The sequence below is a fragment of the Aquitalea magnusonii genome (assembly GCF_003202035.1).
In the GTDB taxonomy this organism is placed as follows: Bacteria; Pseudomonadota; Gammaproteobacteria; order Burkholderiales; family Chromobacteriaceae; genus Aquitalea; species Aquitalea magnusonii.
This window is the reverse complement of the sequence record NZ_QJKC01000012.1, coordinates 1-57,092: the sequence shown is the minus strand read 5'-3', so window position 1 is coordinate 57,092 and position 57,092 is coordinate 1. Positions and strand designations below refer to the sequence as shown.

General features: G+C 60.5%; 49 protein-coding genes and 3 tRNA genes (1 of these 52 running past the window's edge). 35 read left to right on the top strand and 17 right to left on the bottom strand.

From position 1 onward, the window contains the following. The 3 genes in view from cydB to cydX are tightly spaced (each overlapping or abutting the next) and all read left to right on the top strand, a layout consistent with a single transcriptional unit that may run on beyond the window. A protein-coding gene (cydB, locus tag DFR38_RS13575; protein ID WP_193394310.1) for a cytochrome d ubiquinol oxidase subunit II crosses the window boundary here: on the top strand, nucleotides 1-970 show its 3' portion. It extends 170 nt beyond the left edge of the window; only the last 970 of its 1,140 coding nucleotides appear in the window; its start codon lies off the left edge, out of view; its stop codon occupies nucleotides 968-970. Next, entirely contained in the window at nucleotides 960-1,331 is a 372-nt protein-coding gene (locus tag DFR38_RS13570; protein WP_158527741.1) for a NifB/NifX family molybdenum-iron cluster-binding protein, read from the top strand. Before cydB ends, DFR38_RS13570 begins: the two co-directional genes overlap by 11 nt. Beyond that, nucleotides 1,331-1,435: a cytochrome bd-I oxidase subunit CydX gene (cydX, locus tag DFR38_RS13565; RefSeq protein ID WP_082693383.1), complete on the top strand. Its 105-nt coding sequence runs from the start codon at nucleotides 1,331-1,333 to the stop codon at nucleotides 1,433-1,435. Before DFR38_RS13570 ends, cydX begins: the two co-directional genes overlap by 1 nt. Before the next feature lie 178 nt (nucleotides 1,436-1,613). Here the strand turns inward: cydX and DFR38_RS13560 are convergent, their stop codons facing one another. The 5 genes from DFR38_RS13560 to DFR38_RS13540 form a co-directional block, all read right to left on the bottom strand. Continuing rightward, nucleotides 1,614-1,838 (bottom strand): hypothetical protein, encoded by a 225-nt coding sequence (locus DFR38_RS13560; protein WP_059285646.1) that lies wholly within the window; start codon nucleotides 1,836-1,838, stop codon nucleotides 1,614-1,616. 261 nt (nucleotides 1,839-2,099) lie between these two features. Next, nucleotides 2,100-5,156 (bottom strand): efflux RND transporter permease subunit, encoded by a 3,057-nt coding sequence (locus DFR38_RS13555; protein ID WP_110313535.1) that lies wholly within the window; start codon nucleotides 5,154-5,156, stop codon nucleotides 2,100-2,102. Nucleotides 5,157-5,165: 9 nt separating this feature from the next. After that, nucleotides 5,166-6,293, bottom strand: coding sequence for an efflux RND transporter periplasmic adaptor subunit (locus DFR38_RS13550; protein WP_059285645.1), 1,128 nt, complete (start codon nucleotides 6,291-6,293; stop codon nucleotides 5,166-5,168). Nucleotides 6,294-6,341: 48 nt separating this feature from the next. Then, nucleotides 6,342-7,880: an efflux transporter outer membrane subunit gene (locus DFR38_RS13545; RefSeq protein ID WP_082693382.1), complete on the bottom strand. Its 1,539-nt coding sequence runs from the start codon at nucleotides 7,878-7,880 to the stop codon at nucleotides 6,342-6,344. A gap of 81 nt (nucleotides 7,881-7,961) precedes the next feature. Beyond that, the gene (locus DFR38_RS13540; protein ID WP_059285644.1) at nucleotides 7,962-8,576 is read right to left on the bottom strand and encodes a TetR/AcrR family transcriptional regulator; all 615 of its coding nucleotides are present in this window, start codon (nucleotides 8,574-8,576) and stop codon (nucleotides 7,962-7,964) included. 537 nt (nucleotides 8,577-9,113) lie between these two features. On the opposite strand from DFR38_RS13540, the gene DFR38_RS13535 reads away from it, so the two are divergent. Further along, complete coding sequence (locus tag DFR38_RS13535; RefSeq protein WP_211310765.1) at nucleotides 9,114-10,583, top strand: succinyl-CoA:acetate CoA-transferase ScpC; 1,470 nt, start codon at nucleotides 9,114-9,116, stop codon at nucleotides 10,581-10,583. Nucleotides 10,584-10,671: 88 nt separating this feature from the next. On the opposite strand, the gene DFR38_RS13530 is transcribed toward DFR38_RS13535, so the two are convergent. From DFR38_RS13530 to DFR38_RS13510, 5 genes are all read right to left on the bottom strand, one after another. Beyond that, the gene (locus DFR38_RS13530; protein WP_059285650.1) at nucleotides 10,672-11,688 is read right to left on the bottom strand and encodes a Gfo/Idh/MocA family oxidoreductase; all 1,017 of its coding nucleotides are present in this window, start codon (nucleotides 11,686-11,688) and stop codon (nucleotides 10,672-10,674) included. 59 nt (nucleotides 11,689-11,747) lie between these two features. After that, complete coding sequence (gene iolG, locus DFR38_RS13525; protein ID WP_110313533.1) at nucleotides 11,748-12,734, bottom strand: inositol 2-dehydrogenase; 987 nt, start codon at nucleotides 12,732-12,734, stop codon at nucleotides 11,748-11,750. 194 nt (nucleotides 12,735-12,928) lie between these two features. Continuing rightward, nucleotides 12,929-13,936, bottom strand: a complete 1,008-nt coding sequence (iolG, locus tag DFR38_RS13520; RefSeq protein ID WP_059285643.1) for a bifunctional inositol 2-dehydrogenase/D-chiro-inositol 1-dehydrogenase — start codon at nucleotides 13,934-13,936, stop codon at nucleotides 12,929-12,931. Between the two features lie 40 nt (nucleotides 13,937-13,976). Beyond that, nucleotides 13,977-14,801, bottom strand: a complete 825-nt coding sequence (locus tag DFR38_RS13515; protein WP_059285642.1) for a TIM barrel protein — start codon at nucleotides 14,799-14,801, stop codon at nucleotides 13,977-13,979. 30 nt (nucleotides 14,802-14,831) lie between these two features. Continuing rightward, a complete protein-coding gene (locus DFR38_RS13510; protein WP_275576126.1) occupies nucleotides 14,832-15,053 on the bottom strand; it encodes a TIM barrel protein in 222 nt (73 codons plus the stop codon). A 175-nt stretch (nucleotides 15,054-15,228) separates the two neighbouring features. Here DFR38_RS13510 and DFR38_RS13505 point away from each other — a divergent pair, with 175 nt between their 5' ends. From DFR38_RS13505 to iolE (DFR38_RS13495), 3 genes are all read left to right on the top strand, one after another. Continuing rightward, nucleotides 15,229-16,284: a LacI family DNA-binding transcriptional regulator gene (locus DFR38_RS13505; protein ID WP_059285649.1), complete on the top strand. Its 1,056-nt coding sequence runs from the start codon at nucleotides 15,229-15,231 to the stop codon at nucleotides 16,282-16,284. Nucleotides 16,285-16,454: 170 nt separating this feature from the next. Further along, complete coding sequence (iolD, locus tag DFR38_RS13500) at nucleotides 16,455-18,311, top strand: 3D-(3,5/4)-trihydroxycyclohexane-1,2-dione acylhydrolase (decyclizing) (protein WP_239688610.1); 1,857 nt, start codon at nucleotides 16,455-16,457, stop codon at nucleotides 18,309-18,311. A 37-nt stretch (nucleotides 18,312-18,348) separates the two neighbouring features. Continuing rightward, nucleotides 18,349-19,260, top strand: a complete 912-nt coding sequence (gene iolE / locus DFR38_RS13495) for a myo-inosose-2 dehydratase (RefSeq protein ID WP_059285639.1) — start codon at nucleotides 18,349-18,351, stop codon at nucleotides 19,258-19,260. A gap of 75 nt (nucleotides 19,261-19,335) precedes the next feature. On the opposite strand, the gene DFR38_RS21045 is transcribed toward iolE (DFR38_RS13495), so the two are convergent. Continuing rightward, nucleotides 19,336-19,515 (bottom strand): hypothetical protein, encoded by a 180-nt coding sequence (locus DFR38_RS21045; RefSeq protein ID WP_146215980.1) that lies wholly within the window; start codon nucleotides 19,513-19,515, stop codon nucleotides 19,336-19,338. Nucleotides 19,516-19,624: 109 nt separating this feature from the next. Here DFR38_RS21045 and DFR38_RS13490 point away from each other — a divergent pair, with 109 nt between their 5' ends. The 4 genes from DFR38_RS13490 to DFR38_RS13475 all read left to right on the top strand — a co-directional run bounded on the left by DFR38_RS13490 (nucleotide 19,625) and on the right by DFR38_RS13475 (nucleotide 24,337). Then, nucleotides 19,625-20,563, top strand: a complete 939-nt coding sequence (locus DFR38_RS13490) for a sugar ABC transporter substrate-binding protein (protein WP_059285638.1) — start codon at nucleotides 19,625-19,627, stop codon at nucleotides 20,561-20,563. 58 nt (nucleotides 20,564-20,621) lie between these two features. Further along, the gene (locus DFR38_RS13485) at nucleotides 20,622-22,169 is read left to right on the top strand and encodes a sugar ABC transporter ATP-binding protein (protein WP_082693380.1); all 1,548 of its coding nucleotides are present in this window, start codon (nucleotides 20,622-20,624) and stop codon (nucleotides 22,167-22,169) included. Between the two features lie 47 nt (nucleotides 22,170-22,216). Then, on the top strand, nucleotides 22,217-23,242 hold the full coding sequence (locus tag DFR38_RS13480; protein ID WP_059285637.1) for an ABC transporter permease: 1,026 nt from the start codon (nucleotides 22,217-22,219) through the stop codon (nucleotides 23,240-23,242). 177 nt (nucleotides 23,243-23,419) lie between these two features. Beyond that, nucleotides 23,420-24,337, top strand: coding sequence for a DMT family transporter (locus tag DFR38_RS13475; RefSeq protein WP_158527740.1), 918 nt, complete (start codon nucleotides 23,420-23,422; stop codon nucleotides 24,335-24,337). On the opposite strand, the gene DFR38_RS13470 is transcribed toward DFR38_RS13475, so the two are convergent. Next, entirely contained in the window at nucleotides 24,267-25,133 is an 867-nt protein-coding gene (locus tag DFR38_RS13470) for a MurR/RpiR family transcriptional regulator (protein WP_045846020.1), read from the bottom strand. The two genes, DFR38_RS13475 and DFR38_RS13470, sit on opposite strands and share 71 nt — an antisense overlap. 235 nt (nucleotides 25,134-25,368) lie before the next feature. Between DFR38_RS13470 and DFR38_RS13465 the strand changes: the two genes are divergently transcribed. The 4 genes from DFR38_RS13465 (at nucleotide 25,369) to DFR38_RS13450 (ending at nucleotide 30,646) form a co-directional block, all read left to right on the top strand. Further along, the gene (locus tag DFR38_RS13465; protein WP_059285635.1) at nucleotides 25,369-27,306 is read left to right on the top strand and encodes a bifunctional 5-dehydro-2-deoxygluconokinase/5-dehydro-2-deoxyphosphogluconate aldolase; all 1,938 of its coding nucleotides are present in this window, start codon (nucleotides 25,369-25,371) and stop codon (nucleotides 27,304-27,306) included. Between the two features lie 18 nt (nucleotides 27,307-27,324). Then, nucleotides 27,325-28,242 carry a myo-inosose-2 dehydratase gene (iolE, locus tag DFR38_RS13460; protein ID WP_059285634.1) on the top strand — a complete coding sequence of 306 codons (918 nt, stop codon included), beginning with the start codon at nucleotides 27,325-27,327 and terminating at the stop codon, nucleotides 28,240-28,242. Next, complete coding sequence (gene iolB / locus DFR38_RS13455; protein ID WP_059285633.1) at nucleotides 28,239-29,036, top strand: 5-deoxy-glucuronate isomerase; 798 nt, start codon at nucleotides 28,239-28,241, stop codon at nucleotides 29,034-29,036. The genes iolE (DFR38_RS13460) and iolB overlap by 4 nt, the downstream gene beginning before the upstream one ends. Nucleotides 29,037-29,152: 116 nt before the next feature. Beyond that, nucleotides 29,153-30,646 carry a CoA-acylating methylmalonate-semialdehyde dehydrogenase gene (locus DFR38_RS13450; RefSeq protein WP_059285632.1) on the top strand — a complete coding sequence of 498 codons (1,494 nt, stop codon included), beginning with the start codon at nucleotides 29,153-29,155 and terminating at the stop codon, nucleotides 30,644-30,646. A 150-nt stretch (nucleotides 30,647-30,796) separates the two neighbouring features. Here the strand turns inward: DFR38_RS13450 and DFR38_RS13445 are convergent, their stop codons facing one another. Continuing rightward, entirely contained in the window at nucleotides 30,797-31,630 is an 834-nt protein-coding gene (locus DFR38_RS13445) for an SPOR domain-containing protein (protein WP_110313532.1), read from the bottom strand. A gap of 139 nt (nucleotides 31,631-31,769) precedes the next feature. Between DFR38_RS13445 and ndk the strand changes: the two genes are divergently transcribed. The 17 genes from ndk to DFR38_RS13360 all read left to right on the top strand — a co-directional run bounded on the left by ndk (nucleotide 31,770) and on the right by DFR38_RS13360 (nucleotide 48,852). Beyond that, the gene (ndk, locus tag DFR38_RS13440; protein WP_059287534.1) at nucleotides 31,770-32,195 is read left to right on the top strand and encodes a nucleoside-diphosphate kinase; all 426 of its coding nucleotides are present in this window, start codon (nucleotides 31,770-31,772) and stop codon (nucleotides 32,193-32,195) included. A 68-nt stretch (nucleotides 32,196-32,263) separates the two neighbouring features. Then, a complete protein-coding gene (gene rlmN / locus DFR38_RS13435; RefSeq protein ID WP_059287535.1) occupies nucleotides 32,264-33,358 on the top strand; it encodes a dual-specificity RNA methyltransferase RlmN in 1,095 nt (364 codons plus the stop codon). Beyond that, a complete protein-coding gene (pilW, locus tag DFR38_RS13430; protein WP_239688866.1) occupies nucleotides 33,355-34,098 on the top strand; it encodes a type IV pilus biogenesis/stability protein PilW in 744 nt (247 codons plus the stop codon). Before rlmN ends, pilW begins: the two co-directional genes overlap by 4 nt. A gap of 2 nt (nucleotides 34,099-34,100) precedes the next feature. Further along, nucleotides 34,101-35,048 carry a RodZ domain-containing protein gene (locus DFR38_RS13425; protein WP_110313531.1) on the top strand — a complete coding sequence of 316 codons (948 nt, stop codon included), beginning with the start codon at nucleotides 34,101-34,103 and terminating at the stop codon, nucleotides 35,046-35,048. Between the two features lie 14 nt (nucleotides 35,049-35,062). Next, nucleotides 35,063-36,343, top strand: coding sequence for a flavodoxin-dependent (E)-4-hydroxy-3-methylbut-2-enyl-diphosphate synthase (gene ispG / locus DFR38_RS13420; RefSeq protein WP_059287275.1), 1,281 nt, complete (start codon nucleotides 35,063-35,065; stop codon nucleotides 36,341-36,343). A 56-nt stretch (nucleotides 36,344-36,399) separates the two neighbouring features. Beyond that, on the top strand, nucleotides 36,400-37,671 hold the full coding sequence (hisS, locus tag DFR38_RS13415; protein ID WP_059287276.1) for a histidine--tRNA ligase: 1,272 nt from the start codon (nucleotides 36,400-36,402) through the stop codon (nucleotides 37,669-37,671). Between the two features lie 17 nt (nucleotides 37,672-37,688). Continuing rightward, a complete protein-coding gene (locus DFR38_RS13410; protein ID WP_110313530.1) occupies nucleotides 37,689-38,318 on the top strand; it encodes a YfgM family protein in 630 nt (209 codons plus the stop codon). Nucleotides 38,319-38,321: 3 nt separating this feature from the next. After that, entirely contained in the window at nucleotides 38,322-39,461 is a 1,140-nt protein-coding gene (bamB, locus tag DFR38_RS13405; RefSeq protein WP_059287278.1) for an outer membrane protein assembly factor BamB, read from the top strand. 11 nt (nucleotides 39,462-39,472) lie between these two features. After that, nucleotides 39,473-40,885, top strand: a complete 1,413-nt coding sequence (gene der / locus DFR38_RS13400; RefSeq protein WP_059287277.1) for a ribosome biogenesis GTPase Der — start codon at nucleotides 39,473-39,475, stop codon at nucleotides 40,883-40,885. An 89-nt stretch (nucleotides 40,886-40,974) separates the two neighbouring features. Next, nucleotides 40,975-41,232, top strand: coding sequence for an RNA chaperone Hfq (hfq, locus tag DFR38_RS13395; protein WP_045844760.1), 258 nt, complete (start codon nucleotides 40,975-40,977; stop codon nucleotides 41,230-41,232). Between the two features lie 141 nt (nucleotides 41,233-41,373). Continuing rightward, nucleotides 41,374-42,504, top strand: coding sequence for a GTPase HflX (gene hflX, locus DFR38_RS13390; RefSeq protein ID WP_110313529.1), 1,131 nt, complete (start codon nucleotides 41,374-41,376; stop codon nucleotides 42,502-42,504). Further along, nucleotides 42,491-43,693 (top strand): FtsH protease activity modulator HflK, encoded by a 1,203-nt coding sequence (gene hflK, locus DFR38_RS13385; protein ID WP_110313528.1) that lies wholly within the window; start codon nucleotides 42,491-42,493, stop codon nucleotides 43,691-43,693. The genes hflX and hflK overlap by 14 nt, the downstream gene beginning before the upstream one ends. 1 nt (nucleotide 43,694) lies before the next feature. Further along, entirely contained in the window at nucleotides 43,695-44,573 is an 879-nt protein-coding gene (hflC, locus tag DFR38_RS13380; RefSeq protein ID WP_110313527.1) for a protease modulator HflC, read from the top strand. A gap of 111 nt (nucleotides 44,574-44,684) precedes the next feature. Further along, entirely contained in the window at nucleotides 44,685-45,836 is a 1,152-nt protein-coding gene (locus DFR38_RS13375; RefSeq protein WP_059287410.1) for an ATP phosphoribosyltransferase regulatory subunit, read from the top strand. A gap of 32 nt (nucleotides 45,837-45,868) precedes the next feature. Further along, nucleotides 45,869-47,164: an adenylosuccinate synthase gene (locus DFR38_RS13370; RefSeq protein ID WP_110313526.1), complete on the top strand. Its 1,296-nt coding sequence runs from the start codon at nucleotides 45,869-45,871 to the stop codon at nucleotides 47,162-47,164. A 147-nt stretch (nucleotides 47,165-47,311) separates the two neighbouring features. Then, nucleotides 47,312-48,364 (top strand): oxidoreductase, encoded by a 1,053-nt coding sequence (locus DFR38_RS13365; protein WP_059287411.1) that lies wholly within the window; start codon nucleotides 47,312-47,314, stop codon nucleotides 48,362-48,364. Beyond that, on the top strand, nucleotides 48,361-48,852 hold the full coding sequence (locus DFR38_RS13360) for a heme-degrading domain-containing protein (RefSeq protein WP_110313525.1): 492 nt from the start codon (nucleotides 48,361-48,363) through the stop codon (nucleotides 48,850-48,852). Before DFR38_RS13365 ends, DFR38_RS13360 begins: the two co-directional genes overlap by 4 nt. Before the next feature lie 10 nt (nucleotides 48,853-48,862). Here the strand turns inward: DFR38_RS13360 and DFR38_RS13355 are convergent, their stop codons facing one another. After that, nucleotides 48,863-50,008, bottom strand: a complete 1,146-nt coding sequence (locus tag DFR38_RS13355) for a cytochrome-c peroxidase (protein WP_239688702.1) — start codon at nucleotides 50,006-50,008, stop codon at nucleotides 48,863-48,865. A 290-nt stretch (nucleotides 50,009-50,298) separates the two neighbouring features. Between DFR38_RS13355 and acpA the strand changes: the two genes are divergently transcribed. After that, a complete protein-coding gene (gene acpA, locus DFR38_RS13350) occupies nucleotides 50,299-51,915 on the top strand; it encodes an acid phosphatase (RefSeq protein WP_082693486.1) in 1,617 nt (538 codons plus the stop codon). A gap of 157 nt (nucleotides 51,916-52,072) precedes the next feature. After that, on the top strand, nucleotides 52,073-53,488 hold the full coding sequence (locus DFR38_RS13345) for an MDR family MFS transporter (RefSeq protein WP_233170513.1): 1,416 nt from the start codon (nucleotides 52,073-52,075) through the stop codon (nucleotides 53,486-53,488). A gap of 93 nt (nucleotides 53,489-53,581) precedes the next feature. Here DFR38_RS13345 and DFR38_RS13340 read toward each other — a convergent pair. The 3 genes from DFR38_RS13340 to DFR38_RS13330 form a co-directional block, all read right to left on the bottom strand. Continuing rightward, nucleotides 53,582-53,668 (bottom strand) — tRNA-Leu (locus DFR38_RS13340). Between the two features lie 56 nt (nucleotides 53,669-53,724). Then, nucleotides 53,725-53,811: transfer RNA gene (locus tag DFR38_RS13335), tRNA-Leu, on the bottom strand. Nucleotides 53,812-53,861: 50 nt separating this feature from the next. Then, nucleotides 53,862-53,948: transfer RNA gene (locus tag DFR38_RS13330), tRNA-Leu, on the bottom strand. A 76-nt stretch (nucleotides 53,949-54,024) separates the two neighbouring features. Here DFR38_RS13330 and rnr point away from each other — a divergent pair. After that, nucleotides 54,025-56,718, top strand: a complete 2,694-nt coding sequence (gene rnr / locus DFR38_RS13325) for a ribonuclease R (protein WP_082693485.1) — start codon at nucleotides 54,025-54,027, stop codon at nucleotides 56,716-56,718. Nucleotides 56,719-57,092: the final 374 nt, after the last annotated feature.

Below are 57,092 nucleotides of genomic sequence, written 5' to 3'. Positions count from 1 at the left end.
GGATGGCAACCAGGTGTGGTTCATCACCGGTGGCGGCGCCATTTTTGCCGCCTGGCCGCTGGTGTATGCCACGGCGTTTTCCGGTTTTTACTGGGCCATGCTGCTGGTGTTGTGGGCGCTGTTTTTCCGCCCGGTGGGCTTTGACTACCGCAGCAAGATAGACAACCCCACCTGGCGTTCGGTATGGGACTGGGGCCTGTTTGTCGGCGGAACGGTACCGCCGCTGATTTTTGGCGTGGCCTTTGGCAATTTGCTGCAAGGCGTGCCCTTTCATTTCGACAACAATCTGCTCTCCACCTACGACGGCAGCTTCTGGGGCCTGCTCAATCCGTTTGCCCTGCTGTGCGGGGTGGTGTCCAGCGCCATGATCACCTTTCACGGCGGGGTGTATCTGGTGCACCGTACCGAGGGCGACATCCAGCGGCGCGCACAACGCTGGGTGATGGCAAGCGGCCTACTGTGGCTGGGCGGATTTACCCTGGCCGGCATCTGGCTGGCGCTGGGTATTGATGGCTATGTGATCAGCTCGGCAGTGCAGCCGGATGCGCTGCCCGACCCGCTGGCCAAAACCGTCAGCCGCGTCGCCGGAGCCTGGCTGGGCAATTACCAGCGCTGGCCGCTCACCATGCTGCTGCCGCTGAGCGCCTATCTGGCCGGCATCGCCGCCATGCTGCTCTTGCGTGGTGGCCGCAGTTTTGCCGCTTTCTGGGCCTCAGCCGTGGGACTGGCCGGGGTCATCGGCACCGCCGGCATCAGCATGTTCCCCTTCGTGATGCCCTCGTCCAGCAACCCGGCCTCCAGCCTGACGGTGTGGGACAGCGTGTCCAGCCAGCTCACGCTGGAATTGATGCTGGTGGCCACGCTGATTTTCATGCCCTTGATCATCCTGTACACCCGCTGGGCCTACAAGGTGATGGGCGGCAAGGTGACCGCCGCCTATGTGCGGGAGAACAATCACAGTGCCTACTGAGATCAAGATTGCCATTGCCAGCCAGAACCGGCGCACGGTCAGCCCTCATGCCGGCAAGTGCGCGCATTTCTGGCTGCTGGATAGTGCCGATGGCAGTTGCCGCAGCCTGTTGCTGAGTCCGGCGCAGCTGCTGTGCCAGGGCGGCGATCTGGCGGATCATCCGCTGCGCGGGGTGGATGTCCTGCTGGCAGCCAGTGCCGGGCAGGCGCTGGCGCAGCGGCTGCAGCAGCTGGGCATCACGCTGTCACTCACCACGGAAAGCGAGCCGCAGGCGGCGGCCCGCCAGTGGCTGGCCGGTCGCCGCGCCACCCCCTGCCAGCCGGGCAAGGGCCGCTGTCAATCAATTACAGGGAGAACATGATGTGGTATTTCGCATGGGTATTGGGTATCGGCTTTGCCGTGTCGCTGGGCATTCTGAATGCCTTGTGGGGCGAACATGAGGAGGAGCGCAAGGCACTGCCTTAGCCCCTGTGCATGGTTGCGCCGGCGAGTGAGGCAGGGTGCAAAGTTGACCCTGTGTCATCTCAGCGCTGCGTGGCCGCTGGGGATGCGCTGCTGGGGTTGTGTCGCGCCTGCTGCTGGCCAAATGAAAGGGGCTGTCCCGCTATGGGACAGCCCCTGTTGCATGCCGGGTGTGGCTGGCTCAGCCGATATCCAGGCGGCGGATCACGGTTTCCAGCACTTGCGCCTTGTCCGCCCATTGAGGTTTGAGCAGCTTTTCTGCCCGCTGGATGGCCTGGCAGGCCGGGCAGTCATCCTGGCGGTCTTCCGAGCCGTTCACCGGGCAGTTGGCACGGCGGATATGCTGGGTTTCACCGGTGGCCACGCGCAGCAGACCTTCCATGGCTGCCTTGATTGCCTTGTCCATTGTCTTATCTCCTGTTGGGGGATGTCATGCAAAGATGGAAAACAGTCACAGGGCCGGGCTCCCGGTAGGGTGTCGCTGGTCGATGCGTGCGGTGTTCGCATGACGCCATGTGCAGCATGGCGCGTCCTGTGCCTGCATTTGCCGTCAGCTTAGTGGGCAAATGCAGGCAAAGTTTTCGTCTAGGTCAAGAAAGCCGCACTCTTTGCCGGATGCCATGAAAAAAGCCCGGCGGGGCCGGGCTTGTGTGGGAGGGGCTGCTGTTTAACCGGCGCTTTCCGTCTTGGCGGCTGCAGCAGGTTCGCCGTGATGTTCCGACGCCAGTGCCATATACATGGCCGGCACCACGAACAGGGTGAACAGCGTGCCGATGGACAGGCCGGTGAAGATCACCAGGCCCATGGCATGGCGGCCGGCGGCACCGGCACCAGAGGCAATCACCAGCGGGATGACACCAAAGACCATGGCCGCGGTGGTCATCAGGATGGGACGCAGCCGGATTTCTGCCGCGCCGACAATGGCATCCAGCTTGCTGGCACCCTTGCTGCGCAAGTCGTTGGCCACTTCCACGATCAGGATGCCGTGCTTGCTGATCAGGCCCATCAGCGTCACCAGGCCCACCTCGGTGTAGATATTGATGGAGGAGAAGCCGAGGAAGATGAAGATCATCGCACCGAACAAGGCCAGCGGCACCGAGACCAGGATCACCACCGGGTCGCGGAAGCTTTCGAACAGCGCCGCCAGCGTCAGGAACACGATGATGACGGCAAACAGCATGGTCAGGGCAAAGCCGCCGGATTCCTGGCTGAACTGGCGTGAAGGACCGGCGTAATCGACGGTATAACCGCTGGGCGCGATTTCCTTCAAGGTGTCTTCCAGGTATTTCAGCACCTCACCCTGCGCCTGACCGGATACCCCGGACAGCGTGGCCGAGTTTTGTTGCTGGAAACGGGTGATGGATTCCGGCACCACTTCGGTTTTCAGCTTGGCGATGGTGGACAGGGCGATCATGCCGGCATTGGGCGTGCGTACCTGGTAGTCCAGCAGCTGCGAGGGGTTTTGTCTGTCCTTTTGCAGCAATTGCGGGATCACCTTGTAAGAGCGGCCGTCGATGGAGAAGTAATTGACGTAGCCGCCCCCCATGGCTGCACTCATCGCATTGGCGACATCCTGCTGGGTCATGCCCATGGCGGTGGCCTTGTCACGGTCGATGACCACGGTGGTTTGCGGTGCATCGATTTTCAGGTCCACGTCGGCAAAGTAGAACTTGCCGGAGCTGCGCGCCTTGTCCAGCAGCTGTTGCGATACCTCGTTGAGGTTTTCGAAGGGCTCGGTGGTCTTGATGACAAACTGCACCGGCAGGCCGGACGAGCCGGGCAAGGGCGGGAACTGGAAGGCCGCTACCCGCACGCCGGCAATCTTGTTCCAGCGATCTTGCAGGTCCTGCTGGATTTGCTTGGCACTGCGCGTGCGGTCTTCCCACGGTTTGAGCAGAATGCCGCCAATACCGGCATTGACGGTCGGTGTGCCGGTAATCTGGAACATCTGCTCGTATTCCGGCATGGCCTTGCTGATGGCATACATCTGCTGCGCATAAGTCTGCATCTGGTCGGCGGTGGCTGTCGGTGCGCCCACAATCTGGCCCAGCACGATGCCCTGGTCTTCTTCCGGAGCCAATTCGGATTGTGACATCTTGGTCATCACCCCCAGCAGCGCCAGCATGATGACCGCCATCACCACCAGCACCTGCCAGGTTTCCAGCAGGCTGTGCAGCAGGCGGCGGTAGCCGTTTTGCACTTTCTCGAAGGTGTGGTCGATGGCCTTGACCAGCCGTCCCTCATCCTGCTCGGGGCGGAAGAAGCGCGAGCACATCATCGGCGACAGGGTCAGTGCCACCACACCGGAGACGGTGACGGCCGAGGCCAGGGTAAAGGCAAACTCGGTAAACAGCGCACCGGTCAGGCCACCCTGAAAGCCGATGGGCACATACACCGCCACCAGCACCACGGTCATCGCCAGAATCGGGCTGCCCAGCTCGCGCGCGGCGATGATGGCCGCGTCGAGGGGAGTCTTGCCTTCCTTCATGTGACGGTCGACGTTTTCCACCACGATGATGGCATCGTCCACCACCAGGCCAATGGCCAGCACCAGCGCCAGCAGGGTCAGCAGGTTGATGGAGTAGCCCAGCACCAGCATCATGAAGAAAGTGCCGATCAAGGACAGCGGCATGGCAATCACCGGTACCAGCACGGCGCGGAAGCTGCCGAGGAACAGGAAGATCACCACGGTCACGATCACCAGCGCTTCCAGCAGCGTCTTCACCACTTCATGAATCGAGGTGTTGATGAAGTCGGTGGAGTCGTAGACGATCTGGCCGGTCAGGCCGGACGGCAATTGCTGCTGGATGGCGGGAAAGGCGGTGCGCACGCTCTTGGCCACGTCCAGGATATTGGCCTCCGGTGCCACCTTGATACCGATGAATACCGAGCGTTCACCGCTGAAGGCAACATTGAAGTCGTAGTTTTCCGAGCCCAGCGTCACCGTGGCGATGTCCTGCAGCCGCACGATGGCATCGCCACTTTGCTTGACTGCCAGTTTCTTGAATTCTTCCACGCTGTGCAGGTCGGTGGCGGCGGTCAGCGGGATGCTGACCATCTGCCCCTTGGTCTTGCCCACGGCGGCCAGTACGTTATTGGCAGCCAGGGCATTGCTGACATCGGTGGCGGAAACGCCATGGGCCGCCATCTTGTTGGCGTCCAGCCAGGCGCGCAGGGCGAACTGGCGCGCACCCAGCAATTCGGCGGTTTGCACCCCCGGAATCGCATCCAGCTTGGGCTTGACCACCCGGTTCAGAAAGTCGGTGACCGAGTTGTTGGCCAGGGTCTTGCTGTAAAAGCCAAGATACATGGCGTCGGTGGTCTGGCCGGTCTGCACCGTCAGCACCGGCTGCTGCGCCTGGGCGGGCAGCTGGTTTTTCACCGAGTTGACCTGGGTGTTGATCTCGGTCAGCGCCCGGTTGGCATCGTAGTTCAGGCGCAGGTTGGCGGTGATGGTGGACACCCCGCTATTGCTGGTGGAGGACATGTAGTCAATGCCCTGGGCCTGGGCAATGGCACCTTCCAGCGGCTGGGTAATGAAGCCGGCAATGGTTTTGGCATCCGCACCATAATAAGTGGTGGAAATGGTGACCACGGCATTCTGGGTTTGCGGATACTGGTTGACCGGCAGGCCAAACAGCGAGCGCAAGCCCAGCACCACCAGCAGCAAGCTGATGGTGGTGGCCAGCACCGGTCTCCGGATGAAGATATCGGTAAATTTCATGGCGGGCCCTTACTGTTCCTGCGGAGTCGGATTGGGGTTGTTGGCCGGCTGTACGCTGTTGTTGATGGCAACGGCAATGCCGTTTTTCAGCTTGACCTGACCTGAGGTGACGACCTGGTCACCTTCTTTCACACCGCTGAGAATGGCCACCTGGTCGCCACGGGTCGGCCCGGTCTGCACGAACACCTGCTTGGCCACCAGGCTGCCTGCCGCTGCCGATGCCTCCTTGCCGGCCGCTACCACCACGAACACGGTGGAACCGTAAGCGTTATAGGTAATGGCAGTCTGCGGCAGGGTGAGGTAGGCCTGTTGCTTGCCGGTGTCCAGGCTGGCGCTGGCAAACATGCCGGGCAGCAGCCTGCGGCCAGGATTGGCGATCAGTGCCTGCACCTGCACATTGCGGGTATTGGTGTCGATCTTGGGGTTGATGGCGTTGACACTGCCGTTAAAGGTCTTGTCGGCGGTGCCGTCGGTCTTGATCACCACTTTCTGGCCGACGCTGACCGCAGCCAGCTGGCTTTGCGGCAGATTGAAGTCGATATGGATGGGGTCGATCTGCTGCAGGGTGACGATCTTGTCGCCGGCATTCAGGTACTGGCCGGGATTGACGCTGCTGATCCCCACGCGGCCGGCAAACGGCGCACGAATGGTTTTCTTGGCCACCAGGGCAGCCTGCTGCGCCACTTGTGCTTTCTTGCTTTTCAGGTCGGCGGCATCGTTATCCACCTGGGCCTGGGATACGCCTTGCACCGCCAGCTGGGCCTGATCGCGCTTGAGCGTGATGGCGGCCAGTTCGGCGGCGGCTTCCAGCGCATGCTGCTGGGCGATATCGGCATCGGCATTCAGCTGCACCAGTACATCCCCGGCCTTCACATCCTGGCCGGACTGAAAGTTCACGCTGCGTACCTGGCCGGCCACTTCACTGCTGACGTCCACGCCATGTACCGCACTGAGGGTACCGACCGATTCCAGCTGCGGCTGCCAGCTGGATTTTTTGGCGATCATGGTGCTGACCACCTGTGCTTGCGGCTTGGGTGCGGCGGCCATCAGGGTGCGGATATGCATGAAGAAACCCAGCCCCAGTACCACTACCAGCAGCACTATGCCTCCCAGCATGATGAACATTCGCTTGGTCATATTGCTTTCCTTGTTTTCTCTAGATTGCGTGTCGTTTACCAGTCGCGCTCAGGGCTTGGCCTGGGCGGCAGGGGTCGGGTTGGCGATGTCGTCGCTGCGGTTCCACCAGCCGCCACCCAGCGCCAGGAACAGCGCGGCGGTGTCGGCATAGCGGCTGGCGCTGGCGCTGACCAGATTGATGCGGGTCTGCTGCCAGGTGCGCTGGGCATCCAGCAGATTGAGCTGGCTGACCGCTCCCAGGCGGAAGCGTTGCTCGGTCAGCTGCAGTGTCTCGCGTGCCTGTGCCTCGGCGTCGGCCTGGGCTTGCAGGGCGCTGGCATCGGCGCTGACGGCACGCAGGCTGTCGGCCACGTTCTGGAAGCCCTTGAGCACGGTCTCCCGGTACTGGGCCTGGGCCTGTTCGTAAGCGGCTTCGGCAGAACGCTTCTTGGCGCGCAGTGAGCCGCCGTCAAACAAGGACTGGCTGACACTGGCCCCAAGGCTCCACAGGCTGCTGCCTGCGGTCACGCCGCCCAGGAACAAGCGTTCGCGGGTAAAGCTGCCGGTCAGACTGATTTGCGGATACTGGTTGGCGGTGGCCACGCCGACCTGGGCGCCAGCCTGTTGCAGCAAGGCTTCGCTGGCGCGGATGTCCGGCCGCTGGCGTACCAGTTCCGAAGGCAGCGACACCGGCAGCTCGGCCGGCAGATGCAGGCTGTCCAGGGTGAATTCCGGCAGGCCGCCTGCTGATGGCAGCTTGCCGACATACACCGCCAGCTGGTTGCGGGTGAGGTCGAGGGCTTTTTCCAGTGGCGGCAGCTGGGCGCGGGTCTGTGCCACCAGCGTGGATTGCGACAGCACGCCGCTGCGTGCGACCGCCCCCAGTGCGGCCTGCTTTTCCACGATGCGCAGCTGCTGTTCGGCAGCCGTCAGCATTTCCCGTGTGGCTTGCAACTGGGCGCGCTGCGAGGCTTCCTGGATGGCGGTGGTGACCACATTGAAAATCAGCGTCTGGTAGGTGGCTTCCAGCTGGTAGCGCTGGTAATCGCTGGCCGCCATCAGTCCCTGCAATTGCTGGCGATTGGCACCGAACAGGTCCAGCGTATAGGACACGTTGAGGCCGGCGCTCAGCACATTGAAATCACTGGGGGAGCTGCCGGACAGCGTCTGGCGCTGGCGGCTGCCGCCCAGCTGGCCGCTGACCGAGGGGTATTCCAGCGTGCCGGCCGCGGCATTGTAATTTTCCTGGGCCTGGCGCAGTGCGGCACGCGCCGCGGCCAGGCTGGGACTATTGTGCAGCGCTTCGCTAATCAGCTGGTCCAGAGCGGGTGAGCGGAACAGCTGCCACCATTCCGGTTGTAATTGCTGGCCCAGCGCCAGGTGCTGCGTGATGCCGGCTGCGCCCGCCTGCGGGCTCGCAACAGTATGTTCGGCCAGTGGGCTGCTGCCATAGCGCCGGCTCTGCCCGTCCACCAGCTGCGGTGTACTGGCTGGCGGCGTCAGGGTGCAGCCCGACAATGCCAGGCCGAGCAGCAGCGGTAGCGCTGCCCGGGGGAGGGTTAAGGCCGCTGTTGCCGGTAAGCGGCCCGGTAAGTGCTTGGGATGCATCCTGTACTCCTGTTCTTGACTTGCGCGGCTGTGGTGGCGGCTTTGCATTGTCCTGCCTTGTGGGCTAGTTGATTCTTCGGATTATTCTGATCTTGCTACCGGATGCGACGCTTTGATCAGTCGGTCAAAGGCGTACAGAAAGCGCCGGCGGGCTTCCTCGCTATCCTGCGGGCCGCTGCTATTCAGATTGCGTAGGGCAATACCGGCGATGGTGCTGTGAAACAGGGCCATTTCGTCGTCGCTGGCGTGAACGCCCAGCCGTTTGAAGGCTTCTTTCTTGTTGTTCAGCATGCGGCGGTCGAAATCGCTGATCCAGTCCTTGAGCTTGGGGTCGACCTCGGCCGCCACGGTGACTGCCACCATCAGCCGGGCAATACGGCTGTCACAGATGTTGTTGCACATGGCCTGGCGGAATTCCTCCAGCGTGGGCATGGGCGCTGCGTCATGGCAGCCCTGGGCATTGATCACCATCTGGCAGCCATGTTCCACCACCACGGTCAGCAGATCGTTGCGCGTGGGGAAGTAGTAGGTCAGGTGGCTCTGGCGCAACCCGGCCTGTTTGGCCACCTTGCTCTGGCTGAAACCCAGGATTCCGTCATGCAGCAGGACATCCAGCGCGGCATCGATCAGCTTGGTGCGGATGTCCTTGCAACTGGCGGCTGAACAGGGTGGTGAGGATTGTCGGCTTGCTGTCATGGTTTTTGGTTAAGTTACCAAGAAAAGGCAATCTAACAATATTCCATGCGGTTTGCCAGCATGCGCGGCGGATTATTGTGGACAGGACGGTTTTTCGGGCGTGCTGAGGCAAATTTGCGACAGGGGCAGTGTCAGGCGGGCGGGCTGTCCACCCGGACGGGACAAAGTGGTGGTGGCTGCAAGGCAGGTGTTTGCGGCTGATTATCCATAATGATTTTAATATTCAGAAAAATATTTAATTGTCATTATTTTTCGGCGCAGCAAAGAAGCCTACCCTATAACATCGCCGGACAAACAGGTTTTGATGTGGATCATGCTTGTTGCGATTAATCTGCGGCGCACACGAGGAAGCTGCTTAAGTAGCGGGTCTGCCGAGCTGACGTAAAGGTAAGGATATACGTCGGTCCTCAGCATGAATCTGGCCGGGACAGGCCGGAGCAACGCTCGATAAAACAGCAGGCCGCAAACAGGCCGCAAATTGCAAGGGAACAACAAGTGGAACAACGCATACACCATGCCGGTCTGGCAGGGAAAATCATGTCGGCTGAACAAGCCGCCGCACACATCCAGCCGGGCATGACCGTGGGCATGAGCGGATTTACCGGCTCGGGCTACCCCAAGGCGGTGCCACTGGCACTGGCGGGCCGCATGGAAGCGGCGCAGGGACGCGGCGAGAAGTTCGCCTTGCGTGTGCTCACCGGTGCCTCCACCGCGCCGGAGCTGGACGGCGCGCTGGCCAAGGCGGGCGGCATTGATTTTCGCCTGCCTTACCAGTCCGACCCGGAACTGCGCGCACGCATCAACCGCGGTGAAATCGACTACATGGACGTGCACCTGGGCCAGGTGGCGCAATACACCTGGTTCGGCTTTCTCGGCAAGATCGACCTGGCGGTGGTGGAAGTGGCCGGCATCCTGCCGGATGGCAGGCTGATTCCCTCCACCTCGATCGGTAATAACAAGACCTGGCTGGACCTGGCCGACAAGGTGATTCTGGAAGTCAACAGCACCCAGCCGCTGGGCTTGGATGGTATGCATGACATCTACTATGGCACGGCATTGCCGCCCAATCGCCAGCCGATTCCGCTGACCCAGGCGGGCGACCGTATTGGCGAGCCCTATCTGCGAGTGGACCCGGCCAAGGTGGTGGCGGTGGTGGAAACCCATGCGCCAGACCGGCTGGGTCGTTTTACCCCGCCGGATGAAACCAGCCAGCGCATTGCCGGCTATCTGGTGGAATTCCTCAAGCACGAAATCAAGATGGGCCGCCTGCCGGAGAACCTGCTGCCCTTGCAGTCTGGCGTGGGCAATATCGCCAATGCGGTGTTGGGCGGCTTGCGTGATGGCGGCTTCAGCAATCTGACAGCGTTTACCGAGGTGATTCAGGACGGCATGCTGGATTTGATCCGCACCGACACCATCCGCATGGCCTCGGCCACCGCGCTGTCGCTTAGCCCGGAAGGGGTGCAGGAGTTTGCCCGTAATATCGCGCACTACCGCGAGCGCATCGTGCTGCGGCCGCAGGAAATTTCCAACCATGCCGAACTGGTGCGCCGTCTGGGTTGTATCGGCATCAACGGCATGGTGGAGGCGGACATGTATGGCAACGTCAATTCCACCCATGTGGCAGGTACCTCCATCATCAATGGCATTGGCGGCTCGGGCGACTTTGCCCGCAACGGCTTCCTGTCCTGCTTTGTTACTCCCAGTACGGCCAAGAACGGGGCGATTTCCTGCATCGTGCCCATGGTCAGCCATGTCGACCACACCGAACACGACGTCTGCATCATCGTCACCGAACAGGGCCTGGCCGACTTGCGTGGCCTGTCGCCCAAGCAACGCGCGCGGGTGGTGATTGCCAACTGTGCCCACCCGGACTACCGCCCGCTGCTGCAGGATTACTTCGACCGCGCCTGCCGCGACAGCAAGGGCAAGCACACGCCGCATTTGCTGGGCGAGGCACTGTCCTGGCATGAGCGGCTGGTGGAGCAGGGCAGCATGAAGCCCTGAACCCCGCCTGTGTCGGGGATGGTTGGAAACAAAAAGCCCTTGCTGTGTAGCAAGGGCTTTTTTGACGGAGCGGGAGGAGTGGGCAGGTTTACAGCTCCACCACCTGTTTGCTGCGCAAGGCTTGGGTGATGGCCAGACCAATGCGGGTGGCCTCGGTGGCATCGGCCAGGCTGAGCGCCAAGGCTTGATCGTGCAGCACGGCATCGACAAAGTGCTGGGCTTCACTGACAAAGGCTTCGGCAAAGCGCTGGTAGAAATCCTGCACGCATTCGTTGCGCACGCCGTGGGCATCGCTGATGTCCACCCGGTTGGCGCGCGGATTGGCTCCCACGGTCAACCGGCCTGCCGTGGCAAAGATTTCGGTCAGGGTTTCATGGCCATGTGCCTGGGTGCGCGAGGCATAAAAGCAGGCCAGCTTGCCATCGGCAAACTCCAGCATGGCCACGCCATTGTCCACATCCCCGCAATCGGCCAGGGCCGGGTGCAGCGCATTGGTGCCAGTGGCCCAGACACGCAAGGGCTTGGGCGAGCCCAGCAGCCAGCGCGCCAGATCGATATCGTGAATGCTGCAATCCATGAAAATGCCGCCGCTGCTGGGGGCAAACTTCACAAAAAAACCGTTCTCGTCGTTCAAATCGCAGGTTTGCGAGCGCAATAGATAGGCTTGGCCCACCAGGCCTTGCTGCAGCTTTTCTGCCGCATCCTGATAGCTGGCATCAAAGCGGCGTACAAAACCCACCATCGCCTTGAGCTGCGGGTACTCAGCCGCTACTGCTTCTACTTTCTGGCAATCCTCCACATTCAGGGCCAGCGGTTTTTCGCAAAACACATGCTTACCGGCACGCAGGCAGGCGATGATCTGCTCGGCATGCAGCGCGGTGGGGGTGACCAGAAACACCGCTTGTACCTGCGGCTCGGCCAGCATGGCGTCCAGCGTGTGGTGGCGGTGTACGCCAGGCAGCTGTTCTGCCGCCCAGGCCAGTTCATCATCCAGCGGTGAACAGGCGGCCACCAGTTTGGCCCCACGAATGCGATCGCGCAGATTGAGTGCATGACGGCGGCCAAGCCGGCCCAGGCCGACAATGCCGATATTGAGTTCAGACATGACTTCTCCCTGCCCACCGGCAGCTTTGTCGGCGGGCATGTAACCGACGATGGGGTGGTTTACAGGCTGATCAGGCGGTTTTCCTGCCAGGAGCGGGTGGCGGCATCGGCCAGCTCCAGCGCCTTGACGCCGTCTTCCACCGTGGTGCGCGGGGTGGCACCGTGCTGTACCACCTCAAAGAAGTGTGCCATTTCCAACGCGTAAGCGGCACGGTAGCGTTCCAGGAAAAAGTGTTCCGGCAGATCGGTACTGACCTGCTGGCCACCATAGGCAGTGACTTCGGTAGGGCGGTGATTACCGGCCTGCAACATGCCCAGGCTACCCAGCACTTCAAAGCGCTGGTCGTAACCATAGGCAGCGCGGCGGCTGGTGTTGATCTGGCACAGGCGGCCGGAACGGGTGCGGATGGTGACGGCGGTGGTGTCGGCATCGCCGGCCTCGCCAATCGCCGGGTCGGTCAGCACGCTGGCGCTGGCCTGCACGCTGACGGCTTCGTCGGCCAGAATCCAGCGGCAGATGTCGAAATCGTGAATCAGCATGTCCTTGAAAATACCGCCGGAGCGCTTGATGTAGTCCACCGGCGGCGCACCCGGGTCGCGGCTGGTGACCACCAGCACTTCCGGCTGGCCGATTTCCCCGGCCTCGATGCGTGCTTTCACTGCGGCAAAAGTAGGGTCGTAGCGGCGCTGGAAGCCGATCAGGCAGGCCACGCCGGCTTCCTTCACTGCCGCAGCGCACTGGCGGGCGCGTTCCAGTGTCAGGTCTACCGGTTTCTCGCAGAAGATGGCCTTGCCACGGGCGGCGGCACGCAGGATGAGGTCGGCATGGGTGTCGGTACTGGAGGCAATCACCACTGCGCCGATTTCCGGGTCGGCCAGGGCGCTGTCGATGTCAGTCACGCTGGCACCGTACTGGGCCGCCAGCTGCTGTGCTGAAGGCTGATGGGTGTCGACGACATACTTCAGGCGTGTGCCGGGCTGGGCGGCCAGGTTGGCGGCGTGGATCTTGCCGATACGGCCGGCACCGAACAGGGCTACTGCGGTCATTGCTGTCTCCTCATGCGTGTTATTGGCCAACCGTGCTGCAGGTTGGTGTGCTTGCATAGCAATATATATCAGAAAATAATTTCTGAAAATTATTTATTTGGAAATTTTATTTTATTTGGCGCAAATAGAAAAAATGCCACAGTCGCTGTCGGCCACTGTGGCAAGTCCGAGGAAGTGTGCTGCAGAAGCAGGGTTCAGTAGAAGTCGGGGCGTTCCGGCATGTTGATGTCCACCACTGCGCCATTCTGTTGTGCTAGTACGCAGGCATCGGCAGCCACGGCAGCGGCATAGCCATCCCAGGCTGAGGGGCCGGTGAGGGAGCCGGCCTGCACGCCGTTGATGAAGGCTTGCAGCTCCACGTCGTAGGCGGCGATGAAACGCTGTTTCCAGTCGGTGAGGATGGCGGTGGAATAACTGGCGGCACTGCGCAGCGCTACGCTGGATGGCTCGGGCAGGCTGGCAATGCCGGTTTCGCCGACAATCTGGCACTGGATGTCATAGCCGTATTGGCAATTGACGAAAATTTCCACATCGATGCGCACGCCGCTGCGGGTTTCCAGCAACACAATCTGCGGGTCGGCCAGATGGGGCAGGGCGTGGCTGCTCTTGCGTGGAAAGACCACCTGGGCCGAGACATAGTCTTCATCCAGCAACCAGCGCAACACGTCCAGTTCGTGAATCAGCGTATCGGTAATGGCCATTGGCGTGGTGTAATCTTCGCCCACGGAGGGGTTGCGATGGGCGCAATGCAGCATCAGCGGTGCGCCGATGCGTCCCTCGTTCAGTAGCTGTTTGAGCGCACGGTAACCAGCGTCATAGGGACGCATGAAGCCAACTTGCACCAGCCGTTTGCCGTGGGCACGCTCGGCCTGGACGATACGCATGCAGCCTGCGGCGGTGACCGCCAGCGGTTTTTCGCAGAACACCGGCTTGCCGGCGGCAATGGCATCCAGCACGAATTCTTCATGGCTGGGGCCCCATGAGCTCACCAGCACGGCCTCCACTGCCGGGTCGTGGATCAGTGCCAGGCCGCTGTCATGCACGCTGGTAGCCAGTTGGTATTGCTTGACCGTGGCCTCGGCTTGCAGTGGGTTGATGTCGTGGACGGCGACCACGCGTGCGCCGGACAGGGTCTGGCTGATGCGGCGGATGTGGTCCTGACCGATGGCTCCGCTACCGATGACGCCAATGGCTAAACTCATGTCTGTCTCCTTGTTCTTGCTTGTGGTGTGATGTGCGGGTTTAGCTGGCGAGTTGCTGGCGGATGTAATCCATGCTGTTACGCAGCAGGGTTTCGCTGTCCGGCGCTTCCATGATGTCGTTGGCAAATGGCTCAAACGACACCAGACCCTGATAACCCCGTGCCAGCAGTTCTTTCAGCTGCGGGATATTGCCCAGCCGGTCGGCACTGCCCACCAGCACGCGGTGGCCGTCGCGCATATCCGTGCTGGCCAGGGTGGTGGATTCCACGCCGGAGATGTGTACCAGCCCGGTCAGTTCCGGAAAGAAAATGTCCTCGCCAGCCAGATGGTGGTGGAAGGTGTCGTGCACCAGGCGGAAATGGCGCTCACCAGCGGCGGCGTAAATGGCGGTGACGGCTTCGGACTTGCGACGCAGCGCACATTCCTCGAAGCCCAGTGCTTCCACCAAGCCGGTGATGCCGTGGTCGTCCAGAATCGGCTTCAACTGCTTGAGCGCATGGATAAGGTCCTGCTGGCGCTGGCTGTCAGTGCGCGTGTCATCGCGGCTGTTGAGCGGACACATCACCAGCGCCTGGGCACCACAGTCACGGGCGTAGCTGGCCAGCTGCAGCGCGCGCTGTTGCAGGTCGGCATCGAATACATCAAACGGGTAGAGCGCATTGATGCTGCGGATGGTGATGCCGGCTTCGGCGGCGGCCGCGCGCAGTTGGGCGGCCGGCGTGCCATTGCTGATTTCCACGCCATTCAGATCGTTGCGGATTTCGATATCGCTCACACCCAGTCGGCGGCACATGGCCAGATAGTCGGGAAAGGACAGGCGCGGCGCGCTGATACGGTTGATGGCAAAGCGGATGTTGGGGGCCATGGTGGTCTTTCTGTGAATGAGAGGGACGACTTACTTTTGTTGGTAGTGCTTATCCAGATAGCGCTGCATCTCGCTCAGCATGAAGCGCGACGATTCATCGGCGCGTTCCTCCCAGGCAAACACACAGGAGGACAGCACGCCGTCAAAACCGATCTCGGCCAGGGTGGCGAAGAACACATCCCAGTCGATTTCGCCCTGGCCGATGTCCACATGCTGATGCACGCGCACATTGGCGCCGGGCGGGTTGACGATATAGCGCAGGCCGGATGAGGCCTTACGGCTAGGTCATCGTGGTAAAAGGGCTGCAGCGTGGTAGTAGCGCTGGAGGCAATCTAGGGGAAGCGAGACAGGGTTTCAGTTGCTGATTTGACGATAAATCGTCAATGTGGGCCGATTGGCACACCGCAGGAAGCCAGAGGTAATGCGCATGACCCAGCCGCCACGTCGCAAGAAAACTGCCCGCTTTGTTGAAATTGCCGCCCAGGCCGGGGTGAGCGTGGCCACGGTGGACCGGGTGTTGAACGAGCGTGGCAGCGTGTCGGCCCAAGCCCGCGCCAAGGTGGTGGCCGCCGCGCGTGAGCTGGCCGTGCCACGGCTGCTGCCGGATACCCGCCACGGGCTGATTCATCTGGATATCCTGCTGCCGGACAACCAATCCCCCTTCTTCCGGCGGCTACGGCAGGCCTTGCAAGCGGCACTGCCCATGCTGGACCGACGGGTGGTGGTGCATCAGCAGACGCTGGGCGAAAAGGATGAAGCCGGCATGGTGCGCGCCTTGCGGCCCCGGCCTTACCCCCGGCAGGGGCTGATTGTGGCGGCACCGGATACCCCGGCCGTGCAGCAGGCCTTGCAAGCGGCCATCCAGCGCGGCGAGCAGGTGGCGCTGGTGGTCAGCAATGTGGCCGGTCTGCCGCAGGCTCGTTATGTGGGCATAGACAACCATGCCGCCGGGCGGACTGCCGGCTGGCTGCTGGGCCGTCTGTGTCCGCAAGCGGGCCGGGTGCTGTTGCTGTCCAGCCGGCCGGACTACCGTGGCCATCTGGAACGGGCCAGCGGTTGTGCCGAGGTGCTGGCACAACGCTTTCCCCATTTGCAGTGTGATCAGGTGGCGACCGCCACTCATGACGATGCCGACCGTTGCTATGCCGCGGTCAGCCATGCTTTCAAACAGGGCCGTCCGATTGCCGGCATCTACAACAGCGGGGCCGGTTCACCCGGCATCGAAGCGGCGTTGCGCCGCTATGCCATCCACGACAAGGTGTGCTGGGTAACACACGAGCTGTCGGACGACCACCGCCATTATCTGCAACAGGGGCTGCTGGACGTGGTGATTGATCAGGACCCGGATGGCCAGGCCATCAAGGCCCTGCAACATGTGCTGGCGGCGCTGGAGGTGTTGCCGCCCGGAGGCGAAAGCGGAGCGGCTGAATTCCGCCTTTATCTGGCAGAGAACATGTCGGCCTCGCCCTATCTGTCAGCCTGAGCAGGCAGTGTTTGTGTTGCGGAAAATGTTTTTCAAAATAAAATTAAAATGAAAAATAATTTGCAATAATCCGGAAATCTTATATCGTAGTGGCAGGCTGTTCCTTACTCTCGATGACGCAGGCTGGCACCGCCCGGTCAGCTGGCCTCATCGCCCCCTGGAGAATGGATGTGAAAACCGTACGTCTCACCGTGGCCCAGGCGCTGGTGCGCTATCTGGCCGCGCAGTTTGTCACCCAGCCGGATGGCCGCCGCGAGCGGCTGTTTGGTGGCGTGTGGGCCATTTTCGGCCACGGCAATGTGGCCGGCCTGGGCGAAGCCTTGCAGGCAGCGCAGGATGTGCTGCCCACCTTGCGTGCCCACAACGAGCAGGGCATGGCCTTGGCTGCCACCGCTTATGCCAAGGCACACTTTCGCCGCCGCATGATGGCTATCAGCACTTCCATTGGCCCCGGTTGTACCAATCTGGTTACCGCTGCGGCGGTGGCCCATGTCAACCGCCTGCCCATGCTGTTGCTGCCGGGCGATGTGTTCATCTCGCGCGCGCCGGACCCGGTGCTGCAACAAGTGGAAGATTTTCAGGATGGCGCTGTATCGGCGGTGGATTGCCTGCGGCCGGTATCGCGCTACTTCGACCGCATTGTGGTGCCGTCCCAGTTACTGACCGCCTTGCCGCGTGCCATTGCCACCCTTACCGACCCGGCGCAGTGCGGCCCGGTGACACTGGCCCTGCCGCAGGATGTGCAGGCGCAGGCCTTTGACTGGCCGGAGTCCTTCTTTGCCGAGCGTGATATCCACTTCCGTCAGCCACCGCCCGAACCCACCGAGCTGGCGGCTCTGGCCAGCTTGCTGCGCCAAGCCAAGCGCCCGCTCATCGTCTGTGGTGGCGGGGTGCTGTACAGCGTTGGCGGTGTGGAGGCACTGAAAGATTTTGTCGAACGGCATGGCATTCCGGTTGGCGAGAGTCAGGCGGGCAAGGGCGCGTTGAGCTGGGATCACCCGCTGCTGGCCGGTTCCATCGGCGTCACCGGCTCCCCGGCGGCCAACGAGCTGGCCGCGCAAGCCGACCTGGTGCTGGCAGTGGGCAGTCGTTTGCAGGACTTCACCACCGGCTCGCATGCGCTGTACGCCCAGGCCACGCTGTTGTCCATCAATGTGAATGGTTTTGATGCCATCAAATGGGGGGGCCACAGCCTGCAATGTGATGCCGCCGTCGGGCTGGCCGCGCTGAGTGCGGCGCTGGACGGCTGGCAGGCCGATGCTGACTGGACCGCGCACAGCCAGCGGCTGTGCAATGGTTGGCGCAGGCAAGTGGACGAGATTGTGCGCAGCCCGCGTGCCAGCCTGCCCACCTATGCCGAGGCCATCGGTGCGGTACAGGCCTCGGCGGCGGATTCCGCCGCACGCGACATCGTGGTGTGCGCTGCCGGTACGCTGCCAGCCGAACTGCACAAGTTGTGGCGCACCAGCACGCCGGGTGGCTATCACATGGAGTACGGCTTTTCCTGCATGGGTTACGAAGTGGCCGGTGGCCTGGGGGTGAAGATGGCCCGCCCGGAGCGCGAAGTCATCGTGATGGTGGGCGATGGCAGCTATTTGATGCTGAACAATGAGCTGGCCACTTCGGTGATGCTGGGTCACAAGATCATCGTGGTGCTGCTGGACAATGCCGGTTACGCCTGCATCAACCGCTTGCAGCAGGCCTGCGGCGGTGTGCCTTTCAACAATATGCTGGTCGACTGTCTGCATGGCGAACACGGTATCCCGCAGATCGACTTTGCCCAGAATGCCCGTTCGCTGGGGGCCGAGGCGGAAACCGTCGGCTCGGTGGCCGAGCTGCTGGCCGCCATGGTGCGCGCCCGGGCTTCCCGCCGCAGTTACCTGATTCAGCTACGTATTGATGGCCCGCAATGCACGCCGGAAGGCGGCAGCTGGTGGGAGGTGGGTATCCCGGAAGTATCGGAACGCGAGCAGGTGCGTGCTGCCCGTGCCAACTACGAACAAGCCCGCTTGCGTCAGCGGCTGTAGTACAGCCATTACAAATACATATATAAGGAGTGAGACAGTGCAGCAATTTGATGTGCGCATCGGCATCAACCCGATTTCCTGGAGCAACGACGACCTGCCGCAGCTGGGCGGGCATATCCCGCTGGAAACCTGCTTGCAAGAAGGCGCAGAAATCGGTTACGCCGGTTTCGAGCTGGGCAACAAGTTTCCCAAGGACCCGCAGGCATTGCGCAACAAAATGGCCGAATACGACGTGGCGGTGGTGTCTGGCTGGCATTCCGGCCATCTGGCAAGCGGCACGGTGGAGCAGGAAATAGCCGCAGCCACTGCCCACGTGGACAAGCTGCTGTTCAACGGCTGCCAAGTGCTGGTGTATGGCGAAGTGGCGGACTCGGTGCAGGGACAGCAACAGACCCCCTTATCGCAACGCCCCCGTTTTAGCAGTCAACAGCAGTGGCAGGATTACGCGGCGCGGCTGGATGCGTTTGCTGCCTGGCTGAAGGGCAGGGGCATCACCCTGGCCTACCACCACCACATGGGGGCGTATTGCGAAACCAGTGCCGACCTGGACTTGCTGATGTCACTCACCGGGCCGGATGTCGGCCTGCTGTTTGATACCGGCCACATCACTTTTGCCGGGGGTGACGCCTATGTCGAGCTGCTCAAGCATGTGGACCGGGTGGTGCATGTGCATTGCAAGGATGTACGGCGGGCGGTGATGCAACAGGCCAGGGCGGAAAACTGGAGTTTTCTGGACGCCGTGCTCAAGGGCGTGTTTACCGTACCGGGCGACGGCATGATCGACTTCGCCCCCATTCTGGCCACCTTGCAGCGCCATGGTTATCGGGGCTGGCTGGTGGTGGAGGCCGAGCAGGACCCGGCGCTGGCCCCCAGCTATGAATATGCCAAGAAGGGTTACGACTATCTGGCGGCCTTGTGTGCCAGCCTGCGCCAGCCGGTTGTTGCCTGAAAACCCCGTGTTGCCGGTAAAGCTGGCAGCAGTGTCAGTAGCCATGCCATGTCGGCATGGCTTTTTCATTTTTCACTAGCGCACGCTGTCTTTTTTGAAGAAAAAACCATTTGAATCAGCTGGATAGGGCGTTTTCAGCAGGGTAAGACCAGGCAGCCTGATCACTGTGTTGCCGCTGTTGTTGGCAAAATATAGAAAAACATTTCTAAGTGCAGTGCAGCATGAAATTTTATTTGCAATATTGATGCGGCTCACTTATCTTAGCTGCACGACAACACGATATGCGCTTCGCATTGCACTGCAACATGAGCGGTCGGCGGCATGTCGGGATCGAACCCACACCATAAGGACAGGAGACGCATCAATGAAACGCATCACCAAGCTTGCTGGTTCCGCAGTGTTCTTTTCCCTCACCATGCTGGCCATGCCGGCATCCGCTGCCAAACTGGGCGTGACCATGTCCGCCTTTGACGACAACTTCCTCACCGTGCTGCGCAACAACATGAAAACCTATGCCGGCAGTCAGAAGGGTGTGGACATCCAGTTTGAAGATGCGCAAAACGATGTCGGCCGCCAGCTCAGCCAGGTACAAAACTTCATTGCCCAGAAAGTGGACGCCATCATCGTCAACGTGGTGGATACCGATGCCACACCGAAAATCACCAAACTGGCGCAAAGCGCCGGCATTCCGCTGGTGTACGTAAACCGCATGCCGGCCGACAAGACCCTGCCTGCCAAGGTGGCCTTTGTCGGCTCCAACGAGGCCGAATCGGGCACCGTGCAGATGAAAGAGGTGTGCCGCCTGATGAAGGGCAAGGGCAATATCGTGGTGATGATGGGCGACCTGGCCAACCAGGCCGCGCGTCAGCGTACCAAGGATGTGGAAGAGGTGATTGCCAAGGCGCCGTGTAACGGTATCAAGATTGTGGAAAAGCAGACCGCCAAATGGTCGCGCACCGATGGCCGCGACCTGATGATGAACTGGCTGAGCGCCGGCCTGCAGTTTGACGCCGTGGTGTCCAATAACGACGAAATGGCACTGGGTGCCATTCAGGCACTCAAGTCTGCCAAGCGTCTGGACAAAACCATCGTGGCTGGCGTGGATGCCACCCAGGATGCGCTGACTGCCATGAAGAACGGCGAGCTGAAAGTCACCGTGTTCCAGAATGCCGCCGGTCAGGGCAAGGGCGCGGTGGACACTGCGCTCAAGCTGTCGCGTGGCGAGAAGCTGCCGTCCATGATCTGGGTACCGTTCGAACTGGTCACCCCGGCCAACCTGAAGAACTACCAGTCGCGCAACTAAAGCTGAAGCGGGCGGCCGCAGCAGTGCGCCGCCCGGTACTCAAGGAGGAGAGCAAGCCATGTTGAGCCTGGCCCCGGAAAAACCGCAGGCAGCCGCACTGTCCCACCCGCCCGTGGAGCGCGAAACGCTGCTGATTGAAGTGGAAGGCGTACGCAAGGCTTTCCCCGGTGTGGTGGCGCTGGATGATGTGTCCTTCCGCCTGCGCGCCGGAACCGTGCATGCGCTGATGGGCGAAAACGGTGCTGGCAAGTCCACGCTGATGAAAATCCTGGCCGGGGTGTATATCCCGGACAAGGGCGTGTACCGCCTGCACGGCCGTGAAATTGCGCTGACTTCGCCGCTGGATGCCCTGGAAAACGGCATCGCCATGATTCATCAGGAACTGAACCTGATGCCCTTCATGAGCATTGCCGAAAACATCTGGATCCGCCGCGAGCCGCTGAACCGCTTCGGCCTGATCGACCACGCCAGGATGTACCAGATGACCCGCGAGCTGTTTGCCCAGCTGTCCATCGATCTGGACCCCGAAGCCAAGGTGGCCAGCCTGAGCATTTCCAGCCGCCAGATGGTGGAGATCGCCCGCGCGGTGTCGTACAACTCCGACGTGCTGATCATGGACGAACCCACGTCTGCACTGACCGAGCACGAAGTCGCCCATTTGTTCCGCATCGTGCGCATGCTGCGCGAGCAGGGCAAGGGCATCATCTACATCACCCACAAGATGAACGAGCTGTTCGAGATTGCCGACGAGGTGTCGGTATTCCGCGATGGCCATTTCATCGGCTGCAAGCGGGTGGAACAGCTGACTCATGATGAAGTGATACGCATGATGGTGGGGCGCGAAATCACCGAGATGTTCCCCAAGACCATCGTGCCGATTGGCGAGGTGGCGCTGGAAGTGGAAAACCTCACCCTGGATGGCGTGTTCCGTGATGTGACATTTAGTGTCCGCCAGGGGGAAATCCTCGGCGTGGCGGGGCTGATCGGCTCCGGCCGCAGCAATGTGGCGGAAACCCTGTTTGGCGTCAGCCCGGCCAGTAGCGGCCAGATCCGTATCAATGGCCAGGCAGTAACGGTGGACTCCCCGCGCACTGCCATGCAGCACGGCATGGCCTTTCTGACTGAAGACCGCAAGGACACCGGCTGTTTTCTCAACCTGAGCATTCAGGAAAACATGCAGATATCGGTGCTGGGTGGTGACAACCTCAAGGCCGGTTTTGTCCGTCAGCAGGCGCTGGACAGCATGTGCGCAGCCATGTCCGGCACGCTGCGGGTGAAAACGCCGAATCTGGACGAGCGCATCGAAAACCTGTCCGGTGGCAACCAGCAAAAAGTGCTGATTGGCCGCTGGCTGCTGACCAAGCCGAAAATACTGATTCTGGACGAACCCACCCGCGGCATCGATGTGGGCGCCAAGGCCGAAATCCACAAGCTGATCTGCAAACTGGCAGGACAGGGTGTGGCGGTCATCATGATTTCGTCCGAGTTGCCCGAAGTCCTGGGAATGAGCGACCGCATCATGGTGATGCACGAGGGCAGGGTGACCGGCATTGTCGACCGGGCCGACGCCACCCAGGTCAGCATCATGACACTGGCTGCCGGCTGACACTGCCGCAAGCCAGGGAAAGCACAATAACAGCAGGAGAAGACGAGATGGCAATCAGCAATACGCAGCCGCTGGACAAGGCAGCAAAATCCGGCGCATTTGGTTTCAAGCTTCCCGCCGAAGCGCGCATCTTCATGGTGCTGCTGGGCGTGGCCCTGATATTCGAACTGTTGGGCTGGATTTTCGTCGGCCAAAGCTTCATCGCCAACAAGGAAAGACTGATCGTGATGGTGCTGCAGGTATCGGTGATCGGCATCATCGCGGTGGGCGTCACCCAGATCATCATCATGGGTGGTATCGACCTCTCATCCGGCTCGGTGGTGGCACTCACCGCCATGGTGTCGGCCAGCCTGGCACAAACCTCGGACTTCGCCCGCGCGGTGTTCCCTTCGCTCACCGACCTGCCGGTGATTGCACCACTGGTGGCCGGTTTGCTGGTGGGGCTGGTGTGCGGGCTGATCAACGGCGCGGTGATTGCCCGCACAGCCATTCCGCCCTTCATCGCCACACTGGGCATGATGGTTACCGCACGCGGCCTGGCCAAGTGGTACACCAAGGGTGAGCCCATCAGCATGCTGTCCGACAACTACGCGGCCATCGGTGCCGGCATCAACCCCATCATCATCTTCCTGCTGACGGCGCTGGTGTTCCACATCGTGCTCAGCTACACCCGTTACGGTAAATACACTTATGCCATTGGTGCCAACCGTGCCGCTGCGCGCGTGGCCGGCATCAATGTCAACCGCCACCTGATTCTGGTGTACACCGTGGCAGGTTTGCTGTCCGGCCTGGCCGGGGTGGTCACCTCGGCAAGGGCGGTGTCCGGTCAGGCTGGCATGGGCATGATGTACGAGCTGGATGCCATTGCTGCCGCGGTGATTGGCGGCACCTCGCTCAATGGCGGCCTGGGCAAGATTACCGGCACCGTGATTGGCGCGCTGATTCTGGGCACCATGACCTCCGGCTTCACCTTCCTGCGTATCGACGCCTATTACCAGGAAATCGTCAAAGGCATCATCATTGTGGTGGCCGTGGTGGCGGACCAGTACCGCCAGCGCAATCGCCGCAGCTGATCGCCCGGCATCGCACAGCGGGTGTGGCAGCAGTTAAACTGCCGCAGGAGTCACACCCGGCTGTCTGAATGCGGCATGGCAATGCGGCAGGAATCTCTCAGCAGGGTGTTGATCGGGAAGGTGCGCCTTCCCGTTTTTTCATTGTTGCGGAAACGTGTTGTGCGCCCGAATCCAGTTGTGAGAGTAGATCAAGCTGTACGCCCCGGTCTGGCAGAAGCCACGCTGGTGCTGGTGACCCTGATTGCCGGTTTTGGCTGGCTGTGTTCCAAGGAAGTCTTGCGCGGCATGCCGCCCTTGTTGTTTCTGGGAGTGCGCTTTGGCAGTGCCGGTGTGGTGCTGGCCTTGCTGGCGCGCTGGCGTTCCCAGCCATTGCCTTGGCGTTTGCCTGCCAGCAGTTGGTGGAGTGCGCTGATGCTGGCCTTGGCCATGGTGCTGTGGATGTTGGCCTTGCAGCAAAGCAACAACCTGGGCGTGGGTGCCTTCATTGGCAGCCTGGGGGTGGTGCTGGCACCAGTGCTGGCGCGGCTGATGTTTGGCACCGTGCTGCTGGCGCAAACCTTGTGGGCCATGCCGCTGGCTGCGCTGGGTGTGGCAGCCATGGCCTTGCATGGTGGCTGGCAGCTGGGTGCGGCCGACAGCCTGTTTCTGGCTTCGGCCGTGGCGATGTCGGTATTTCTCAATCTGAACGGCAGGGCAGGGGCGAAGGCTCCGGCATTGAGCCTGACCGCCTTGCAGCTGCTGCTGGCCGGAGTGGCCGGTTTGGTCGGCAGTGTACTGGTGGAGCACTGGCCATCCCGGCTGAGCGGTGAGCTGATGGCCTGGCTGCTGGTAAGCATCCTGCTGGCCACCTGTGGCCGCTTCTTCCTGCAAGGCTGGGCGCAGGCGCGGGTGCCAATGCAGCGTTCGGCCTTCATCCTGCTGCTGGAGCCGGTGTGGACTGCCTTGCTGGCCTGGTGGTGGTTTGGCAGCAGCATGAGCGCCAGTCAGCTGACCGGCGCGGGCCTGATCATGTCGTCCTTGCTGGTCAGTCGTCGTAAGCCCCGGCGTCGCGGGTCTCTTCAATCACCAGTTCCAGCCGGTAAGACAGGGCAATGAACAAGGCCTGACACAGGCTGATGGTGCTGGTGAGCGAGCGGAAGGAAAACGCGGTGCCCTCTTTTACCGTCAGCACCGCATCGGCATTGCGTGCCAGCGGGCTTAACTGGCTGTCAGTAATCACCAGCTGCTTTGCCTTGTTTTGTCCGGCCACACGTGCGCAGTAACGGGTTTCCTTGCCATAAGGCTGGAAGCTGATGGCGATCATCAGGTCGTTTTCGCGGATGCTGCGGATCTGGTCGTGGTACATGCCGCCCAGGCCGGATACCAGATGCACCCGCTTGGCCGTGTGCTGCAGGGCATAGCTGATATAGCTGGCAATCGGAAACATGCGCCGCACCGCCACCACATAGATATTGTCTGCCTTCACCAGCAATTCCACCGCCTTGTCGATGGCCGCCGGGTCCAGCGCTTGCGACAACTCGTCCAGCCCTTGCTGGCAGGCAGCAATGAAGTTCTGCGTCACCTGGGTGTTGCTCAGCGGCGTGTCCTGCGTGGCAATCACGCTGCGGATGCGCTTCTGGTAATTGTTGACATTGCCACCTGCCGGGGCAAAGGCATCGCGGAACACCGTCTGCATGTCGGAAAAGCCGCTGAAGCCAAAGCGCTGGGCAAAACGCACGATGGCGGAAGGTTGCACCTCGCAGGCCTGGGCAATGTCGGTAATGCGCTCCAGCACCAGCGTCTGGCGGTGTTCTTCTACGTATTTGGCAATGACTTTCAGCTGCTTGCTCAGGTCTTCGTATTCCTCGGCAATGCGTTGCATCAGCTGATCGGCGCTTATTTCCTTGGTCATGGCAGGAATGTTCGGCAATGTGGATGGCGTCATTTTAGAGTGAAACCGGCGCACTACAAAAACATTTTTCGGAAAATAATTTCTATTAGAAAATAAATACGAAAAAAAAGTTGCATTCATCAGGCCGCCGTTTTATGCTGGACTTCACCGATATGGCTGACGGCGCACTTCCCCGGGCGGGTGGAGGCGGGCCTCAGCGGCGGACAGTCACTCAACGAGACAAAGAATGCACACCATGCAAAACACCACCCATTTTGCTGCCGACCGACCGCTGGACCTGATCTGCCTGGGCAGACTGGCCATCGACTTGTATGCCCGCCAACTGGGAGCCCGGCTGGAAGACGCCAGCAGCTTTGCCCGCTATCTGGGCGGCTCCTCTGCCAACATCGCTTTCGGTACTGCCCGCCTCGGCCTGAAGTCCGCCATGCTGTCACGCGTGGGCGACGAACACATGGGCCGCTACCTGCTGGACACCCTGACAGCGGAAGGCTGTGATGTCAGCCAGGTGAAGGTGGACCCGGAGCGGCTCACCGCGCTGGTGCTGTTGGGCATCAAGGACCGCGATACCTTCCCCCTGCTGTTTTACCGCGAAAACTGCGCCGACATGGCGCTGGAAGAAGCGGATATCAATGAAGACTTCATTGCCTCCAGCAAGGCGCTGCTGATTACCGGCACCCACTTTTCCACTGCCAAGGTAAATGCCGCCAGCCGCAAGGCGCTGGTGCTGGCACGAAAGCATGATGTGCGCACCGTGCTGGATATCGACTACCGCCCGGTGCTGTGGGGCATTACCGGCAGGGGTAATGGCGAGGAGCGCTATATCGCCAGCGACGGGGTGACTGCCCATTTGCAATCGGTGCTGCCGCTGTTCGACCTGATTGTCGGCACCGAAGAAGAAATCAATATCGCCGGGGGCTCGGACGATGTGCTCACCAGCCTGGCCACCGTGCGCCAGCTGGCACCGCAGGCCACCCTGGTGGTGAAGCGTGGCCCGCTGGGCTGCGCGGTGATTCCGGGTGCCATCCCGGCGCGCATCGAGGATGCCTTCTCGGTCAAGGGCGCGCAGGTGGAAGTGATGAATGTACTGGGCGCGGGCGATGCCTTTCTGTCCGGTTTCCTGTCCGGCTGGCTGCATGGCCGTGACTACGGCTGGTGCTGCACCCGCGCCAATGCCTGCGGTGCGCTGGTGGTGTCGCGTCATGGCTGCTCGCCGGCCATGCCTACTCCGGCCGAACTGGATTATTTCCTCGGTCTGGAACAGACACCGCTGCGACCGGGTGACGATGCCACGCTCAGCCGCCTGCACCGGGTCAGCGTCCAGCGCAAGCAGTGGGACGACCTGTGCGTGTTTGCCTTCGATCACCGCAACCAGTTTTTCGAGCTGGCGCGGCAAAGCGGGGCGGACGAGGCGCGCATTTCCGTGCTCAAGCGCCTGTTGGTGGAGGCGGTGGCGCAAACCGAAAGCGCGCTGCAGCTGCAAGGCCATATCGGCATTCTGGTGGACGACCGCTATGGCGAGGACGCCATGTATGCCGCCACCGGTCGCGGCTGGTGGATAGGCCGTCCGGTGGAACTGCCCGGTTCCAACCCGCTGGAATTCGACCGTGGCCGCACCGCCACTGCCCGGCTGGAAAGCTGGCCGCAGGAACACATCATCAAATGTCTGGTGCAGTACCACCCGGACGACACGCTGGAAAACCGGCTGGAGCAGGAAGCCCAGGTGCGCGCTATCTACGAAGCCGCTCAACTGAGCGGACATGAACTGCTGCTGGAAGTGATTCCGTCGAAAAAGCTGCCGCAACAACCGGATACCGTGCTGCGCGCACTCAAGCGCTTCTACAACCTGGGCATCTATCCGGAGTGGTGGAAGCTGGAATCCATGTCGGTCGCGCAATGGCAGGCTGTGGATGCACTGCTGGCCGAGCGTGACCCCTATTGCCGTGGCGTGGTGCTGCTGGGCCTGCATGCTTCGCTGGATGTGCTGCGTCAGGGCTTTGCCGACGCGGCAGCCAGCCGCAGCTGCCGTGGTTTCATGGTGGGACGCACGCTGTTCCACGAACCGTCACAACGCTGGCTGGCCGGCGAACTGGACGACGCCGGGCTGATTGCAGCCGCCCGTGGCAATTTTGAAACCCTGATCGACATCTGGCGCAGCCGTCGCCAGCCCCGCTGAGCACCCGGGAGAACAATAATGAGCAAGCCATTCAAGGTAAAAATCGGCATCAACCCCATTTCCTGGTGCAATGACGACCTGCCCTCGCTGGGCGGCGAAGTCACGCTGGACACCATTTTGCGCGAAGGTGCGCGCATCGGTTATCAGGGCTTCGAGCTGGGCAACAAGTTTCCGCGCGACCCGCAAGCGCTGGCGGCGGTATTGCAGCCCTATGGCGTGGAGTGTGTTTCCGGCTGGCATTCCGGCTATCTGGCGGAAAGCAGCGTGGAAGAGGAAATCCGCCGCGTGGAGCCGCATCTGCAACTGCTGGTGCAAAACGGCTGCAAGGTGATGGTGTACGGCGAGGTGGCCAGTGCCATTCAGGGCCAGCCCCAGCCCTTGTACAAGCGCCCGCGTTTCACCAGTCAACAGCAATGGCTGGCCTATGGCGCGCGGCTGAACGAATTTGCCCGCCATCTGCAATCCCGCGGCATCACCCTGGCCTACCACCACCATATGGGGGCCTATGTCGAAACCGCGCAGGACATCGACCAGCTGATGGCGGTCACCGGCCCGGAAGTCGGCCTGCTGTTTGATACCGGCCATATCACCTTTGCCGGTAGCGATGCGCTGGCGGTGCTGAACAAACATATTGCCCGCGTGGTGCATGTGCACTGCAAGGATGTGCGCCCGCAAGTGGTGAAGCAGGCCTGGAACGGTAACTGGAGCTTTTTGCAGGCGGTGATCAATGGTGCGTTTACCGTGCCGGGCGATGGCTGCATCGACTTTGCCGCCATTTTGCATGCTCTGGCGGTTCACGGTTATCAGGGCTGGCTGGTGGTGGAGGCCGAGCAGGACCCGGTCGTCGCGCCCAGCTATGAATACGCCGACAAGGGCTACCGTACCCTGTCGTCGCTGGTGGCGGCCATCAATCAGCAGGAAAGGAATGTGGCATGAGCTTGTTGGTCAAGGCAGGCAAGGGGCGCGAAATTGCCGACATCACCCCGCAAAGTGCCGGTTGGCAGCATGTGGGTTTCCGCGCGGTGCGGCTGGACGAGGGCGAACAGGAAAGCTGGCAGGATGCCGGGCGCGAATGCTGTCTGGTCGTGTTGACTGGCAAGGTGGCGGTGCAAGCGGGCGCGCAGTACTGGGACAGCCTGGGCGAGCGCAGCAGCGTGTTCGACGACCAAGCCCCGTGGGCGGTGTATGTCCCGGCCGGCGAGCCGCTTACCATCACCGCACTGACCCCGGCCGAAGTGGCCTTGTGCTCGGCGCCCGGCCAGCCCGGCCGCGAGGTACGGCTGATTGCACCTGCCAGCATGCAGCGCAGCGTGCGCGGCAAGGGGGCCAACACCCGCTATGTGACTGACATTTTGCCGCAGACCGAGCCTGCGGATAGCTTGCTGGTGGTGGAAGTCATCACCCCGTCCGGCCATTCTTCCAGCTACCCGCCGCACAAGCACGATTTGGACAATCTGCCAGCGGAAAGCGCACTGGAAGAAACCTATTACCACCGCATCGATCCGCCGCAGGGCTTTGCCTTTCAGCGGGTCTACACCGACGACCGCAGCCTGGACGAATCCCACGCCGTGGAAAACCACGACGTGATGATGGTGCCGCGCGGCTACCACCCGGTGTGCCTGCCCTATGGCTACCAGTCCTATTACCTGAACGTGATGGCCGGGCCCAAGCGCCAGTGGTCCTTCCACAACGACCCGCAGCACGAATGGCTGTTGCAACTGCCTGACTAAGGCCATGGCGCCGGGCTGTCCTGGTCCGGCGCTGGTCGTCACATTCCCGCTCATTATCCATTTGATGCCCACCGCTCAAGGGCAGGCCCCCGGCTTGCCCGCAGCAAGGAGAAACCATGTTGCAGATTCCGCATTTCATCAATGGCCAGCGTACTGCTGGTGTGGCACAACGTTACAGTGCCGTGTTCAACCCGGCATTGGGCCGTCCGCAGGCCGAAGTGGCCCTGGCCGAGCCGCAGGATGTAGCCGCCGCCGTGGCAGCCGCTCACGCAGCGTTTCCGGCCTGGGCGGCACTGTCCCCGCTCAAGCGCTCGCGCATCTTGTTCCGCTTCAAGAGCATTCTGGAAGAACGCCAGCGCGAACTGGCGGCGGTGATTTCCAGCGAACATGGCAAGGTGGAGTCCGACGCCCAGGGCGAGGTACAGCGCGGGCTGGAAGTGGTGGAATTTGCCTGCGGCATTCCGCAGTTGCTCAAGGGCGAATACACCGAACAGGTGGCTACTGGCGTGGATGCCTGGACCATGCGCCAGCCACTGGGTGTGGTGGCCGGCATTACACCGTTCAACTTCCCGGCCATGGTGCCGATGTGGATGTTCCCGGTGGCGCTGGCCTGCGGTAATACTTTCATCCTCAAACCCTCCGAGCGCGACCCGTCCGCTCCCTTGTTGATTGCCGAGTGGCTGAAAGAGGCTGGCTTGCCGGATGGCGTGTTCAATGTGCTGCAAGGCGACAAGCTGGCGGTGGACGGCCTGCTCACCCATCCGGATGTGGCTGCAGTCAGCTTTGTCGGCTCCACGCCGATTGCCCGCTATATCTATGAAACCGGTGCCGCGCATGGCAAGCGGGTGCAGGCGCTGGGCGGTGCCAAGAACCACATGGTGGTGCTGCCGGATGCCGACCTGGACATGACCATCGAAGCGCTGATGGGCGCGGCCTATGGTTCGGCTGGCGAGCGCTGCATGGCCATCTCCGTGGCAGTGGCCGTGGGCGATGTGGCTGACACACTGGTGGCGCGGCTGGCCGAGCGTACCCGTCAGCTGCGCATCAATGCCGGTACCGACCCGCAAGCCGAAATGGGCCCGCTGGTCACGCGCCAGCATCTGGACAAGGTGACTGGCTATATCGCACAGGGTGTGGCGGAAGGGGCCACATTGGTGGTGGATGGCCGTGGCCTGGTGGTGCCAGGCTGCGAGGAAGGCTTCTTCATCGGCGGCACGCTGTTCGATCACGTCACCCCGGAGATGACCATCTATCAGGAAGAAATCTTCGGCCCGGTGCTGGCCGTGGTGCGGGTGGACAGTCTGGACGCGGCAGTCCGGCTGATCAACCAGCATGCCTATGGCAATGGTACGGCCATCTTTACCCGCAACGGCGGTGCAGCGCGCGAATTTGCCCATCGCATCCAGGTGGGCATGGTGGGCATCAATGTGCCGATTCCGGTACCCATGGCCTTCCACAGCTTTGGCGGCTGGAAAGCGTCCTTGTTTGGCGACCATCACATGCACGGCCCGGAAGGCGTGCGCTTTTACACCCGCATGAAGGCCATTACCAGCCGCTGGCCGGCCGGGCAGGTGCAAAGCGCAGAATTCGCCATGCCGACGCTGGGCTAGGCCGGGTCAGCGTACTACCCCTCATTCACAGTGGGACTTCCCGGGCAGCTCAGGCTGCCTGTTTTTTTACTCTGCATCATGCAACAGGCCCGCCCTCATTCACTTAGGGCGGGCCTGGCATGCCGGTAAGCGTTTTCTTGTCAACGGCCCTTACTGCGCGGCGGGCGCCAGCAGCGGGGTATAGCCCAGATTACGCAGCTTGGCCATGGCTTCGTCAGCCTCGGCGCGCGTCTTGAACGGGCCGAGCTGGACGCGGGTTTCCGTGTGCGCTTCTATGCCCTTGGCCTTGAGTTCCTTCACCAGCTTTTCCGCGTTGCCCATGCTGGAAAACAGCCCCAGCTGCAGCTTGTAACCCAGCGAACTGCCTTCCGGTTTGGCTTTGACCACGGCGGGTGCAGGCGGCGGAGCACTCACGCTGTTGTCGCTGTCGGGAACACTGCGTACTGGCTGTGGGGCAGGAGCGGCCTTGGTGGGAGCACTGTGGGTGGTGACCGCAGCCACGGGTGCTGTGGCCGGGGGCGGGGCCGCAGGGGCTGTGGCTGCCGCAGCAGGTTTGCCAGCTGGTTTGGCGGCGGCATGGACAGCCGGTGGGCTGACCGGTTTGCTGCTGGCAACCGCCGGGGTCTTGCTGATATCCGGGGTTTGCGGCGGTGTTGCCGTTGGTGCCGCGGGCGAGGGCGAACTGCCGGCATCGGTTTGCGGGGCGCTGGCCTCTTCGGCCGGCGCACTGCTCTGCGCGACGGGCTCTGCTGCTTGCTCCAGTGCCGGGGCCGAGCTGGGGTTGACGATCTTGCCGGAGCTGCCCGCTGGTGTGGTGGCGGTCATTTCCACCTTGGGTTTTTTCATGCTGTCCAGCACGGGGATGGCCGCCAGCGCCACGGCAACCAGGCCGCCGGCAATCGCCAGCCGCTTTTTCAGCTTGCTGTTGAGATCTTTTTCATCCGGAGCCGAGCCGGGGTCTTGCCCTTGATTTTGTTCTGTCATGGCCTTGAATTTTTATGCAGCAGAGGCTTGAAAAGGCTGGTAAAATATCGGGTTCCTCAGAATTGCGTAACCCGAGTGGCTGAGCTACAGCCTAGTTTAGCCACTTGTTCTGTTATTTGGGAGTATTTGGGAGATTTTTATGGCAATTGAACGTACCCTGTCCATCGTTAAGCCGGATGCCGTAGCCAAGAATGTTATCGGCAAGATCTACGACCGTTTCGAATCCGCCGGTCTGAAAATTGTTGCAGCCAAGCTGAAGCAACTGTCCCGCGCCGAAGCCGAAGGCTTCTACGCCGTGCACAAAGAACGTCCTTTCTTCAAGGACCTGGTTGATTTCATGGTTTCCGGCCCGGTGATGATCCAGGCTCTGGAAGGTGAAAACGCCATCGCCAAGAATCGCGAACTGATGGGCGCCACCGATCCGAAAAAGGCTGACGCCGGCACCATCCGCGCCGATTTCGCCGAATCGATCGACGCCAATGCCGTACACGGCTCCGACAGCGCTGAAAACGCTGCCATCGAAGTGGCTTACTTCTTTGCTGCTTCCGAGATCTACTCCCGTTAATCTCGCTTTGTTGTAATGGATGTATCTGGCGGCAGCCCGGTGGCTGCCGCTGTTTTACCGAGGACTGCATGAAAACCAACCTGCTCGACTTCAATCTGGACCAGCTGACCGAACACTTTGCCGCCATGGGAGAGAAAGCCTTCCGTGCCAAGCAGGTGATGCGCTGGATGCACCAGATGGGCGAAGACGATTTCGACGCGATGACCGACCTGGCCAAAAGCCTGCGTGCCAAGCTGCACCAGCATGCCGAGGTGCGCGTACCGTCGCTGATGACCGGGCAGGCGTCCAGTGATGGTACCCGCAAGTGGCTGCTCGACGTCGGCACCGGCAACGGTGTGGAAACCGTGTTCATTCCGGAAGACGACCGCGGCACCTTGTGCGTGTCATCCCAGGTGGGTTGTGCGCTGGAGTGTACCTTCTGCTCCACCGGCCGCCAGGGTTTCAATCGCAACCTCAGCACCGCCGAAATCATCGGCCAGCTGTGGTGGGCCAACAAGGCCATGGGGATTACCCCGAAAAACGAACGCGTGGTGTCCAATGTGGTGATGATGGGCATGGGCGAGCCGCTGGCCAACTTCGACAATGTGGTCAGCGCGCTGCAAATCATGCTGGATGACCACGGCTACGGCCTCAGCCGCCGCCGCGTCACGCTGTCCACCTCCGGCCTGGTGCCGCAAATGGACCGCCTGCGCGAAGCCTGTCCGGTGGCGCTGGCTGTCAGCCTGCACGCCCCCAACGATGCCATTCGCGATGAAATCGTTCCCATCAACAAGAAGTACCCGTTGAAAGAACTGATGGCCGCCTGCCAGCGCTACCTGGAAAAGGCCCCGCGCGATTTCATCACCTTTGAATATGTCATGCTCGATGGCATCAACGACCGTCCCGAACACGCCCGGCAGCTGCTGGAGCTGGTGCGTGACGTGCCGTGCAAATTCAATCTGATCCCGTTCAATCCCTTCCCCAATTCCGGCTATGATCGCTCCAGCAATAATGCGATCCGGATTTTCCGGGAAATGTTGCAGGAGCAGGGTTACGTGGTTACCGTAAGAAAAACCCGCGGTGACGACATCGACGCAGCCTGTGGTCAGTTGGCCGGACAGGTGATGGACAAGACCAGGCGTCAGGTCAAATGGATGCAGATAGCCCAGGAGCGCGAAGAATGAACAAGTGGCGAGTGTGGATGGCGGTGTGCCTGTTGGCGTATTCCCTTGTCGCATTCGCCGCGCCGGCCAACCGCAAACTGGCAGAAATCCGCAGCCAGCTGGCCGTTGAATATGCGGGACTGGGCAATCTGCCGATAGCGCTGGAGTCCGCCAATGAAGCAGTGCTGGCCGACGACAGCTTTGTCGGTGCCTATCTGACCCGTGCCTATGTATACAATCTGATGCATCTGGATAGCGATGCAGAGAAGAACTTTCTCAAGGCGCTACAGGTCGATCCTTCCAGTCCAGAGGCAAACAATAACTATGGCCAGTTTCTGTGCGAACATGAACGCCCGCGGGTGGCCATGAATTACTTCGCCAAGGCCATCGCCAATCCACTGTACCAGACACCCCAAACGGCCTATCTCAATATGGGCCGTTGCAGTGTCAAGCTGGGCGAAACCACCCAGGCCAACGATTACCTGCTGACCGCCTTGCAGATGGCTCCCGATTATCCGCCCGCATTGCGCGAATTGGCTGCCTTGCATCTGGAGCTGGGCAATGCCAAGCTGGCGTCCTTTTATTTTGGACGCCTGCAACAGACCGCAGGCAATGCGCCACTGGGAGCCGATGTGCTGTGGCTGGGCGTACAGATTGCCAGGAAAGGGGGAGACCGGGTGCATGAGGCGGAATATTCCAACGCGCTGAAAAACCGCTACCCGGACTCCAAGGAAACACAACTGTTGTTGAGCGGAAGCTGAAGATGGAACAGGAAGCGCATGGCCAGTCGGCCAGACTGGGTGTCGGCGCAGCGCTGAAAGCAGCGCGCGAACAGGCCGGCATGAGTCTGGGTGAAGTGGCCGAACGGCTGAAACTGTCTGTCCGGCAACTGGATGCCATCGAAAAAGATGACTTCCAGCAATTGCCGGGTGCAACGTTTGTCCGTGGTTTTGTCAGAAACTATGCCCGTTTTCTCAAGGTGGATGCCGAGCCCTTGATGGCGCAGCTGGAAGAGCATTTCCCTTCTGCCGTCAATGACGTGGTCAATCTGGTCAAGCAGGAGCAGGCCGGCCAGCCCGCCAGCATGGCGGAAACCCTGGCCCGGGTGCCGCCCCCGGCAGCTGCTGCCGGCAAAACCGGCAAATGGTTGCTGCTGTTGGTCGTGGCGGCGGCGGTGGCTGGTGGCGCCTTATGGCTGGCTGGCCGGCAGGGCAGTGCTGCGCCGGCGCCGGCCCAGGCATTGCAACCCATGCTGACGCAGCAGGCCGCTTCCGCGCCTGCCGCATCCGCACCGCTAGCGGCTACGGCCTCGGCTGCGGTGGTGGCAGAACCGGCCACCCCAGCGGCTGCGGCGGCCAGTCAGGCTGCCGCTCAGCCGACCGCGGTGGCCGCTGCGGCAGTGACTGCCAGTGCAGCCAGCCCGGCCGGCAGTGCCGGCAAGGCAGCAGCCAGTGCGGCGGTGGCCGACGCTGCCAGCGGGCACATCCAGCTGAATGCACAGCAGGCGGCATGGATTTCAGTCATCGATGCCACCGGCAAGAAACTGCAGTACGGCACACTGGAAGCTGGCAGCAGCAAGGAATTGACCGGCACGCCGCCATTCCAGCTGAAAATCGGCAATGCGGCCCAGGTACAGCTCAGCTTTAACGGACAGCCCGTCGCCCTGACGGACAAGATTCGTGGCACTACCGCCAAAATTGAACTCAAGTAGATGCGGATTTTTGCATGAATAGCGTGAATATCGCGCGACGTCCCACCCGCCAGGTCAGGGTGGGACATGTCATGGTGGGGTCGGATGCGCCGGTTGTGGTGCAGTCCATGACCAATACCGACACGGCAGATGCCATCGCCACAGTTGAACAGGTTTACCAGTTGTCCCAGGCCGGCTCCGAGCTGGTACGCATAACCGTGAACTCGCCGGAAGCGGCGGCGCGGGTGGCGGAAATCCGCCAGCGGCTGGATGACATGGGTTGCAATGTGCCACTGGTGGGTGATTTCCACTTCAATGGCGAGCGTCTGCTGAAAGACTATCCGGACTGTGCCCGCGCACTGGCCAAGTACCGTATCAATCCGGGCAATGTCGGCAAAGGTGCCAAGGGCGACGACAAGTTTGCCTTCATGATCCGCACCGCCGCCGAACTGGACAAGCCGGTACGCATCGGCGTCAACTGGGGCAGCCTGGACCAGGCGCTGCTGGCGCGCATGCTGGATGCCAACAACAGCAAGCCGCAACCGCTGCCGCTGGAACTGGTGATGCGCGAGGCGCTGATCGTGTCAGCCCTGGAATCGGCCGACAAGGCGATGGAACTGGGCCTGCCGGCTGACAACATCCTGTTGTCGTGCAAGGTCAGCAATGTGCAGGACCTGATCACCGTTTACCGCGATCTGGGCAGCCGCTGCGACTTCCCGCTGCATCTGGGCCTGACCGAAGCCGGCATGGGGAGCAAGGGCATTGTGGCATCTTCTGCCGCCCTGGCCATCCTGCTGCAAGAGGGCATAGGCGACACCATTCGCATCTCGCTGACCCCGCAACCGGGCGAAGCGCGTACCCGCGAAGTCGTCGTGGCGCAAGAACTGCTGCAAACCATGGGTTTGCGCAGCTTTACCCCGCTGGTGACTGCCTGTCCCGGCTGCGGCCGCACCACCAGCACCTTCTTCCAGGAACTGGCCGACCAGATCCAGAGCTATCTGCGCGAGCAAATGCCGATCTGGCGCTTGCAATACCCTGGCGTGGAAGACATGAAAGTGGCGGTGATGGGCTGCGTGGTCAATGGCCCGGGCGAAAGCAAGCTGGCCGATATCGGCATCTCGCTGCCTGGCACCGGCGAAGTGCCGGTGGCACCGGTATATGTCGACGGTCAGAAAGGCGTGACACTCAAAGGCGACAATATCGCCAGCGAATTCAAGGCGCTGGTCGACGATTATGTGCAGACCCGCTACGGCGAAGGTGGCAGCAAACGTCGCGAAAGCAGCAACCGCATCATTCCGATCCAGCCACAACGCTGAGCGGACCGGCTGGCTCCGCTGACAAGATCAATCGAATAGCAAGAAGAACTGAACAAATGGCGCAAAAATTGCAGGCAATCAAGGGCATGAATGATGTGCTGCCCGCCGAATCCTACCAATGGGAATATTTTGAAGGTGTGCTGCGCAAGCTGCTGGCCGACTATGGCTATCAGAACATCCGCACGCCCATCGTGGAAACCACCCCGCTGTTTGTGCGCGCCATCGGCGAAGTGACCGATGTGGTCGAAAAGGAAATGTATACCTTCATCGACAGCCTCAACGGCGACAGCCTGACCCTGCGCCCGGAAGGCACGGCCGGCACCCTGCGTGCGGTGGTCGAACACACCCTGCTGTACAACACCACGCAAAAGCTGTGGTACATGGGCCCGATGTTCCGCCACGAAAAACCGCAGAAAGGCCGCTACCGCCAGTTCCACCAGATGGGCATCGAGGCGCTGGGCTTTGCCGGCCCGGATATCGACGCCGAAATCATCGCCATGACCGCCGACCTGTGGCAGCGCCTGGGCCTGAGCCAGTATGTGCGCCTGGAAATCAACTCGCTGGGCAATGCCGAAGAACGTGCGCAACATCGCCAGGCACTGATTGCCTATCTGGAAGGCTTTGTCGACATCCTGGACGAAGACGGCAAGCGCCGGCTGTACACCAACCCGCTGCGCGTGCTGGATACCAAGAACCCGGCCTTGCAGGACATGGCCGACAAGGCCCCGCGCCTGTCCGATTACCTGGGCGAAGCCTCACGCGCTCACTACGAAGGCTGGAAGAGCATGATCGCCAGTCTGGGCATCGAGTTCGTGGAAAATCCGCGGCTGGTGCGTGGCCTGGATTATTACAATCAATCGGTATTCGAGTGGGTCACCACCGAGCTGGGCGCCCAGGGCACGGTGTGTGCCGGCGGTCGCTATGACGGCCTGATCGAACAGCTGGGCGGCAAGCCGGCACCTGGCATCGGTTTTGGCATGGGCCTGGAGCGGGTCCTGCTGCTGCTGCAGGACAAGGGCCTGCTGCCCGCTGCCCGCAGCGTCGATGTCTACATCGTGCAGCAGGGCGCCGGTGCGGCCATGTATGCCATGAAGCTGGCACAGCAACTGCGCACGGCCGGCCTGTCGGTCATCCAGCATCTGGGTGAGGGCAGCTTCAAGTCGCAAATGAAAAAGGCCGATGGCAGCGGTGCGGAATTTGCCGTCATCATCGGTGAAAACGAAATGGCTGCCGGTCAGGCCGTCGTCAAACCGATGCGTGCCGATGCCGCACAGCAGACGGTGGCGCTCGACCAGGTAGCTTCGACCATTGCCGCTATCAAGGCTTGATATAAGGGGGGTGCGCCATGGCGTACGACTTGCAGGAACAGGAACAGATCGACTCCATGAAGGCCTTCTGGCAACAGTGGGGCAAGCTCATCAGCGGCGCGGTAGTGGCCATCAGCGTGGCTTATCTGGGTTACAAGGCTTTCGGCTATTACCAGAACGCACAGGCCAGCAAGGCCGCCGTGGTGTTTGCGGATGTCGAGCAGGCTGCGCAGAGCCAGGACCTGGCCAAGGTGAAAGGCGCAGCCGGCTTGCTGCAGTCGGATTATGCTGGTACGGCCTATGCGGCAGATGCCGCCTTGCTGGCTGCCAAGGTGGCGTTCGAAAAGAATGATCTGGCCACTGCCCAGGCCCAGCTGTCCTGGGTGGTGCAAAACGTGAAGGACGAATCCATGGTGGCCGTGGCGCATTTGCGTCTGGCCACCATCGAGCTCGACCAAAAGCGTTATGATGCAGCGATTGCCGAACTGGGCCAGGCGCATCCAAGTGCATTTGATGCGCTGTTCCTCGATCAAAAGGGTGACGTGCATGCAGCCAAGGGCGACAAGGCCGCGGCGCGTGATGCTTATAAGGCCGCCCTGGCCAAACTGGTAGGCGAATCGCCCAACCGCCAGTTCATACAGACCAAACTCGACGCACTGGGAGGTTAATTGATGCGCCGCCAACTGCTGGTTACTGCTGTTCTTTCCTCGTTCATGCTGGCCGGCTGCGCCAGCTGGTTTGAAAGTTCTTCCGCTGCAAAACCCACACCGCTGGCGGCCATCAAGCCCATCCAGGCCTTGAATGTGAAATGGACGCTGTCGCAAGCAGCCTCCGACAGCGGCTTTATCCCGGTATACGCCAATGGCAATGTCGTGGCGGCCGACCCTTCCGGCCATGTGCGCACGGTGGATGCACTGAGCGGCCGGGTCAGCGCTGATGTCGCGCTCAAGCGCCAGCTGTCATCCGGCGTGGCCGTGGCTGGTGACACCGTTGTGCTGGGAACCCAGGAAGGCACGCTGCTGGCGGTGGATCGCAGCAGCGGCAAGACGCTGTGGGAACAATCGCTCACCAGCGTGCTGCTGGAAGCACCGCAAATCGCCGGTGGCATGGTGGTGGTACGCAGCAATGATGGTCGCCTGACCGGTTTCAGCCTGGCGGACGGCAAGCAGCAATGGTCGATTGCCCATGCCCAGCCGCAACTGCTGGTGCGCAACACCGGCTCCATGCAAGCCGTGGGTAACGAAGCCGTCATGGTCGGCCTGCCTGGCGGCAAGCTGGACATCATCAGCCCGGCCAACGGCAATACGCTGTGGGAAGGCGTGGTGGCCAACCCGCGCGGTGCAACCGAGCTGGAACGCATCACCGACATCACCAGCCGTCCGGTCTATGACGGCGGGCAGGTCTGCAGCGTCGCCTATCAGGGGCGTGTCGCCTGCTTCGATGCCAAGAGCGGCAGCCTGATGTGGGCACGCGAACAGTCCTCCAGCCGCGGAGTGGCGCTGGATGGCAGCAAATTGTATGTGACTGCGGAAGACGGCTCGGTCTGGGCCTATGACCGCAGTACCGGTCGCAGCCTGTGGAAGACCGATGCCCTGAAATTCCGCAATGTATCCGGCCCCGCCATGCTCGGACGTTTTGTCCTGGTGATCGATGGTGAAGGCTATGGCCACCTGCTGTCCAATGAAAGCGGCAGCCTGGTGGGCCGTGTGAAACTTGGCAGCGAAGGCGCAACCGCCCAGCCCATCTCCCTGGGCGCATCTGCCCTGGTACAGGGGAATAATGGTCGCCTGTCGCTGCTGTCTATTGAGTAAAAGCTGTAACCATGAAACCTACCGTAGCGCTGGTCGGCCGCCCCAATGTGGGCAAGTCGACCCTTTTCAACCGGCTGACCCGCAGCCGTGACGCCCTGGTCGCCGACCAGCCTGGCCTGACCCGCGACCGCCATTACGGCCATGGTCGAGTGGGCGGCAAACCCTATCTGGTGGTCGACACCGGCGGTTTTGAGCCGGTAGTGGATGAAGGCATTCTGTTCGAAATGGCCAAGCAGACCCTGCAGGCCGTGGACGAAGCCGATGCCGTGGTATTCCTGGTGGATGGCCGTACCGGCATCACCCCCCAGGACAAGATCATCGCCAATCGCCTGCGCCAGATCGACCGCCCGGTCTTCCTGGTGGTCAACAAGGCCGAAGGCATCAGCCACGCCATTGCCAGCGCGGAATTCCACGAGCTGGCCCTGGGCCAGCCGCTGGTGATTTCTGCCGCGCATGGCGATGGTGTGCGCGAACTGATGGAAATGGTGCTGGAAGACTTCCCTGACGAAGTGGAAGAAGAAGCCCGCTACCATCCCAAATTCGCCGTGATCGGTCGTCCCAATGTCGGCAAGTCGACCCTGGTCAACGCCATTCTCGGTGAAGAGCGCGTCATCGCCTTTGACCAGGCCGGTACCACGCGCGACAGCATCTATATTGATTTCGAGCGGGATGACCATACCTATACCATTATCGACACCGCCGGCGTGCGGCGTCGTGGCAAGGTCAGCGAAGCCATCGAAAAGTTCTCCATCATCAAGACCATGAAGGCCATCGAAGATGCCAACGTGGCGGTGCTGGTACTGGATGCGCAACTGGACATCTCCGAGCAGGATGCCACCATCGCCGGTTTCGCGCTGGAAGCAGGTCGCGCCTTGGTGGTGGCGGTGAACAAGTGGGACAATCTGGACTTCGAGAAAAAGGAAACCGTGAAGCGGGAAATCGCCCGCAAGATCAGCTTCCTCGACTTCGCCAAGTTCCATTACATCTCGGCCATCGAAGGCCGTGGTGTGACCGACCTGTTCAAGTCCATCGATGAAGCCTACCAGGCTGCCATGGTCAAGCTGGCCACGCCCAAGCTGACACGGGTGCTGAATGTTGCAGTGGAACGTCAGGCACCGCCGCGCTCGGGTCTGATGCGCCCCAAGATGCGTTATGCTCACCAGGGCGGCATGAATCCACCTATCATCGTGATTCATGGCAATGCACTGGATGCGATCCCGGCCAGTTACACGCGTTATCTGGAACATACCTTCCGCAAGGTGTTCAAACTGCAGGGCACGCCGTTGCGTGTACAGTACAAAACCTCGGAAAACCCCTTCGATACTGAAGAATCCAAGGAAAAGTCCCGGGCCAAACCGAAACCGATGTCCAAGCTGCGTGGGCGCGAGAAGGAAGTACGCTGGGGTAAGAGTGGTAAAAAATAGTAGGCTGGGTTTTTTTCTGCTAAAAATAAGCATGCCAGCCGGGCTTTAAAGATTATTTAATACAACAATCAACGATTCGGAGAAAACGAATGAGCTCTAAAGGGCAAATGTTACAAGACCCGTTCCTGAATATTCTGCGTAAGGAACATGTGCCGGTATCCATCTATCTGGTGAACGGTATCAAGCTGCAGGGTCAGGTTGAGTCTTTTGACCAATACGTAGTGCTGTTGAAGAACACGGTTACCCAGATGGTTTACAAGCATGCCATCTCTACCGTTGTTCCGGCCCGTCCGGTTAACATCCCGCACGAACATCCGGGTCAGAAGCAGGATCAGCAAGACGCCTGATCAGGCTGATCGCTGCATCCCCGCGGGCCGCCAGGCTGTGTCTTGCTGACACGGTTTGACGGCCTTTTTTCATGCATGATTCTGCCACGCATGCTTGCAGCTGCCGTGACGGCGGAATCCACATCTACGGTTGTCTATACAGTGTTTGATCGTCCCGATATTGGAGACCAGGCAGTGCTGGTCTGTCTGGATTTTGGTGATCCGGATCATCAGGAAAATGTTGCCGAATGTGCCGAGCTGGTTCGCTCTGCCAATGTCACTGTCACCGGCATCATCCAGGGCAAGCGCCAGCGACCCGACGCTGCCTTGTTTGCCGGCAAGGGAAAAGTGGAAGAGGTCGGGGTGATGGTGCGGGCCACCGGTGCCAATGTGGTGATTTTCAATCACCAGCTGTCGCCAGCGCAGGAGCGCAATCTGGAGCGCGCGCTGCAATGCCGGGTGATCGATCGCACCAGCCTGATTCTGGACATCTTTGCCCAGCGTGCCCGCAGCCACGAAGGCAAATTGCAGGTGGAACTGGCGCAGTTGTCGCATATCGCCACCCGGCTGGTGCGTGGCTGGACGCACCTGGAACGGCAAAAGGGCGGGATCGGCCTGCGTGGACCGGGTGAAAGCCAGCTGGAAACCGACCGCCGGCTGCTGGGCAATCGGGTCAAGGCGCTCAAGGAGCGGCTGGCCCAGGTGCAAAAACAGCGCAATACCCAGCGCCGTGGCCGCCAACGCACCGGCATCGCTGCGGTTTCCATAGTCGGCTACACCAATGCCGGCAAATCAACGCTGTTCAATGCGCTGACCAAGGCCCGCAGCTATGCCGCCGACCAGTTGTTTGCCACGCTGGATACCACTAGCCGCAAGCTGTTTCTCAATACTGAAACCTCGATCATCGTTTCAGACACCGTCGGTTTCATTCGCGATTTGCCGCATACCCTGGTGGCCGCTTTCCGTGCCACACTCGAAGAAACCATTCAGGCCGATTTGCTGTTGCATGTGGTGGACTCCTCCAACCCACTGCGCGACGTCCAGATTGATGAAGTCAACAAGGTGCTGGCAGAAATCGGTGCCGATGGCGTGCCGCAACTGATCGTATGGAACAAGACCGATTTGCGGCAGCTGCCGGCAGCCATCGAGCGCGATCAGGAGCAGGTCGCCCAGGCGGTCCGCCTCTCCGCGCTGACCGGTGAAGGGCTGGAACTCTTGCGGACAGTACTTGCCGAACGTTTGCAGTCACCTGATAACCAACACGAAGAACAAGACGAATATGTCGCAGAATGATCCAAATCGGGGACGTCAGGGCAGTGACGGTCCGCCGGACCTTGACGAAATTTTCCGTAATCTCAATCAGCGCCTGGCCCGTCTGCTGGGCGCCAAGCCATCGGGCGAGCAGCCCAGCCCCGAACCGCGTGCCGCCTTCAAGGGCGGTGCCGTCGCCATAATCGGCGTGTTGGCAGCCTTATGGCTGGGTAGCGGTTTTTATGTCGTGGATGCCAAGGAACAGGGCGTGGTGTTGCGCATGGGCAGTTTCAACCGCGTGACCGACCCTGGCTTGCAATGGCATGCACCTTATCCTTTTGAAAAGGTGGAAATCGTCAACCTCACCGAACTGCGCAGCGTGGAAGTGGGCTATCGCAGCAATGCCAAGAACAAGGTGCCGGAAGAATCGCTGATGCTGACGGCCGATCAGAACATCATCGATGTGCAATTGTCGGTGCAGTACGACGTGAAGGATCCCAAGGCCTTCCTGTTCAATAATGCCGCTGCCGACCGCAATGCCAACGATATCGTGAAGCAGGCAACCGAAACCGCCATCCGTGAAGTGGTGGGCCGCAACAAGGTAGATTTCGTCCTCAATGAAGGCCGGGCGCAGATCGCCGCCGAGTCGCAGAAAGTCATCCAGGATATTCTGGACCGCTACGACCTGGGTGTGCGTATTGCCAAGGTCAATATCAATGCCGTGCAGCCGCCCGAGCAGGTGCTGGCCGCCTTCGACGACGCCGTGAAGGCGGGTCAGGACAAGGACAAGCTACGCAACGAAGGCCTGGCTTACGCCAACGATGTGGTGCCCAAGGCCAAGGGTATGGCCGCCAGACTGGAACAAGAGGCAGAAGCCTATCAGCAAAAAGTGGTGTCGCAAGCGGAAGGGGATGCCTCCCGTTTCAAGCAAGTGTTGTCTGAATACAACAAGGCTCCCAAGGTCATGCGTGACCGCCTCTACCTGGACATGATGCAACAAGTGATGAGTGCCACCAGCAAGGTCATTGTCGACCAGAAAAATGGCAATAGCCTGCTTTACCTGCCGCTGGACAAGCTGACCCAGGCCGCCAGCCCCGCCGCGCCTGCCAGTGTTGCACCGGCTGCCGCCGCGCCTGCACCGGCAGCTGCGCCTGCAACGCCACCGGCACGGGGCAACAAGAATGGTCGGGATTTCGGCCGTAGTCGCGACATTCTGGGCGGGGAGCACTGAAATGCAAAAAATCATGCCAACCCTGCTGGCTGTGCTGGGTATTCTGTTTGTTGCCAGCCTGTTGCTGTTTACCGTTGACCAACGCCAGTACGCCATGGTCTTCCAGTTTGGCGAAGTGGAACGGGTGATCAAGCAGCCCGGCATCCAGTTCAAGATTCCGCTGCTGCAGAATGTGCGCTATTTCGACAGCCGGGTCCTGACCATCGATGCCGAAGCACCCGAGCTGTTCAATACGCGCGAGAAGAAAAACGTGCTGGTGGATAGCTATGTAAAATGGCGCATTGTCGATGTGGAACAGTTCTACAAGAGCGTTGGGTCGGAGAATGCTGCCGTGGCCCGTCTCAAGCAGACCATCAACGACGGATTGCGTGCCGAATTCGGTCAGAAGACCGTGGCTGATGTCATTTCCGGCAAACGCGACCAGGTGATGGAGACGGTTCGCAAGCGCGCAGACGCAGATGCGCGTAAAATAGGCGTGGAAATTCTCGATGTCCGCTTAAAACGTGTCGATTTTCCGGATAAAATAAGCAGCTCCGTCTACGACCGCATGCAGTCGGAACGCCGTACCGTCGCCAGCCAGTTGCGTAGCGAAGGTGCTGCCGAGGCCGAGCGCATCCGTGCCGAAGCGGAAAAGCAGCGCGATGTGCTGTTGGCCGATGCCTACAACAAGGCACAGCAACGCAAAGGCGAGGGCGATGCCAAGGCGGCCGCAATTTACGCGGAAGCGTATGGGCGCAGCCCGGAGTTCTATGCCTTCTGGCGCAGCATGGATGCCTACAAAGAGTCGTTCAAGAACAAGAACGACGTGATGGTGCTGGACCCCAACAGCGAGTTCTTCAAGTATTTCAAGAACCCGCCGGCGGCTGGCAAGGGCAGGTAAGCACTGCCTGGCAGTTACAATCAGTTTTCATGACTGGCCGGACACCCCGGCCAGTTTGCCGTAAACAGGGCGGGGTGATGAATCCCGCCTTTTATTTGTCGAAACCGGAATATGCGTAACTGGCTGTTACCCGAATACATTGCAGACATCCTGCCGGCTACTGCCCGCCAGGTGGAATCTGCCAAGGCAGCGATGCTGGAACAATTCCGCTGTGCAGGCTATGAGCTGGTCCTGCCGCCGCTGATCGAATATGTCGATTCGCTGATCGCCGAAGGTGATACTGCGCTAGACCTGAAAACCTTCAAGCTGGATGACCAGTTGTCTGGTCACCAACTGGGTCTGCGTGCCGATATCACCCCGCAGGTGGCGCGTATCGATGCTCACCTCTTGGGCCATCGCACCGGCGTCACCCGTCTGTGCTATGCCGGCAGTGTGGTGCATACCCGGCCCAATGGCTTGATGAGCTCGCGCCAGCCGATGCAGGTCGGTGCCGAGTTGTACGGCTATGCCGGTATCGAGGCCGATATCGAAATCATCGAGCTGATGTTGTCCACGCTGGATCAGGTCAAGGTGCCGCAGCTGCGACTGGACGTTGGCCATACCGCCATCTTCCGTGGGCTGGCCACTGCGGCCGGCCTGTCGCCACAGGCGACGCGCGAACTGTTTGCCGTGTTGCAAAACAAGGACGCCGCCAGCATCGCCGAGCAGGTCGCAGGTCTGGCCGAGCCTTATCGCAGCGCCTTCCTCGCCTTGCCCGAGCTCTACGGCCCGGCATCGGTGCTGGAAAAAGCCCGCACCCGCCTGCCATCCCTGCCGGAAGTCGAACTGGCGCTGATGCAGCTGTCCGCCATCGCCCGTGCCTTCGAAGGCCGTGTTGCCATCAGCTTTGACCTGTCCGAGCTGCGCGGCACGCATTATCACACTGGCCTGATCTTTGCGGCCTATGCGCCTGGCTGGGCAGTGGAGCTGGCCCGTGGCGGCCGCTACGACAATGTTGGCCGCCGCTTTGGCCGTGCCCGCCCGGCCACCGGTTTCAGCCTGGATCTGCGTGATCTGATCCAGATCCTGCCGGAACGTGGCAGCGCCATGGGTGTACGTGTTTCCAATCGCCACCTGCCGGCAGCCCAGAGCGAAGTCGCGCGCCTGCGCGCGGCAGGCGAGGTGGTGATTATTGATTACCTGGGGGAATCAGCCGAGGCCATCGGCTGCAACCGTGAACTGATTCCGGCCGCTGACGGCTGGCAGATCGTCCCCTTTAACTGATTTTTAGTTTGACTGAAGAAGAGGTTTTTCCAATGTCCAGAAATGTTGTCGTGATCGGTACCCAATGGGGTGATGAAGGCAAGGGCAAGATCGTTGACTGGCTGACCGACCACGCACGTGCTGTGGTGCGTTTCCAGGGTGGTCACAATGCGGGCCATACCCTGGTGGTGAATGGCAAGAAAACCGTACTGCGCCTGATTCCGTCCGGCATCCTGCGCGAAGGCGTCGAATGCTTCATCGGTAACGGTGTAGTCCTGTCACCGGAAGCACTGCTGAAGGAAATCGACGAGCTGGAAGCTGCTGGTGTGAATGCCTCGGCCCGTCTGAAGATTGCCGAAGGCTGTCCGCTGATCCTGCCTTACCACGTGGCACTGGACCAGGCGCGCGAAGCTGCGCTGGGTGCCGGCAAGATCGGTACCACCGGTCGCGGTATCGGCCCTTGCTATGAAGACAAGGTAGCGCGTCGCGCCCTGAAGGTGATCGACCTGTTCAACCCGGAACGCTTTGCCAGCAAGCTCAAGGAAAACGTTGAATACTACAACTTCCTGCTGACCAATCTGCTGAAGGCCGAGCCGGTAAGTTACGAAGAAATCCTGGCCAATACCATGAAGCTGGCCGAGCGCATCAAGCCGATGGTATCTGACGTGTCGCGTACCCTGTACGACATGGACAAGGCCGGTACACCCATCCTGTTTGAAGGTGCCCAAGGCACCCTGCTGGACATCGACCACGGTACCTACCCCTTTGTCACCTCGTCCAATTGTGTGGCGGGTGCCGCCGCACCGGGCGCGGGCGTTCCGCCGCAAATGCTCAGCTACGTGCTGGGTATCGTGAAGGGCTATTGCACCCGCGTGGGCTCCGGTCCCTTCCCGAGCGAACAGGAAAACGAGATTGGCGCCTTCCTGGCCAAGCGTGGTAACGAATTCGGTTCGGTGACCGGTCGTCCGCGTCGTTGTGGCTGGTTCGATGCTGCTGCGCTGAAGCGTTCCATCCAGATCAACGGTGTGTCCGGTCTGTGCGTGATGAAGCTGGACGTGATGGATGGCCTGGAAGAAATCCAGCTGTGCACCGGCTATATGCTCGATGGCAAGAAGATCGACATTCTGCCCTTCGGTTCCGATGCCGTGACCAAGTGCGAACCGGTCTACGAAACCATGCCGGGCTGGACCGACTCCACTGTTGGTGCCAAGCGCTGGGAAGACCTGCCGGCTAACGCCCAGGCTTACCTGAAGCGTATCGAAGAAGTATGCGGTGCGCCGATCGATATCGTGTCCACCGGTCCGGACCGCGAAGAAACCATCGTATTGCGTCATCCCTACGGCCTGTAAGCCTGGCATGACCCCTAAAACCCACCGCGAGCGGTGGGTTTTTTTATGGCTGCGATTCGGTATGATAGCGCTAACATTGTCGCTTTCTTCCCTTCCTACCAACCTCAGCTATCTGTGTTGCTGCAGATGGCGCAGTCAGGATGATGCATGTCCACTCCTTTGAATGTCGTGCTGGTCGGCTATGGTTATGCCGGTAAAACCTTTCATGCCCCGTTGATTTCCGCCTGCCCGGATTTGCAGCTTTATGGTGTGGTCAGCAGCAAGGCCGATGTGCTGAGTGCAGCTTGGCCAGCACTACGGCAGTGGCCCACCCTGCAACAGGCCCTGCAGGATACGGCGGTCGATCTGGTGGTGATCGCCACCCCGAATGATCTGCATTTTTCCCACGCGGAAGCAGCTTTGCTGGCAGGCAAGCACGTGGTGGTGGACAAACCCTTTACCCTTACCCTGGAGCAAGCGCGACAGTTGGATGCGCTGGCCAAGCGGCTGGGTCTGCTGCTGTCGGTATTTCACAACCGGCGCTGGGATGCCGACTTCCTGACCGTGCAGCACTTGTTGGCAAGTGGCCGTCTCGGCAGGATCAGCCAGTTTGTCGCGCATTTTGATCGCTACCGGCCTCAAGTACAGCAGCGCTGGCGTGAGCAGGGAGGCGCCGGGAGCGGTTTGTGGTATGACCTGGGTCCGCATCTGCTGGATCAGGTCTTGCAACTGTTTGGCCAGCCGCTTGCCGTATCTGCCTATCTGGCCAGGCAGCGACCAGCAGCACAAGCAACTGATTATTTCCATGTGCAGCTGCGTTATGCGGAAATGCATGTGGTCTTGCATGGCTCCTGCCTGGTCAGCGGCGGCATTCCCCGTTTTGCCGTGCACGGTGATCTGGGCAGTTACACCAAGTACGGGCTCGATACACAAGAGGCTGACCTCAAGCTGGGCAAAGCGCCGGGTGGGAGTGGCTGGGGTGTCGACCCCTTGCCGGGCCAGCTTTTCCTGCCGGCCGCCGCCGGGCCCCAGACAGAAAGCCTGCCCAATCTGCCAGGTGACTATCGCGCATATTATCGCCAACTGGCTGCGGCCATCCGTGGCGAAGCGGATAATCCGGTCACCGCCCAGCAAGCGACCCTTGTCATGGACTGGCTGGAGCGTGCTGAATACAGTGCGGCACAGGGCAGGGAAGTGAGTGCACAGGAGCTATTGCCATGAGTGTGGAAGCGGATTTGCAAATCATCGCCGAGCAGGAGGCGCGGCTGGAGTTCAGCCAGTTTGACGGGGATACGCTGTGGGAGCTGGGTTGTCGCCTGCGTGAGGCCGCTCGCCAGCGCGGCGCGGCACTGGCCATCGTCATTACCGTCAATCAGGTACGGCGTTTCCAGCTGCTGATGGCCGGAGCCAGCGCCAACAATGAAGACTGGGCCCGCCGCAAGCATAATGTGGTGCAGAAATTTGAACGCAGTTCACTGGCGGTCGGTTTGGATTGCCAGCGCCAGCAAACCACTTTGCAGGAAAAAAACGGCTTGTCCCTGGCCGAGCATGCGACACATGGCGGTGGTTTTCCGCTGCGGCTGCGCGGTGTCGGTTGCATCGGCTCCATCGTGGTATCCGGCCTGCCGCAACGGCAGGATCACCAGTTGGTGGTCGATGTGCTGGCCAGCATGCTGGCCATCGATGATTTGCCGGCACTGGATGGCTAGCTTTTGCGCCTCATCTGCTGGCCGGTAGCACATCCGCATCGGTCAGCGTCTGCAGAAAAGCCAGCATGGCATCTATATCACGGGCATTGAATGCTGCCCGTGAGCCTGGCTTGCCGCCAAAGGGAGCTTCCTGATTGATATTGCCGTGATAAGGGCTGGGCAGGTCATCGAAGCGCTGGCCTGCTTGTCCATGTCCATACCATTTGGCCGGATCGCTATCGCGGCTGGCGTAAAACTCCAGTACCTGGCGTAAATCATGGAATATGCCATTGTGGAAAAATACCTTGCGGCTGGCGACATTGCGCAGCGAAGGCGTACGGAACAGCCCGCAATACTCGTCACGATGCATGTCCTGCCGCAGTGGCCCGCACAAGCCCATGTCAAAATAAGCAGGATCACGATTGACGGCCAATTCCCTGTTGCGTGGCACGCCCAGTGCGATCAGCCCGAAATCACTGAAGGCGGGAAAAGCCCCGTCAGGCTGCCGCTGGCTGAGATGACAGGCCGCACAATTCCCCTTGGCCGGATCGTTAAAGACCTGCAGGCCGCGTAATTCCAGCTTGCTCAGCGCGGCCTCCCCGCGCAGCCAGGCATCGTATTTGCTGCTATAGGGATAAAACTCGGCCGGAGTTTGCTGGAACACCTCTAGCGCCAGTACCAGTTTGCTGAATGCCACCTGCTTGTCCTGAAAAATGTCACGGCCAAACAAGGCTGCAAACGAGCCGGCACTCTGGCTGGCCTGCAGTTGCGCAATCACTTGCTCCGGGCTGCGATTGGCCATTTCATTGGCGGCCAGCAAGGGCAGCCTGGCCTGTTCATGCAGGCTGGCGGCAAGACCATCCCAGGTAAAACCTCCTGTCGGGCCGGCATCTTCGCTGTCATTGCCATCGTTATCGCGGAAATGCTCGCTGAATGGCGGCACGTTTTGCAGATAGCGCAGGGATGGCACGGCGCGGTTGCCCTGCTGACGGCCATCCACCCCGCCGAACTGGGCAGGCTTGCCATCTGGTGGACCATAAGCATGAGCCGGACTGTGGCAGCTGGCACAGGATTGTTTGCCGGACGCTGACAACGCCGTCTCATGGAATAATTGCCGCCCCAGCGCGGCCAGTTGTTGCGCCGGTAGTGGATGGCTGTCCGCATAAAGGGCCGGCACGGGCGCTGCTGTCTGGTGGCAAGCGCTCAGCAGCAAGAGCAAGCTCAGCCACGACAGAAACATGCGCAAAGCTGACGGGTGGGGAGGGCAAGACGACATGGTCGAGAGCAGTCAGGTTGAATCGGCAGCAGCATACGCCAGTTTTATCTCCCCTTGATGACGCAACGGCAGGTCTTAGGGGCAGGGCTGCACCACCTTGCTTGTGTCCGGGTTTGGCCGTCTAATTCGTCCATCATACGCGTGCAACACGCTGCCGGCACAATCATCCGAACCCGCACAAGGACACTCTCATGCACAACTGCAAACCCGCTTTGCTTTCCCTGGCGCTGACGGCAGCTCTTGCCGGCTGTGCCAGCAATATGCCGCAGGCTCCGGTCACCAGCGGCTCGCTGGATGTCATTCAGAATGTTGTGGTGATTTTTGCCGAGAACCGTGCCTTTGATAATCTGTATGGCCTGTATCCGGGTGCCAACGGCATACCGGGCGTCAATCCTTCGGCACGCGGCAGCTATGTCCCACAGAAGGATTTTGATGGCTCGGTTTTGCCGGTATTGCCGCCAACCTGGAATGGCCTGACTGCTGCCGGCCAGCGTGTCACCCTCAGCCAGGCACAAACCATGGGCTGGCCCAACAAGCCATTCCGCATTGATGATCCGGCAGGGGTAAACGGCAGCGGCGTGCAGGTCGGGCAGGATGTGGTAACCCGCGATCTGGTGCATCGCTTCTATAACAACCAGATGCAGATCAATGGCGGCAAGAATGACAAGTTTGCTGCTTATTCCGACGCGGGTGGCCTGAGCATGGGCTACTACGACGGCAGCAAGATGGCATTGTGGCAGCTGGCACGCCAGTACACCCTTGCAGACAACTTCTTCATGGGCGCATTTGGCGGCTCCTTTCTGAATCACCAGTATCTGATCTGCGCCTGTGCGCCAAGCTATCCCAATGCCGATGCGGCCGATTCTCCAGCCAAGGATTCGATTTCTGCCATCGACACCGATGCCAGGGGACAGTTTGTACGGCTGACGCCTGCCGCCGGTGCCAAGGCTTCGGTACTGGATGGCAAGCCGACCTACAAGAACGACAGCAATCTGACGCCCAAGGATAGTCAGGGCATGTTCTATGCCGTCAATACCATGCAACCCTTGTACCAGCCCAGCGGTAATGCGCCGGGAGCCAAGGGTCCAAGCCAGTATGCCGATACCACCAAAGCCACCACCTTGCCCGCGCAGACTGCAGTCACCATTGGTGATCGTCTGACGGCCAAGGGCATCAGCTGGGCGTGGTATGCCGGCGGCTGGAATGCTTCGCTGGCCCAGCGCAGCAATATCTACAACGGTGGACAGCCGAATTTCCAGGCCCATCACCAGCCTTTCAACTACTATGCCGCCTTTGATCCGCTGACCCGGCAGGCTTACCGTCAGGCGCATCTGAAGGATTTCGATGCGGACTTCCTGCGTGATGCCCAGGCCGGCAGGCTGCCGGCCGTGGCCTTCTACAAGCCGCAGGGCAATCTTAACCAGCATGCTGGCTATGCCAGCGTGGCCGATGGTGACGCGCACATTGCCCAACTGATTGGCAAGCTGCAACAGAGCCCACAGTGGAAAAACATGCTGATCGTGGTCACTTACGATGAAAATGGCGGCATTTATGACCATGCCCCAGTCCCCAAAGGTGATCGCTGGGGGCCGGGCAGCCGCATCCCGGCCATCATCATTTCGCCCTATGCCCGCAAAGGCTATGTCGACCACACCCAATACGACACGGCTTCCATCCTGCGTTTCATCAGCCGGCGCTTCGACTTGCCGGCACTGCCCGGCGTTATCGAGCGTGATACTGCCTTGCAGGCTAATGGCGAAGCCGTCATGGGTGACTTGAGCAATGCGCTGGAGCTGGGCGCGCATTAAGCCTTGCCGTAGCGAGTGCCCAATGCAAAAGGCAGCCCGTGGGCTGCCTTTTCCTGCACTACCTTTTCACAACTGCTAACACTTCTTCTTCGCCTCCGTTCCGGCCGCATGGGTCAAGCTGCTAGACTGAACGCATACATTTTTGCAGAACGATACCATGCAGTTGAAACTGGCCAGCGGCATGCTCACGCCGCTTATCATTGCCACCGCCCTGTTCATGGAAAACATGGACGCGACCGTGATCGCAACCTCCTTGCCGGCGATTGCCCGCGATTTGCTGGTCGATCCGGTTGCCCTCAAACTGGCGCTGACCTCCTATCTGGTCAGTCTGGCGGTATTCATCCCGGTCAGTGGCTGGATGGCAGACCGTTTTGGCGCCAGACGGATATTCCGCTCGGCCATTGCTGTTTTCATCCTGGGTTCGGTCCTGTGCGGTTTCAGTGGCTCGCTGGCCGGCTTTGTGCTGGCGCGCTTCATACAGGGCATGGGCGGGGCCATGATGGTGCCGGTGGGACGGCTGGTCATCCTGCGTACCACCCGCAAGGAGGAGCTGGTCAAAGCCCTGAGCTACCTCACCATTCCGGCCTTGCTCGGCCCGGTGATCGGGCCGCCGCTGGGTGGTTTCATCACGACCTACTTCCATTGGCGCTGGATCTTCTTCATCAACATTCCGATTGGGATTCTCGGCATGGTGTTGGCGGGGCGTTATATCGAGAACCTGAAAGAAGAGCATTTGCCCCCGCTGGACAAGACAGGCTTCGCCCTGACCGGTATCGGCTTGTCCATGTTGATGCTGGGCCTGGCAACCGAAGGCAAGCACATGTTGTCGTTGCAACTGTCGCTGGCGGTCAGCGTGCTCGGCGCCTTGCTGTTGCTAGCCTATCTGTGGCATTACCGGCGTGTGGCTGACCCATTGCTGGACTTGTCTTTGTTGCGCTTGCCTACTTTTCACGCCAGTGTGATGGGCGGCTTTCTCATCCGGATGGGCGTCGGTGCCACGCCATTCCTGCTGCCCCTGATGTTGCAGCTTGGTTTTGGCTATACGCCATTCGAATCCGGCATGCTGACCTGCTCCACCGCCATTGGTGCCATCTTCATGAAAACCATTGTGGCCAAGGTGCTGGAGCGCTTTGGTTTCAAGAAGGTGCTGAGCTGGAATGCCGTGCTGGTGGCGTTGTCGATGGCGGTGTATGGTCTGTTCCGGGTCGATACGCCGCATGTGCTGATGCTGGCGGTGTTTGTGCTGGGCGGATTTTCCCGCTCCCTGCAATTTACCAGCCTGAATGCCATCGCATTTGCCGACGTGGAACAAAGCCGCATGAGCCATGCCACCAGCCTGTCCAGCGTGGCCCAACAGTTGGCTGCCGGCTTTGGCGTAACCGTGGCGGCAATGACGTTGCAACTGGTCACCACCTTGCAGGGGCATGACACCCTGCTCAGCAGCGATTTCGCCTGGTCTTTCCTGGTGATGGGCTTGCTGACTTTGTGCTCGGTGTTTTTCTTTGTGGCACTGGATGCCAGATCCGGTGCTGAACTGGCCGGGGCATCAAGGGATGATTCCACGACGCGCTGATGGCTGGGGCGGGAGGGCAGTCGCTCAGAGGGGAGGGCTGCAGCTGCAAGGCAATGAAAAAAGCCGTTGATCAGAGATCAACGGCTTTTTGATTGGTGCCCAAGAGAAGACTCGAACTTCCACACCCTTGCGGGCGCTAGGACCTGAACCTAGTGCGTCTACCAATTCCGCCACCTGGGCAAAGCAAATTGTCGGTACTGCAAGCCGGCGTTATACATCCGACCTTAAAAAATCGTTGGTGCCCAAGAGAAGACTCGAACTTCCACACCCTTGCGGGCGCTAGGACCTGAACCTAGTGCGTCTACCAATTCCGCCACCTGGGCAAACCAAATTTTTCATTGCAACAGCAATAAGACTATATAATACAGCTGAATGGTGCCCAAGAGAAGACTCGAACTTCCACACCCTTGCGGGCGCTAGGACCTGAACCTAGTGCGTCTACCAATTCCGCCACCTGGGCACTGCTTTGCTGTATCATTCTGTTGCTGTAGTGCTGCAACGAGATGCGAATTATAAACAAGTTTCTGAGGGTGTCAATGGCCCAATCTGCAAAAAAACAAAAAAATACATCCCTGCGTCAGCAGGATCCTTTCTTGGAACGAGAAAAACTCAAATATTCCAATCCCTTACCTAGCCGGGAGTTTGTTCTGAAACTCCTGGAAGAAAGTGGCGTGCCGCTGTTCCCGGACGAACTGGCCACCATGTTGTCCATCAAGAATAACGAACTGGGCTTCTTCGAGCGCCGCCTGCTGGCGATGGAGCGTGAGGGCCAGATCATCATCAATCGCAAGGGCGCGATCTGCGCCGCAGAAAAACTCGACCTGATCAAGTGCAAGGTTTCCGGCCACCGCGATGGCTTTGGCTTTGGCTTGCCTGATGAAGGAGAGGGCACTGGCGTGGATATCTTCCTGCCAGAGCGGGAAATGAAAAAAGCCATGCATGGCGACCGGGTACTGGTGCGCCCCTCCGGCGTGGATCGGCGTGGCCGGCAGGAAGGCAAGATTGTCGAAGTGCTGGATCATGCCGTGAGCAAGCTGGTAGGCCGCATTCACCTTGAACGCGGCGTATGGATTGTCACTCCGGAGGATCGCCGGGTCAGTCATGAAATCCTGATCGAGCCAGGCAGTCAGGGCGAGGCCAAGCATGGCCAGGTGGTGATGGTGGAAATCCTGCAATATCCGGATGCCTATCGTCAGCCGGTGGGCCAGGTCGTCGAGGTGTTGGGCAACTACGCCGACCCGGGCATGGAAATCGAAATCGCCTTGCGCAAACATGCCTTGCCGCATGAATTTCCTGAAGATGTACTGGCCCAGGCCAAGGCAACGCCGAAAAAAGTCCGCAAAAAAGATCTCACCGCTGATCGCGTCGATCTGCGTCATTTGCCGTTGGTGACGATTGATGGCGAAACCGCGCGCGATTTCGACGATGCGGTCTATGCCGAGAAGCAGGGCAAGGGTTTCCGTCTGATCGTTGCCATTGCCGATGTCAGCCACTATGTTCAGCCTGGCGATGCGCTTGATCGCGAAGCATTGGAGCGTGGCACCTCGGTTTACTTCCCGCGGCGTGTCATTCCGATGTTGCCTGAGGCGCTGTCCAATGGCATCTGTTCGCTGAATCCCGATGTCGAGCGCCTGTGCATGGTGTGTGACATGCAGATCAACGGCAAAGGCGAGGTCAAGCGCTACCAGTTCTATCCGGCCGTGATGCTGTCCAAGGCGCGCCTCACTTATACCCAGGTGTGGGACTGGATACAGCATGGTACCGATAACGCGCTGCTGCCGAATATCCAGACCCTTTACAGTCTGTTCAAGGTTTTGCTGGCTGCCCGTGCCAAACGTGGTGCCATTGAGTTTGACTCGGTTGAAACCCAGATGATCTTCAACGAGCAGGGCAAGATCGACAAGATTGTCCCGGTCGTTCGCAACGATGCACACCGCCTGATTGAAGAGTGCATGCTCTCCGCCAATGTGTGTGCGGCTGACTTCCTGCTCAAGAGCAAGCAGAAATGCCTCTATCGCGTGCACGAAGGTCCGACGCCGGAAAAACTGGAAAACCTGCGCAATTATCTGCAACTGGTTGGCCTGACGCTGGGTGGCAATGACAAGCCGTCCGCCAAGGATTACGCCAAGCTGGCTGAGCAGATTCACGGTCGCCCGGATGCGCCAGTCTTGCAGACCATGCTGCTGCGTTCCATGCAGCAAGCGGTTTATACGCCGGACAATAATGGCCACTTCGGCCTGGCGTATGAGGCTTACACCCATTTCACCTCGCCGATCCGGCGCTACCCCGACCTGCTGGTACATCGTTCCATCAAGGCTGTATTGCAGGGAAGCAAGTACAAACCGGGCAAGTGGGCGCAACTTGGCATGCATTGCTCGATGACCGAGCGACGTGCCGATGACGCCAGCCGCGATGTCGAGTCCTGGCTCAAGACTTATTATATGCAGGACAAGATTGGCGAAATCTTCCAGGGCAAGATCAGTGCCGTGACCAGCTTTGGCGTGTTCGTTCTGCTGGACAATGTGTATGCCGAAGGTCTGGTGCATATTTCCGAACTGGGCAAGGACTACTTCCACTTCCGCAAGGATATCCAGGCTATTGTCGGAGAGAAGAGCGGAGTGCAGTACCGTCTGGGTGACACCCTGACGGTGAAAGTCATGAGCGCCAATCTGGAAAGTGCCCAGGTTGACTTTGCGCTGGTGCGTGAATCGACGGAAGCCGGGCTCCCCACCGCTCCTGCTCATCCTGCCAAGCGTGAACAGCAAAAGCATGGTCATCGTGGTGGAAATCAGCATCACAAACAGGCTGGGCAGGGTGGTCATGGTCGTAACCGTCATGGCAGACATGCTGCAGCGACAGCCGAGGTGGCAAAGCCCGCCGCCAGTGCAGCGCGTCGCAAACCAGTTAGTCAGAGGGTAGAGTCCGTCGTCGAGCAGCCTGTCACGCCACCAGTGGCTGCGTTGCCAAAGTCTCCGAGCGGCCGACGTAAACCAGCTGCGGCACCCGTCCACCAGCCATTGCCGGTTGCCGCAGATGCCGCGGTGACCAAGCCAGTACCTGCGCGGCGTCGTAAGCCCGCAGCAGTTTCAGACGTTCCGCCAGCCGTGTCGGCGGCAACGCCTGCAGCACCTCGTGCGCGTAACAAGCCAGCCGCTACTGGAGAGGCTGCAGTCCCAGCTGCGCCACGTAGCCGTCGTCGTACGGTTAACAAAAAGACAGGTGAAGAGTGACCCTCTCCTTGTATTGATAAGGATTGGATGAGAAAAGCCCGGCCCCGCCGGGCTTTTTGCTGCCTGTGTGCCGGATGAGGCCGGCTTTTTGCGCCAGATCGCCCGGTTTTCATGGCGGGCGCAGGCCGTTATCCATCCGCTGCGGTGTACTTGCAGCAAAGCCGTAATAAAACCCTATCGGCATAGTTGCTTGCTGCTCAGTTACTTAGCGCAAGGCGGGCCGGGATTTTGCTGGAATGTGCAGATTTCTTCGCACAAAGTGTTGACGAGGGTAGGGCAGGGCGGTATAGTTCGCCTCCTCAGCAGACAACGCAGCGACGGAAACGAAACGCAGCGACCTGCACCGCTCTTTAAAAAACAGAATAACCGATAGG

What these genes read in the sequence shown, in the direction of transcription:
- cydX (WP_082693383.1), top strand. Translation starts at nt 1,331, where the DNA reads ATGTGGTATTTCGCATGGGTATTGGGTATCGGCTTTGCCGTGTCGCTG.
- iolG (WP_110313533.1), bottom strand. Translation starts at nt 12,734, where the DNA reads ATGACCGCAGTAGCCCTGTTCGGTGCCGGCCGTATCGGCAAGATCCAC.
- DFR38_RS13365 (WP_059287411.1), top strand. Translation starts at nt 47,312, where the DNA reads ATGTCCACTCCTTTGAATGTCGTGCTGGTCGGCTATGGTTATGCCGGT.
- DFR38_RS13535 (WP_211310765.1), top strand. Translation starts at nt 9,114, where the DNA reads ATGTCGGCTGAACAAGCCGCCGCACACATCCAGCCGGGCATGACCGTG.
- DFR38_RS13505 (WP_059285649.1), top strand. Translation starts at nt 15,229, where the DNA reads ATGACCCAGCCGCCACGTCGCAAGAAAACTGCCCGCTTTGTTGAAATT.
- iolE (WP_059285634.1), top strand. Translation starts at nt 27,325, where the DNA reads ATGAGCAAGCCATTCAAGGTAAAAATCGGCATCAACCCCATTTCCTGG.
- DFR38_RS13550 (WP_059285645.1), bottom strand. Translation starts at nt 6,293, where the DNA reads ATGACCAAGCGAATGTTCATCATGCTGGGAGGCATAGTGCTGCTGGTA.
- DFR38_RS13530 (WP_059285650.1), bottom strand. Translation starts at nt 11,688, where the DNA reads ATGTCTGAACTCAATATCGGCATTGTCGGCCTGGGCCGGCTTGGCCGC.
- DFR38_RS13540 (WP_059285644.1), bottom strand. Translation starts at nt 8,576, where the DNA reads ATGACAGCAAGCCGACAATCCTCACCACCCTGTTCAGCCGCCAGTTGC.
- DFR38_RS13450 (WP_059285632.1), top strand. Translation starts at nt 29,153, where the DNA reads ATGTTGCAGATTCCGCATTTCATCAATGGCCAGCGTACTGCTGGTGTG.
- acpA (WP_082693486.1), top strand. Translation starts at nt 50,299, where the DNA reads ATGCACAACTGCAAACCCGCTTTGCTTTCCCTGGCGCTGACGGCAGCT.
- DFR38_RS13345 (WP_233170513.1), top strand. Translation starts at nt 52,073, where the DNA reads ATGCAGTTGAAACTGGCCAGCGGCATGCTCACGCCGCTTATCATTGCC.
- DFR38_RS13370 (WP_110313526.1), top strand. Translation starts at nt 45,869, where the DNA reads ATGTCCAGAAATGTTGTCGTGATCGGTACCCAATGGGGTGATGAAGGC.
- pilW (WP_239688866.1), top strand. Translation starts at nt 33,355, where the DNA reads ATGAACAAGTGGCGAGTGTGGATGGCGGTGTGCCTGTTGGCGTATTCC.
- DFR38_RS13485 (WP_082693380.1), top strand. Translation starts at nt 20,622, where the DNA reads ATGTTGAGCCTGGCCCCGGAAAAACCGCAGGCAGCCGCACTGTCCCAC.
- DFR38_RS13360 (WP_110313525.1), top strand. Translation starts at nt 48,361, where the DNA reads ATGAGTGTGGAAGCGGATTTGCAAATCATCGCCGAGCAGGAGGCGCGG.
- DFR38_RS13465 (WP_059285635.1), top strand. Translation starts at nt 25,369, where the DNA reads ATGCAAAACACCACCCATTTTGCTGCCGACCGACCGCTGGACCTGATC.
- DFR38_RS13515 (WP_059285642.1), bottom strand. Translation starts at nt 14,801, where the DNA reads ATGGCCCCCAACATCCGCTTTGCCATCAACCGTATCAGCGCGCCGCGC.
- hflC (WP_110313527.1), top strand. Translation starts at nt 43,695, where the DNA reads ATGCAAAAAATCATGCCAACCCTGCTGGCTGTGCTGGGTATTCTGTTT.
- DFR38_RS13445 (WP_110313532.1), bottom strand. Translation starts at nt 31,630, where the DNA reads ATGACAGAACAAAATCAAGGGCAAGACCCCGGCTCGGCTCCGGATGAA.
- DFR38_RS13555 (WP_110313535.1), bottom strand. Translation starts at nt 5,156, where the DNA reads ATGAAATTTACCGATATCTTCATCCGGAGACCGGTGCTGGCCACCACC.
- DFR38_RS13410 (WP_110313530.1), top strand. Translation starts at nt 37,689, where the DNA reads ATGGCGTACGACTTGCAGGAACAGGAACAGATCGACTCCATGAAGGCC.
- DFR38_RS13470 (WP_045846020.1), bottom strand. Translation starts at nt 25,133, where the DNA reads ATGACCAAGGAAATAAGCGCCGATCAGCTGATGCAACGCATTGCCGAG.
- iolB (WP_059285633.1), top strand. Translation starts at nt 28,239, where the DNA reads ATGAGCTTGTTGGTCAAGGCAGGCAAGGGGCGCGAAATTGCCGACATC.
- der (WP_059287277.1), top strand. Translation starts at nt 39,473, where the DNA reads ATGAAACCTACCGTAGCGCTGGTCGGCCGCCCCAATGTGGGCAAGTCG.
- hfq (WP_045844760.1), top strand. Translation starts at nt 40,975, where the DNA reads ATGAGCTCTAAAGGGCAAATGTTACAAGACCCGTTCCTGAATATTCTG.
- rlmN (WP_059287535.1), top strand. Translation starts at nt 32,264, where the DNA reads ATGAAAACCAACCTGCTCGACTTCAATCTGGACCAGCTGACCGAACAC.
- hflK (WP_110313528.1), top strand. Translation starts at nt 42,491, where the DNA reads ATGTCGCAGAATGATCCAAATCGGGGACGTCAGGGCAGTGACGGTCCG.
- iolG (WP_059285643.1), bottom strand. Translation starts at nt 13,936, where the DNA reads ATGAGTTTAGCCATTGGCGTCATCGGTAGCGGAGCCATCGGTCAGGAC.
- DFR38_RS13490 (WP_059285638.1), top strand. Translation starts at nt 19,625, where the DNA reads ATGAAACGCATCACCAAGCTTGCTGGTTCCGCAGTGTTCTTTTCCCTC.
- DFR38_RS13545 (WP_082693382.1), bottom strand. Translation starts at nt 7,880, where the DNA reads ATGCATCCCAAGCACTTACCGGGCCGCTTACCGGCAACAGCGGCCTTA.
- bamB (WP_059287278.1), top strand. Translation starts at nt 38,322, where the DNA reads ATGCGCCGCCAACTGCTGGTTACTGCTGTTCTTTCCTCGTTCATGCTG.
- hisS (WP_059287276.1), top strand. Translation starts at nt 36,400, where the DNA reads ATGGCGCAAAAATTGCAGGCAATCAAGGGCATGAATGATGTGCTGCCC.
- DFR38_RS13425 (WP_110313531.1), top strand. Translation starts at nt 34,101, where the DNA reads ATGGAACAGGAAGCGCATGGCCAGTCGGCCAGACTGGGTGTCGGCGCA.
- ispG (WP_059287275.1), top strand. Translation starts at nt 35,063, where the DNA reads ATGAATAGCGTGAATATCGCGCGACGTCCCACCCGCCAGGTCAGGGTG.
- DFR38_RS13480 (WP_059285637.1), top strand. Translation starts at nt 22,217, where the DNA reads ATGGCAATCAGCAATACGCAGCCGCTGGACAAGGCAGCAAAATCCGGC.
- rnr (WP_082693485.1), top strand. Translation starts at nt 54,025, where the DNA reads ATGGCCCAATCTGCAAAAAAACAAAAAAATACATCCCTGCGTCAGCAG.
- DFR38_RS13560 (WP_059285646.1), bottom strand. Translation starts at nt 1,838, where the DNA reads ATGGACAAGGCAATCAAGGCAGCCATGGAAGGTCTGCTGCGCGTGGCC.
- DFR38_RS13375 (WP_059287410.1), top strand. Translation starts at nt 44,685, where the DNA reads ATGCGTAACTGGCTGTTACCCGAATACATTGCAGACATCCTGCCGGCT.
- ndk (WP_059287534.1), top strand. Translation starts at nt 31,770, where the DNA reads ATGGCAATTGAACGTACCCTGTCCATCGTTAAGCCGGATGCCGTAGCC.